This window comes from Pseudomonas sp. A25(2017) (assembly GCF_002001065.1).
GTDB lineage: Bacteria > Pseudomonadota > Gammaproteobacteria > Pseudomonadales > Pseudomonadaceae > Aquipseudomonas > Aquipseudomonas kilonensis.
Genome location: NZ_MUOA01000038.1, coordinates 1 through 46,239 on the forward strand (window position 1 = coordinate 1; position 46,239 = coordinate 46,239).

The 46,239-nt window shown below is 62.7% G+C and carries 41 protein-coding genes and 1 pseudogene; 12 read left to right on the plus strand and 30 right to left on the minus strand.

Annotated elements, in window-relative coordinates; all coding sequences use genetic code 11:
- Positions 1–524: TetR family transcriptional regulator (locus B0E42_RS03175; RefSeq protein ID WP_077505628.1), on the minus strand; the 524-nt coding region annotated here is incomplete at its 3' end.
- A 153-nt stretch (positions 525–677) separates the two neighbouring features.
- Complete coding sequence (locus B0E42_RS03180; RefSeq protein WP_077505630.1) at positions 678–1,247, minus strand: hypothetical protein; 570 nt, start codon at positions 1,245–1,247, stop codon at positions 678–680.
- 378 nt (positions 1,248–1,625) lie between these two features.
- On the opposite strand from B0E42_RS03180, the gene B0E42_RS03185 reads away from it, so the two are divergent.
- Complete coding sequence (locus tag B0E42_RS03185) at positions 1,626–3,725, plus strand: AsmA family protein (protein WP_077505632.1); 2,100 nt, start codon at positions 1,626–1,628, stop codon at positions 3,723–3,725.
- Positions 3,726–3,831: 106 nt separating this feature from the next.
- Here B0E42_RS03185 and B0E42_RS03190 read toward each other — a convergent pair whose 3' ends face one another.
- Both B0E42_RS03190 and B0E42_RS03195 read right to left on the minus strand, forming a co-directional pair.
- Entirely contained in the window at positions 3,832–4,362 is a 531-nt protein-coding gene (locus B0E42_RS03190) for a bacterioferritin (protein WP_053177909.1), read from the minus strand.
- Between the two features lie 228 nt (positions 4,363–4,590).
- Complete coding sequence (locus B0E42_RS03195) at positions 4,591–5,511, minus strand: LysR substrate-binding domain-containing protein (protein ID WP_077505634.1); 921 nt, start codon at positions 5,509–5,511, stop codon at positions 4,591–4,593.
- Positions 5,512–5,647: 136 nt separating this feature from the next.
- Between B0E42_RS03195 and B0E42_RS03200 the strand changes: the two genes are divergently transcribed.
- From B0E42_RS03200 to B0E42_RS03215, 4 genes are all read left to right on the plus strand, one after another.
- Positions 5,648–6,286 carry an FMN-dependent NADH-azoreductase gene (locus B0E42_RS03200; protein WP_053177911.1) on the plus strand — a complete coding sequence of 213 codons (639 nt, stop codon included), beginning with the start codon at positions 5,648–5,650 and terminating at the stop codon, positions 6,284–6,286.
- A gap of 118 nt (positions 6,287–6,404) precedes the next feature.
- On the plus strand, positions 6,405–7,295 hold the full coding sequence (locus B0E42_RS03205) for a triacylglycerol lipase (RefSeq protein WP_018611868.1): 891 nt from the start codon (positions 6,405–6,407) through the stop codon (positions 7,293–7,295).
- Positions 7,296–7,505: 210 nt separating this feature from the next.
- Positions 7,506–7,778: a PsiF family protein gene (locus tag B0E42_RS03210; protein WP_018611870.1), complete on the plus strand. Its 273-nt coding sequence runs from the start codon at positions 7,506–7,508 to the stop codon at positions 7,776–7,778.
- Positions 7,779–7,999: 221 nt separating this feature from the next.
- Complete coding sequence (locus B0E42_RS03215) at positions 8,000–9,013, plus strand: AI-2E family transporter (RefSeq protein ID WP_014336346.1); 1,014 nt, start codon at positions 8,000–8,002, stop codon at positions 9,011–9,013.
- Positions 9,014–9,144: 131 nt separating this feature from the next.
- Here the strand turns inward: B0E42_RS03215 and B0E42_RS03220 are convergent, their stop codons facing one another.
- Positions 9,145–10,419: an Hsp70 family protein gene (locus B0E42_RS03220; protein WP_077505636.1), complete on the minus strand. Its 1,275-nt coding sequence runs from the start codon at positions 10,417–10,419 to the stop codon at positions 9,145–9,147.
- 295 nt (positions 10,420–10,714) lie between these two features.
- Here B0E42_RS03220 and B0E42_RS03225 point away from each other — a divergent pair, with 295 nt between their 5' ends.
- The 3 genes from B0E42_RS03225 to B0E42_RS03235 all read left to right on the plus strand — a co-directional run bounded on the left by B0E42_RS03225 (position 10,715) and on the right by B0E42_RS03235 (position 17,266).
- Complete coding sequence (locus B0E42_RS03225) at positions 10,715–11,653, plus strand: DnaJ C-terminal domain-containing protein (RefSeq protein ID WP_018611874.1); 939 nt, start codon at positions 10,715–10,717, stop codon at positions 11,651–11,653.
- Positions 11,654–11,812: 159 nt separating this feature from the next.
- Positions 11,813–12,112 (plus strand): chaperone modulator CbpM, encoded by a 300-nt coding sequence (locus B0E42_RS03230; protein WP_018611876.1) that lies wholly within the window; start codon positions 11,813–11,815, stop codon positions 12,110–12,112.
- Between the two features lie 111 nt (positions 12,113–12,223).
- On the plus strand, positions 12,224–17,266 hold the full coding sequence (locus B0E42_RS03235) for an NEL-type E3 ubiquitin ligase domain-containing protein (protein WP_077505638.1): 5,043 nt from the start codon (positions 12,224–12,226) through the stop codon (positions 17,264–17,266).
- Positions 17,267–17,465: 199 nt separating this feature from the next.
- Here B0E42_RS03235 and ureC read toward each other — a convergent pair whose 3' ends face one another.
- The 25 genes and pseudogenes from ureC to cbiE form a co-directional block, all read right to left on the minus strand.
- A complete protein-coding gene (gene ureC / locus B0E42_RS03240) occupies positions 17,466–19,166 on the minus strand; it encodes an urease subunit alpha (RefSeq protein ID WP_018611880.1) in 1,701 nt (566 codons plus the stop codon).
- Positions 19,167–19,300: 134 nt separating this feature from the next.
- Entirely contained in the window at positions 19,301–19,609 is a 309-nt protein-coding gene (locus B0E42_RS03250) for an urease subunit beta (RefSeq protein WP_003186307.1), read from the minus strand.
- Positions 19,606–20,139, minus strand: a complete 534-nt coding sequence (locus B0E42_RS03255) for an N-acetyltransferase (protein WP_018611882.1) — start codon at positions 20,137–20,139, stop codon at positions 19,606–19,608. Before B0E42_RS03255 ends, B0E42_RS03250 begins: the two co-directional genes overlap by 4 nt.
- A gap of 5 nt (positions 20,140–20,144) precedes the next feature.
- On the minus strand, positions 20,145–20,678 hold the full coding sequence (locus tag B0E42_RS03260; protein ID WP_024617357.1) for a GNAT family N-acetyltransferase: 534 nt from the start codon (positions 20,676–20,678) through the stop codon (positions 20,145–20,147).
- 9 nt (positions 20,679–20,687) lie between these two features.
- Positions 20,688–20,990, minus strand: coding sequence for an urease subunit gamma (ureA, locus tag B0E42_RS03265; protein WP_003197350.1), 303 nt, complete (start codon positions 20,988–20,990; stop codon positions 20,688–20,690).
- A 335-nt stretch (positions 20,991–21,325) separates the two neighbouring features.
- On the minus strand, positions 21,326–22,168 hold the full coding sequence (locus B0E42_RS03270; protein WP_077505642.1) for an urease accessory protein UreD: 843 nt from the start codon (positions 22,166–22,168) through the stop codon (positions 21,326–21,328).
- A 30-nt stretch (positions 22,169–22,198) separates the two neighbouring features.
- A complete protein-coding gene (gene urtE / locus B0E42_RS03275; RefSeq protein ID WP_018611889.1) occupies positions 22,199–22,897 on the minus strand; it encodes an urea ABC transporter ATP-binding subunit UrtE in 699 nt (232 codons plus the stop codon).
- A 250-nt stretch (positions 22,898–23,147) separates the two neighbouring features.
- Positions 23,148–24,017 carry an urea ABC transporter ATP-binding protein UrtD gene (gene urtD, locus B0E42_RS03280; RefSeq protein ID WP_018611891.1) on the minus strand — a complete coding sequence of 290 codons (870 nt, stop codon included), beginning with the start codon at positions 24,015–24,017 and terminating at the stop codon, positions 23,148–23,150.
- On the minus strand, positions 24,014–25,093 hold the full coding sequence (urtC, locus tag B0E42_RS03285) for an urea ABC transporter permease subunit UrtC (RefSeq protein WP_024617353.1): 1,080 nt from the start codon (positions 25,091–25,093) through the stop codon (positions 24,014–24,016). The genes urtD and urtC overlap by 4 nt, the downstream gene beginning before the upstream one ends.
- Entirely contained in the window at positions 25,093–26,589 is a 1,497-nt protein-coding gene (gene urtB, locus B0E42_RS03290; RefSeq protein ID WP_077505644.1) for an urea ABC transporter permease subunit UrtB, read from the minus strand. The genes urtC and urtB overlap by 1 nt, the downstream gene beginning before the upstream one ends.
- Before the next feature lie 126 nt (positions 26,590–26,715).
- On the minus strand, positions 26,716–27,981 hold the full coding sequence (gene urtA / locus B0E42_RS03295; RefSeq protein ID WP_014336360.1) for an urea ABC transporter substrate-binding protein: 1,266 nt from the start codon (positions 27,979–27,981) through the stop codon (positions 26,716–26,718).
- Between the two features lie 336 nt (positions 27,982–28,317).
- Positions 28,318–29,328 (minus strand): iron ABC transporter permease, encoded by a 1,011-nt coding sequence (locus tag B0E42_RS03300; RefSeq protein WP_077505646.1) that lies wholly within the window; start codon positions 29,326–29,328, stop codon positions 28,318–28,320.
- The gene (locus tag B0E42_RS03305) at positions 29,325–30,272 is read right to left on the minus strand and encodes an ABC transporter substrate-binding protein (protein WP_053185394.1); all 948 of its coding nucleotides are present in this window, start codon (positions 30,270–30,272) and stop codon (positions 29,325–29,327) included. The genes B0E42_RS03300 and B0E42_RS03305 overlap by 4 nt, the downstream gene beginning before the upstream one ends.
- Positions 30,269–31,057: an ABC transporter ATP-binding protein gene (locus tag B0E42_RS03310; protein ID WP_077505648.1), complete on the minus strand. Its 789-nt coding sequence runs from the start codon at positions 31,055–31,057 to the stop codon at positions 30,269–30,271. The genes B0E42_RS03305 and B0E42_RS03310 overlap by 4 nt, the downstream gene beginning before the upstream one ends.
- A 231-nt stretch (positions 31,058–31,288) precedes the next feature.
- Positions 31,289–32,668 carry a PepSY domain-containing protein gene (locus B0E42_RS03320; protein WP_053177921.1) on the minus strand — a complete coding sequence of 460 codons (1,380 nt, stop codon included), beginning with the start codon at positions 32,666–32,668 and terminating at the stop codon, positions 31,289–31,291.
- A 163-nt stretch (positions 32,669–32,831) separates the two neighbouring features.
- On the minus strand, positions 32,832–34,958 hold the full coding sequence (locus B0E42_RS03325) for a TonB-dependent copper receptor (protein ID WP_077505652.1): 2,127 nt from the start codon (positions 34,956–34,958) through the stop codon (positions 32,832–32,834).
- An 82-nt stretch (positions 34,959–35,040) separates the two neighbouring features.
- Positions 35,041–35,430 (minus strand): DUF2946 domain-containing protein, encoded by a 390-nt coding sequence (locus B0E42_RS03330; protein WP_077505654.1) that lies wholly within the window; start codon positions 35,428–35,430, stop codon positions 35,041–35,043.
- Between the two features lie 57 nt (positions 35,431–35,487).
- Positions 35,488–35,967 carry a copper chaperone PCu(A)C gene (locus B0E42_RS03335; protein WP_018611909.1) on the minus strand — a complete coding sequence of 160 codons (480 nt, stop codon included), beginning with the start codon at positions 35,965–35,967 and terminating at the stop codon, positions 35,488–35,490.
- Positions 35,968–36,014: 47 nt separating this feature from the next.
- A complete protein-coding gene (locus tag B0E42_RS03340) occupies positions 36,015–36,413 on the minus strand; it encodes a DUF2946 domain-containing protein (protein WP_077505656.1) in 399 nt (132 codons plus the stop codon).
- 152 nt (positions 36,414–36,565) lie between these two features.
- Entirely contained in the window at positions 36,566–36,766 is a 201-nt protein-coding gene (locus tag B0E42_RS03345) for a DNA-binding protein (RefSeq protein WP_371915887.1), read from the minus strand.
- 195 nt (positions 36,767–36,961) lie between these two features.
- A pseudogene (locus B0E42_RS03350) lies at positions 36,962–37,114 on the minus strand (addiction module antidote protein); the annotation flags it as partial.
- Between the two features lie 220 nt (positions 37,115–37,334).
- Entirely contained in the window at positions 37,335–37,694 is a 360-nt protein-coding gene (locus tag B0E42_RS03355) for a DUF6124 family protein (protein WP_053185407.1), read from the minus strand.
- Between the two features lie 359 nt (positions 37,695–38,053).
- Positions 38,054–38,776, minus strand: a complete 723-nt coding sequence (locus B0E42_RS03360) for a cobalt-precorrin-6A reductase (RefSeq protein ID WP_077505658.1) — start codon at positions 38,774–38,776, stop codon at positions 38,054–38,056.
- A complete protein-coding gene (locus B0E42_RS03365; protein ID WP_077505660.1) occupies positions 38,773–39,870 on the minus strand; it encodes a cobalt-precorrin-5B (C(1))-methyltransferase in 1,098 nt (365 codons plus the stop codon). Before B0E42_RS03365 ends, B0E42_RS03360 begins: the two co-directional genes overlap by 4 nt.
- On the minus strand, positions 39,863–41,074 hold the full coding sequence (cbiE, locus tag B0E42_RS03370; protein ID WP_077505662.1) for a precorrin-6y C5,15-methyltransferase (decarboxylating) subunit CbiE: 1,212 nt from the start codon (positions 41,072–41,074) through the stop codon (positions 39,863–39,865). Before cbiE ends, B0E42_RS03365 begins: the two co-directional genes overlap by 8 nt.
- Before the next feature lie 368 nt (positions 41,075–41,442).
- On the opposite strand from cbiE, the gene cobG reads away from it, so the two are divergent.
- The 4 genes from cobG to cobJ are packed head-to-tail and all read left to right on the plus strand — an operon-like array spanning position 41,443 to position 45,812.
- On the plus strand, positions 41,443–42,762 hold the full coding sequence (gene cobG / locus B0E42_RS03375; protein ID WP_077505664.1) for a precorrin-3B synthase: 1,320 nt from the start codon (positions 41,443–41,445) through the stop codon (positions 42,760–42,762).
- Positions 42,755–43,381 carry a precorrin-8X methylmutase gene (locus B0E42_RS03380; RefSeq protein ID WP_018608196.1) on the plus strand — a complete coding sequence of 209 codons (627 nt, stop codon included), beginning with the start codon at positions 42,755–42,757 and terminating at the stop codon, positions 43,379–43,381. Before cobG ends, B0E42_RS03380 begins: the two co-directional genes overlap by 8 nt.
- On the plus strand, positions 43,381–44,112 hold the full coding sequence (locus B0E42_RS03385) for a precorrin-2 C(20)-methyltransferase (RefSeq protein ID WP_018608198.1): 732 nt from the start codon (positions 43,381–43,383) through the stop codon (positions 44,110–44,112). Before B0E42_RS03380 ends, B0E42_RS03385 begins: the two co-directional genes overlap by 1 nt.
- Entirely contained in the window at positions 44,112–45,812 is a 1,701-nt protein-coding gene (gene cobJ / locus B0E42_RS03390) for a precorrin-3B C(17)-methyltransferase (protein ID WP_053177930.1), read from the plus strand. The genes B0E42_RS03385 and cobJ overlap by 1 nt, the downstream gene beginning before the upstream one ends.
- The last annotated feature ends 427 nt before the right edge of the window (positions 45,813–46,239 follow it).

Genomic DNA, 46,239 nt, shown 5'->3' on the forward strand with positions numbered 1-46,239 from the left:
GGTGGGTCGATGATGTCCGGCAGGGTGGCGAATACGCTCTTGACGATGAGGTCGGCCATCACGCCCAGGGCGGCCAGGTCCAGGTGCTGCAACTTGGGCATCAAGGCCAGGTCGGCGGCCAGGTCCGAGCTGATGTCTTCGCGCAGTTGGGCGATGGCCTGGCGCACCGGCAGGGAGCCGCCGTATTGCTCGCGGGCCAGGAACAGGAACTGCGATCGGTTGGCCTGCACCACATCGAGAAAGATCCGCACCGAGGCATCGATAATGCCGCCCATGACGAATTCGTTGTGGCGTACCAGGCGGATGGTTTCGCGGAAGGTCTGGCCGACTTCGCTGACCAGTGCCAGGCCCAGTTGGTCCATGTCGTCAAAGTGCCGGTAGAACCCGGTGGGCACGATGCCGGCTGTCCGGGTGACTTCCCGCAGGCTCAGGCTACCGAATCCCCGGCCACACTCCATCAAATGACGGGCTGCATCCATCAGGGCAATTCGGGTCTGTTGTTTCTGTTCGGCGCGGGGCAGCATCGCAGGGCTGGCTTCTGATTCACGGGAGCGACGCACTCTAGCAAATCGGCTTTGCCGACGTCGAACGGTAGAGAGGGGGGCGGGAAAACGAAGGGCTTGAAAAGTCAAAAGCCCGATTGCAGGAATCGGGCTTTTTTTTGGGCCATCATGGGCTCAGCTCACTGTGCCATTGCGTTCGATCGTGCGATCACCACCGCCTTCGGCCACGGTTTCGCCCAGTTTGGTGCGGGAAGACCCGTCTTCAGCAAGGGTCTGGCCAGGTGTGCGGTCAGAACCGTCGGCGGCGAGGGTCTGGCCAGGTGTGCGGTCAGAACCGTCGGCGGCGAGGGTTTGGCCAGGTGTGCGGTCAGAACCGTCGGCGGCGAGGGTTTGGCCAGGTGTGCGGTCAGAACCGTCTGCGGCAAGGGTCTGGCCAGGTGTGCGGTCAGCACCGTCGGCGGCGAGGGTTTGGCCAGGTGTGCGGTCAGAACCGTCGGCGGCGAGGGTCTGGCCAGGTGTGCGGTCAGCACCGTCGGCGGCGAGGGTCTGGCCAGGTGTACGGTCAGAACCGTCTTCAACCAGGCCTTTTTCTTCCAGGCGATCACGTCCGCCTTCGGCAACAGTCTGGCTGTAGACAGAGTGGCTGTCCTTGACCTGTGGTGTGGCTTGTTCGGAGGCTGGCAGTGCGAAGGCAGTCGAGGCCAGCAGTGAAAGGGACAGGCTCATCAGTAATTGGCGTTTCATGATCGTTGCTCCTTGGGGGGGCGATAAAGTGGGTACGAGGGCAATGCTACTCTCGATAAGTCGATATAAAAGTTCATAAACGCAATGGTAATAATCAACGGAATTGATTGTTCAGCGCGAAGGCTCTAGAACGGGCGTTTCCGAGGTGCCGTTTTGCACCAGGGTGGGTATTTTGTACCCACTACTGCCTCGTGAATGTGCGGATGCGGTAACAGTTTGTTGGCTGATCGGTCAGGATCCTGGCATTTTTTTTGTGCCGTTCATCGGCACCTGTAAGCTGTTTCACCAGTCCAACCCTTTATGACGAACCGGCTGCAGGTTCGTGTTTCCAGCGGCGTCGCGGTTGCGGACGCTGACTTGTCATCAGGAGCCTTGTGCATGACGCGCACCTCGAAAATCCTCGCCTGGAGCTTTGCCAGCCTTGTTGTCCTGCTGGCCGTGCTGGTCCTGGTCATCGCGTTCTTCGACTGGAACCGCATCAAGCCCACGCTCAATGCCAAGGTTTCCGAGGAGTTGCATCGCCCCTTCGCCATCAACGGCAATCTGGCGGTAGCCTGGCAGCGTGAGCCAGAGGAAGGGGGCTGGCGTGCCTGGCTGCCCTGGCCCCATGTGGTGGCCGAGGATTTGAGCCTGGGCAACCCTGACTGGTCGAAAACCCCGCAAATGGTCACGCTCAAGCGTGTCGAGTTGCGCGTGTCCCCCTTGGCCTTGCTGGCGCGGCGGGTGGCGATCCCGCGCATCGACCTGACGGAGCCCAATGCCAACCTGCAGCGTCTGGCTGACGGACGCGCCAACTGGACCTTCCAATTCGATCCGAAAGACCCGGACGCCGAGCCGTCCAGCTGGGTGGTGGACATCGGCGCCATCGGCTTCGACAAAGGCCACGTCACCCTTGATGACCAGACGCTCAAGACCCGGCTCGACCTGTTGATCGACCCATTAGGCAAACCCATCCCGTTCAGCGATATCGTCGGTGACAAGGCTGCCAAAAAAACCCAGGACCAAGGCGCCACACCGCAGGACTACGCGTTCGCCTTCAAGGTCAACGGGCAGTATCACGGGCAAGCCCTGGCCGGCTCCGGCAAGGTCGGTGGTTTGCTGGCATTGCAGGATGCGTCACGACCCTTTCCGCTCCAGGCCCAGGCGACGATCGCCGCCACCCGCGTCGAGTTGGCCGGAACCCTCACCGATCCGATGAACCTCGGGGCCCTGGATTTGCGCCTGAAACTGGCCGGCAACAGCCTCGCCCATCTCTACCCACTGACCGGCGTGACCCTGCCGGATTCGCCGCCGTATGCCACCGATGGCCGCTTGATTGCCAAGCTGCATGAGCCGGGAGGGGCGCTGTTTCGCTATGAGGCGTTCAACGGCAAGATCGGCGACAGCGATATCCATGGCGACTTGGCCTATGTCGCCAGCCAGCCCCGGCCGAAACTCAGTGGCGCGCTGGTCTCCAATCAACTGCTGTTCAGTGACCTGGCGCCGCTGATCGGCGCTGACTCCAATGCCGAGCAAAAGGCCCGCGGCGGCGCCAGCAAGCAGCCGACTGGCAAGGTCTTGCCCGTGGAAGAGTTTCGCACCGAGCGTTGGAGTGTGATGGACGCCGATGTCGAGTTCACCGGCAAACGCATCGTCCATAGTGAGCAGTTGCCGTTCACCGACCTTTACACCCATCTGGTGCTCAACGATGGGCAGTTGAGCCTCGAGCCCCTGCGCTTCGGCGTGGCCGGTGGCCGCCTTGATGCACTGATCCGCCTCAACGGGCGCACCCGGCCCCTTGAAGGCCAGGCGAAGCTGACGGCGCGCGGTTTCAAGCTCAAGCAACTGTTCCCCGGTTTTGAACCGATGAAAACCAGCTTCGGCGAATTGAACGGCGATGCCGATATCACCGGGCGCGGCAATTCGGTGGCGGCGTTGCTGGGCACTTCCAATGGCACGCTGAAAATGCTCATCAACGATGGTGCCATCAGTCGTGAGCTGATGGAGCTGGCGGGGCTGAACGTCGGCAACTACGTGGTGGGGAAAATCTTTGGCGACAAGGAAGTGAAGATCAACTGCGCGGCGGCGGACTTCGACATCAAGACGGGCCTGGCCACCACGCGCCTGTTCGTGTTCGACACCGAGAACGCGATCATCTACATCGACGGCACGGCGAATATGGCGAACGAACAACTGGACCTGACCATCACCCCCGAGTCCAAGGGCTGGCGCCTGATTTCCCTGCGCTCGCCGTTGTACGTGCGGGGCTCGTTCGCCAAGCCCGCCGCTGGGGTCAAGGCGGTGCCGCTGATGCTGCGCGGTGCCGGGATGGTGGCATTGGGTGTGATCGCGGCACCGGCCGCCGGCCTGCTCGCGCTGGTAGCGCCCAGTGGCGGTGAGCCGAACCAGTGCGCGCCGCTGCTGGAGCAGATGAAGGCGGGCAAGGCGCCGGTGACGGTCAAGCCGACCCGGCAGCCGACGGATTGCTGTGATGCTTAGGGCCCTTTCGCGAGCAAGCCCGCTCCCACAGTTGACCGAGTTCTTTCAGAAAGAATGCGGTTCAAGTGTGGGAGCGGGCTTGCTCGCGAAGGGGCCCTAAGGTGTATCAGAGGTCGGCGAGGATATCGGCCATGTCATCGGCATGCTCTTCTTCCTGGGCCAGGATGTTTTCGAAGATGCGCCGGGTGGTCGGGTCTTTTTCGCCAATGTACTGGATGATTTCCCGATAGCTGTCGATGGCGATGCGTTCGGCCACCAGGTCCTCGTACACCATTTCCTTGAGGGTGTTGCCCGCCACGTACTGGGCGTGGGAGCTGCGAGTCAACAGGTCGGGGTTGAACTCCGGCTCGCCGCCCAACTGCACGATGCGCTCGGCAAGTTTGTCGGCGTGTTCGGCTTCCTGGTTCGCGTGTTCGAGGAATTCATTGGCCGCCACGCTGGCCTTGAGGCCGGTGGCCATGAAGTAGTGGCGCTTGTAGCGCAGCACGCAGACCAGTTCGGTGGCCAGTGCTTCGTTGAGCAGGCGGACAACTTCCTGCCGATCGGCGCCGTAGCCTTCGGTCACTGCCCCGTTCTGCACGTTCTGCCGTGCACGTTCGCGCAGGGTGGTTACATCGGATAAGTGCATGTCGCTCATCTCGTTCTCCTGGAGGCTGATCCGGTGGGAGCGTCACGCTCTGATGGCGCGATCACTTCTTAAGGTGGGAGTGATGAGCGAGGCAAAAAGTTTTATGAAATGACCCCGTGTAGGAGCTGCCGAGTGCAACGAGGCTGCGATCTTGCCCCAGACCATTGAGTCATGAGCGAACGCCGAAAGAGCAAAATCAAAAGATCGTTCGAACGCGGCCCGAGCCTTCGGCAGCTCCTACGCCTGCGACATAGCAAACACCGGGGGAAACCCCGACAGCCGCGCTTCCTCCCCCAGCCACTGGAAGAACGCCCGCACCGGCGGATGGCGTTCGCGGCCCGGGACGCACAGGGCGCTGTAGCCGGCGCCATTGACCTGGATGTCTGGGCGATAGCCCACCAGCAAACCACTGGCGATGCTTTCGGAAGCCAGGATATTGCTCGCCAGCACCAGGCCCTGCCCGGCAATCGCCGCTTGCAGGGCGTAATGCTCCTCGTCGTACTCGCGCATGCATGGCTGCCGGGTAAGCCAGGTTTCCCCGGCCTGGGCGCACCAGGCATCCCAACCGTGGGCGTACAGCTTGGAGTTGTGCCAATGCACGCTGATCAGCGTCGGCACCTGCCGTGCTGCCAGCGCCACCTGTTCAGGCGAGCCATAGACCCCGAAGCTTTCATCGAACAGGCACATACCGTAGAGGTTCGGATAGGCGTCCAGGCTGTAGCGCACCACCAGGTCGACGCTGGCGTCCTGGTGCAGGTCGATCACCTCGCAGTGGGTGTCCAGGCGCACGTTGATGTTCGGGTGACGCGCATAAAAACGCCCCAGGCGAGGCACCAGCCACAGGGCGGCAAACGCTGCGGTGGTGGACAGTGTCAGGTGGCTGGTGCTGCGTTGCGGGCGCAGGGTGTCGACGCTTTGTGCCACTTCCAGCAACGCCCCATGCAGGCTGTGGAACAAGCGTTGCCCGCCGTCGGTGAGGCGTACCTGGCGTGGCAGGCGTTCGAACAGCACCAGCCCCAGCCAGGTCTCCAGGGATCGAATCTGATGGGAGACCGCCGTAGGCGTCACCGACAGCTCCGCCGCAGCCGCCTTGAAGCTGAGCAACCGCGCGGCAGCCTCGAAGGCGCGCAGGGCGTTGAGCGGCAGGTTGGCGAACATCTGAACTCTCCTGAAAATACTATGGATGAAATTAATTCATCTTGATGAATTAGCGCTCATTTGTCTGTCAGCAGCGCTGGGCTTCAAGCTGAAGGGCACAAGCAGTGTCGATTGTAGCCGGATAAAGGATATTCAGATGAGCAAGATTCTTGTAGTACATGGCAGTCCCCGTGGCGAGCGCTCTCATTCCCGGCGCTTGGCCGAGGCCTTTGTTTCAGCGTGGCAGGCCGCCCATCCACAATCCCAATTGACCCGTCGCGAAGTTGGACGGACGGTGATTGCGCCGGTCAACGAAGCGTTCATCGCCGCGGCGTTCTACCCTGAGCCCCAGGCTCGACCGTTGATCATGCAAGCGGACCTGGCCCTGAGCGATGCCTTGGTCGAGGAGTTGCAAGCCCATGACCGACTGGTGATCTCCGCGCCCATGCACAACTTCAGCGTGCCCAGCGGCGTGAAGGCCTGGATCGACCAGATCGTGCGCATCGGGCTGACGTTCAACCACAGCCTGGATAACGGCGTGTCGCACTACGAGCCGCTGTTGCAGGGCAAGAAAGCCCTGATCGTGACCAGTCGCGGCGATTTCGGTTTCGGGCCTGGCGGCCCGTTGGAAAGCATGAATCACGCCGACACACTGTTGCGCACCGTCCTGGGGTTTATCGGCATCACCGATGTGACGGTGGTGGCGGCCGAAGGCGAAGAATCGGCCGAGCGCAGCTTTGCGTTGTCCTGCGCCGAGGCCGAGGAGCGTTTGCTGGCCTTGGCGCGGTCCTTCTGAGAGGGGCTGCTGCGTAGCCTAACGGCAGCAAGCGCCCTCGCCACGGATTCATCTGGGTGTCATAGACTGGTCATCATCGGTACCGATGCTGACCCCTCTTGATCACAAGGATGTCGCCATGTCGCAGCGCTGCGCCACTCGTTACCCGCTGGTACTGGTTCCGGGCATGCTCGGGTTCATACGCCTGGTGCTGTATCCGTACTGGTATGGGATCGTCTCGGCGTTGCGTCGCGGCGGGGCCGTGGTCGTGGCGGTGAAGGTTTCGCCGCTGCATTCTTCCGAGGTGCGCGGCGAGCAATTGCTGGCACGGATCGAGGAGATCCTGCGGCAAACCGGTGCGCAGAAGGTCAATTTGATCGGCCACAGCCAAGGCAGCCTCACCGCCCGCTATGCAGCCGCCAAGCGCCCGGACCTGGTGGCGTCGGTCACATCGGTGGCCGGCACCAACCACGGTTCCGAACTGGCCGATTACCTGCAACTCCACTACCCCGCCGACAGTGCCAAGGGGCGTGTGCTCAGTGCCGTGCTGCGGCTGATCAGCGCCCTGATGAGCCTGCTGGACACCGGCTATCGCGGGCCGAAGCTGCCGGTAGATGTCCACGCTTCCCACGCCTCCCTGACCACCGCCGGGGTGGGGGTGTTCAACCAACGTTATCCACAGGGCCTGCCGGTTACCTGGGGCGGGAATGGGCCGGAAGAGGTCAATGGCGTGCGCTATTACTCGTGGTCCGGCACCTTGCAGCCGGGCAAGACCGACAAGGGGCGCAACCTGTTCGACGGCACCAACCGCAGTTGCCGTTTATTTGCTCGCACCTTTGTAAGGGAGGCGGGGCAATGCGACGGCATGGTCGGACGCTACAGCTCGCACCTGGGCACGGTCATCGGCGATGACTATCCGTTGGACCACTTCGACATCGTCAACCAGTCGCTGGGGCTGGTGGGCAAGGGGGCTGATCCGATCCGGTTGTTTGTCGAGCATGCCGAGCGGTTGAAGGCGGCCGGGTTGTAGCCCGTAGGACCGCGTTATCGTTCATCGCGAGCAGGCTCGCTCCCACATTCGACCGAGTTTCTTCAGGAAGAATGCGGTCCCCTGTGGGAGCGAGCCTGCTCGCGAATGCGGTAGTTCAGGCACTGAGAATCTCTTGGGTGAAGGTGTAACAGGCTTTGTCTACACTGCACCTCATCGCCACCCTCTCGTGTGGCAGCCAGGAGAAACACCATGAAGATGCTGCGTGTGCCTTTGTTGATGATCGGTTTATTGCTGTGTTCCCAGAGCTTCGCCGAGACGGCGCAGCAGACCAAGATGACCACCTGCAACGCCGACGCCACCGCCAAGGCCCTCAAGGGCGACGAGCGCAAAGCCTTCATGAGCACTTGCCTCAAGGCTACCCCGCAGGATCGCATGAAAACCTGCAACGCCACCGCCACTACCCAGGCGTTGAAGGGCGATGCCCGCAAGGCGTTCATGAGTGAGTGCCTGAAGAAAAAATAAGCGTTGAACCCGTGGGCCCTATCGCGAGCAAGCTCGCTCCCACTAGTGGGTCTGTATTGCCCGGTCCAGGGTGGGAGCTAGCTTGCTCGCGATGGGGCCGGCACAGCCACCGCAAAAAAAAACCTGAACTGCGACGAAGGTCGGCCGATACAATCCCTAGTGCTGCCAGTGGAAGGCTGGCAGACTGCCGATCCTTTCACGCCGTTTTGTCCTGAGGCTGTATGCCAACGTTTTCTCAGCGTCATGTGTTGTTGGTGATCAGTTGGGTGATCATTTTTGGTGGGCTGTTGCTGGTGCTGCCGTTGCGTCTGTTGCCGAGTTTGCTGGCCGGGCTGCTGGTGTTCGAACTGGTCAACATGCTCACCCCGCAGTTGCAGCGATTGATCGAAGGCCGCCGCGCTCGCTGGCTGGCGGTGGCGTTGCTGGGCACGCTGGTGGTCAGTGTGCTGACGTTGATCTTCGCCGGTGCCTTCAGTTTCCTGCTGCATGAAGCGGAAAACCCAGGCGCGTCCCTGGACAAGTTCATGGCGGTGGTCGACCGTGCCCGTGGGCAATTGCCGCCGTTCATCGACGCTTACCTGCCGGCCAGCGCCGCCGAGTTCCGGGTGGCGATCGGTGACTGGGTGAGCAAGCACCTTAGTGATCTGCAACTGGTGGGCAAGGACGCGGCTCACATGTTCGTGACGTTGCTGATCGGCATGGTGCTGGGGGCCATCGTTGCCCTGCAGCGCATCCCCGACCTGACCAAGCGCAAACCCCTGGCCGCGGCGCTGTTCGATCGGCTGAACCTGCTGGTCAAGGCGTTTCGCAACATCGTCTTCGCCCAGATCAAGATTTCCCTGCTCAACACCTTCTTCACCGGGATTTTCCTCGCGGTGGTGCTGCCGTTGTTCGGCATCCAGCTACCGTTGACCAAGACCCTGATCGTGATGACGTTCCTGCTGGGGCTGCTGCCGGTCATTGGCAACCTGATGTCCAACACCCTGATCACCATCGTCGCCTTGTCGTTGTCGATCTGGGTGGCGGTCGCGGCGCTGGGTTACCTGATCGTGATCCACAAGCTCGAATACTTCCTCAACGCACGTATCGTCGGCGGGCAGATCAGCGCCAAGTCCTGGGAGTTGCTCATGGCGATGCTGGTATTCGAAGCCGCATTCGGCCTGCCGGGGGTGGTGGCGGGGCCGATTTATTATGCGTACCTCAAGAGTGAGTTGAAGCAGGTGGGGATGGTCTGATCCGGTAGGCGTCGCCTGTTCTGGCGCCATCGCGAGCAGGCTCGCTCCCACAGTTGACCGAGTTCCTTCAGAGGGAATGCGATTCAATGTGGGAGCGAGCCTGCTCGCGATGGACGCGCCGCAGAACTGGATCAGGCCTGAGTGCCGTACCGCTTCATCGCCTCGATCGCCAACCCGCTGCCGATACTGCCGAAGATATTGCCTTCCACATGCCGCGCCTGGGGCAGCATCGCCGAGACGCTGTTGCGCAGCGCCGGGGTGCCGCTGGAACCGCCGGTGAAGAACACCGTGTCGACCTGATCGACCCGCACGTTGGCATCGTTGAGCAACTGCGTGACGCTGCCGCGTACCCGCTCCAGCAAGCCGTCGATGGCCGACTCGAACAAGGCCCGGCTCAGGTCCACGCTCAGGCCTGGCTCGATCCGGTCCAGCGGCACGTGGCGCTGGTCGGCGTGGGTCAGCTCGATCTTGGTTTCTTCCACTTCCATCGCCAGCCAGTGCCCGGCGCGCTGTTCGATCAGCTTGAACAGCCGGTCGATGCCGCCGGTGTCTTCGATGTCGTAGCGCATGCTGCCCAGGGCCAGGGTGGATTTTTGCGAGTACACCGCGTTGATGGTGTGCCAGGTCGCCAGGTTCATGTGGTGACTGGTGGGCATGTAGGCGCCGCTTTTCATGCGGCTGCCGTAGCCGAACAGCGGCATCAGGCCGGCCAGCGAGAGTTGCTTGTCGAAATCGGTCCCGCCGATGTGCACGCCACCGGTGGCGAGGATGTCGGCGTGGCGGTTGTCATGGGTGCGGCGCTCGGGGGACAGGCGCACCAGGGAGAAGTCCGAAGTACCGCCGCCGATGTCGACGATCAGTACCAGCTCTTCTTTCTCGATGGTCGATTCATAGTCGAATGCCGCCGCGATGGGCTCGTACTGGAAGGAAACCTCCTTGAAACCGATGGCGCGGGCGACGTCCACCAAGGTGTTTTCCGCTTCCTGGTCGGCCATTTCATCGTCGTCGACGAAAAACACCGGGCGCCCCAGCACCACTTCTTCGAACTCCCGACCGGCGGCGTCTTCGGCGCGTTTCTTCAATTGGCCGATGAACAGCCCCAGCAGATCCTTGAACGGCATCGCGGTGCCCAACACGCTGGTGTCGTGCTTGATCAGCTTGGAGCCCAACAGGCTCTTGAGCGAGCGCATCAGCCGGCCTTCATAGCCTTCCAGGTATTCGTGCAGGGCCAGGCGGCCATACACCGGACGGCGCTCCTCGAGATTGAAAAAGACCACCGAGGGCAGGGTGATCTTGTCATCCTCCAGCGCGATCAACGTTTCCATGCCGGGGCGCAGCCAGCCGACAGTGGAGTTGGACGTGCCAAAGTCGATGCCGCAGGCACGGGCCGGGGATGCGTTTTTCATGTCTTTCGGGTTCCAGTTGAAAAAACGGCCGCGCAGTGTATGTCAGTGCGAGGCGGATTCGAAGGCCGGTTATCCGCTAATTCGCAATCGTCGGCCTTGAAAGCGGCCCTTATACCCCCAAACTTGCTGGCATGGGCCTGGTAGCACACGGCGGTACAAGAACCGCCACCGGCTGCCGATAAACTTCTGAAGCGCCGCCCGGTCACAAACCTTGAGATTGGTCAAACTCCGGGGCTTGTACCACGAGCATGCTGTGCATGGCGGTGCTATATCGATAACGGATGGTGATCCTTCAATGGACTTCAAAGACTATTACAAGATCCTGGGTGTCGAGCCGACGGCCGACGACGCCACGATCAAGGCCGCCTATCGCAAACTGGCGCGCAAGTACCACCCGGATGTGAGCAAGGAAAAGGACGCCGAAACCAAGTTCAAGGACGTCTCCGAAGCCTATGAAGCGCTGAAAAGCGCCGACAAACGCGCCGAATACGACGACCTGCGCCGCTACGGCCAGCACGGCCAGCCGTTCCAGGGCCCGCCGGGTTGGCAGAGCCGTGGTGGTTTTGGCGGCCAGGACACCGGCGACTTCTCGGACTTCTTCAGTTCGATTTTTGGTAATCGCGGGCCGGGTTTCGGTGGCGGACAGTCAGGTCGCAGCGCCGGCCGTCGAGGGCAAGACGTGGAAATGGAATTACCGATCTTCCTGGAAGAGACCCTGTCGAGCGAGTCGAAAAAGGTCAGCTTCCAGGTGCCGCAGTACAACGCGGCCGGCCAGCATGTGAGCAACACCAGCAAAAGCCTGAACGTGAAGATCCCACTGGGCGTGACCGACGGCGAACGCATCCGCCTCAAGGGCCAGGGTGCGCCAGGTATCGGTGGCGGCGCCAATGGCGATTTGTACCTGACCATTCGCTTCGCGCCGCACCCCAAGTTCGACGTCGAAGGCCAGGACCTGATCATCACCTTGCCCCTGGCACCGTGGGAATTGGCGCTGGGCACAGAAGTGGCGGTGCCGACCCTCACCGGCAAGATCAACCTCAAGGTCCCGGCCGGGAGCCAGAACGGCCAGCGCATGCGCGCCAAGGGCCACGGCCTGCGCAACAAGGCCGGCGAGCGCGGCTACCTGTTCGTGCAACTCAAGGCCGTGATGCCCAAGACCAGCGACGAGGCGGTCAAGGCGTTGTGGGCGGAACTGGCGAAGAAAGCCGCGTTCGATCCGCGGGAGAATTTCTGAACACATCAGATGTGGGAGCAAGGCTTGCCCGCGATGAATGCAACTCGATCTCCAGGAATTGAGGCACCTCTGTCGCGAGCAAGCTTTGCTCCCACAGATCCCGTTCACAAGGGTAGGCGGGGCTAGACTCGACAGTTACAGCATTGGGAGAAGCAGACCATGAGCAACCCGATCATTGAACTGAACCTGCTGGAATTCTGTGAAGCCGCCGCATTGGCCGATGTCCATGTGATCGAAATCGTCGAGCATGGCATCCTTGAACCCCACGGCGCGGCCCCGACGGATTGGCGTTTTACCGATTACGAACTGGCCCTGGCCAAGCGTGCCGCGAAGCTGCGACACGACCTGGACCTGGAATGGGAAGGCGTCGCCCTGGCGCTGGACCTGCTGGAAGAAGTCCAGCAACTGCGGGCCGAGAACCGTCGGCTGCGTCAGCAACTGGGGCGTTGGGTGGAATGAAAGCGGCGGGCCTGGACGACATTCGGGTCGAGAAAAGCGATAAATAGTTACCGCACTCACCGCTCAAAGGCTGGTTAGGCTCGGGTTTTCCACCCTCAAGGATGACCCGATATGCCAGAACCGATTCTTGGCCCTGTGCGCCCCGAAAGCCGCGGCCTGCACTTGGACCTGCTCAAGGCCCGTATTCCCGGCTGGTACAGCGGCGCTATCGTGCAGCGTCAGCAGGCGCTGAGCGACCATGAGCTGGAACTTCCAGACTGGTACGTGAAGACTTCCCACGAAACCAGAACCAGCCTCAAGCACAGTCACTCCCGCTACCGCGAAACCCTGAACCAGATCGACAATGTGCTGGGCAACATCCAGGACCTCCGCGCCTTTGCCGAGCCGCTGCTTACCCAGGCGATCCAGACTGAATTCAAGCAAACACTGAACGTCAACCAGGTGTATTTCGTCCGCAAGTACGGACTCAAAATGCGCGATGATTTTTTTGGCGCGCTCGTCCTCGATAACGAGGGCAGTCATTTCGATCGCTACGAATACCGCGGAACTTCGCTGTTGGAGGCCGCGCTGGCCAATTTCGATCCCGACGAAGAGAACAAACCCGGCTGCACCGACTGCAGCCTCATTACCACGGTGCGTCCGTTTTATGGTGGCGAGGTTATGCCTTCTATCAACGCCTTTCGCGCCGGGGAGTTGCCGATCGCGCCCGAGGCCTTTGCCCGGCTGTGCCGCAAACTGGACCTGGGACGCCGGTATCAAGAACACATCAACGCCATCGTACGGCCGATCAACCACGAGGTACGCAGCCAGTTGGATCGCCAACTGCGCGACCATCACAAAGAGGGATTGGCGTTGTGTGTCGAGGTGGCCAGGGCCAAGGGCGACATCAGCGTGGCCGTCTACCGAATGTTGCAGCAAGTGGTCAGCGACCAACGCGCGATCTTGCTTGATGGCCGGGCGGTGACGTTCACCTCATTGAGCATTTTCGGTATCGAGCTGGTTGGTCCGGTGCTGATCGGCCCCGACCGTGAAAGCAGTCGCCGGGTGGAGCGGGTCGTGGCCTATATGCCGGGCGATCCCGAACAGCCTCTCAAGGAATATGCGTCCAGCGCTGAATTCATGGTCGATCTTCGACGGCGCCTGCACGGTATCGCTTACCGGCGATTCTTCAGTCGTTTTGTGCCGTTGCGTCAGCAAGGCGCTTTTTTCGAGCAGTTCAACCACCTCTATCAATCTTCCGCAGAGGCAGATGATCAGGTCGATTTCCCTCTCAAATCGTCGTTGCGGAATCTGCCCATGGCAACGGCAGCCTTTCCCGAACCTTTATGGGAATCGCTGCGTCTCAGGCAGATCCAGAAGATCCAGGTCGATGCCCGGGCGGTGGCGGTGCCCACCGGTGATGAGGACAAGAAAGCGCGTCTGGCGCGGCTGGACAGTTACCTGGATGCCGTGATCGATGTCTTCAACCTGGCAGCGTTCGTGGTGCCAGGGCTTGGACCGCTGATGCTGACGGTAGGCGCCGTGCAGATGTTCAACGAAGCGTTCGAGGGCATCGAAGCGTTCGAACGTGGGGAGACCAGGGAAATGTGGGCGCACTTCTCAAGCGTGGCCCTCAACACGGCATTCGTCGCCACCGGCGCGGCGGTGTTGCCGCACATTCAATGGTCGAGCACGGTGGATCAGTTGGAGCCGGTGCAACTGGCCAACGGTGAATCACGCCTCTGGCGCCCCGACCTGACGCCTTATCAGAGTGTGCGGGAACCCCCCGCGACCTCGGTTCCGGACGCTCAAGGGCTGTACCGGGTCGATGGCCGGGACGTTGTGCCGCTGGACGGCCAGCATTACGAGGTGCAACAGGATCCGACGACCCAGCGCTATCGCATTCGTCACCCTTCCCGGGGGCCGGACGCTTATCAGCCCGGGCTGACGGACAACGGCAGCGGTGCCTGGAGCCATGAACTGGAACAGCCGCGAAGCTGGGAGGGGGCGAGGTTGATGCGCCGACTCGGCCATTGCGTCAAGGACTTCAGTGACGCTGATCTGGAGCAGATCCGTACGGCCAGTGGTACGAGCGAGGAGGTGCTGCGGCGGCTGCATGTCGAGGGCGAGCCGATGCCTGCTTTGCTGGCCGACACGATCAAGCGCTTCGACCTGTGCCGACAAGTCGACCGTTTCATTGAGCAACTGCAAAGCGAAGACCCGCTGCGGTATGAAGCAGCCGATCCGATGACCCAGCTGCATCTACTCGCTGGCTACGGTCCTTGGCCAAAGGGGCTGAGATTGATGGTGGTCGACGGTTCGGGCAAGACGCTTTGGGAATATGCGCGTCCATCGGAAGGGGGCGCCCCGGTTCGAGATGTCATCATCCCCGAGGGGAAAGTCCGCACGCCTTCGGTGCTGAAGAATCTGATCCAGGCGGTGGATGCTGCGGGGGGCGACCTGTTGGTCGGTACGACCCCGGCGATTGCGAAAACGAATATGGACGCTCGGGTCCGGCAGTTGCGCAAAAATCTCGCCGCCGTGGTGGCGCGTGAAAAGGTGCAACTGTTCAACGATCATTACGCCAAAGGTGACGTGTCGAGCGACCCGCGTGCAACGCTGATCAAATCCCGTTTCCCCTCGGTTCCGGCGGCGGCAATCGACCAGATAGTAGCGTTTGCCAGCCCGACCGAGCATCAGCAGATGGCCGCTTGGGACTTCACGGATGCCACCCAGACCAAACCCATCCCACTGCGCATCGCCGAGGAGCTGCGTGACTACCAGCGAGCGCTGCGTTTGAACCGGGCATACGAAGGTTTACACCGTGAAACGCTGGCCACGGCTGACACGCCTCGGTTGGCGTTGGCGACCTTGAAAACCTTGCCCGGTTGGAGTGATACGGTGCGCATCGAGCTGCGCGAAGATGACGTTTCAGGCGTTGTGATCGGGAGTATCGGGCCACAAGACCCGACGCAGACCAAGATCGTGGTCAAGGACGATGAGCGTTACAAGGCCTTTGACGACAAAGGCAATGACCTGAGCCACTGGGGGAGTCTCTACGATGCCTTGCAGCATGCCCTCCCGGATGCCGAGCGTCAGGCCATGGGCCGGCCTTCGATTCATCAGGGCAATCTCTTGCAAGCGGCTATTGGTGCAACGCCATTAGGCCGAGTCGCGCTGGCGCAGGTCTTGAAAATGCAACCGCTCAAACCCTCCTTCAAGTCGCCGATGCGCCTGGCTTCGGGCAAAGTTGGCTATCCCATGAGTGGGGTACGGGAGCGGCTGGGCCTGGGCCGATCGCGGGAACGTCGGGTGCTGGAGTTGTACCCGGACTATACGAGCGAGCAAGTCCAGAGCCTGCTGCGGTCCTTGGGTGATGAAGCCGTTCCGGAACTCAAGCGGCGTAAAATCGAGTTGGATACGCTGCGCCGGGAACTGGATCACTGGGCCAGCCTCCCCCTGATACTGGATGTGGGTAATGATCGTATCCGGCGGGTGCCGCCAGCGATCAGGCAAGGGGTGGCTGAGCGCATCAAACGGTGCTGGAGGCGCCAGACTCCGGTCGTTACGGCGGTGGATGGCAGCAGGGTCGGGTATGAGCTTGATTTGAGTGGGCAGGACGTAGGGACGTTGCCGGGCCTGTCGGCCGACTTTAGCCATGTGGCCTCGCTAAAGCTTCGAGACATGAGGTTGTCGGAACCCTCCTGCGACAGATTCCTCACGGGCTTCTCCTCGCTTCGCTGGTTGGACATGTCCAGCAACAGATTGACCGGTATTCCTGCATCGCTGGGGTTGATGAATAGTTTGACCAGGCTGCAGTTGCGGTCGAATCAAATCAGGCTGACACCCCGCGGCATTCAGATCCTGGAGGGGCGTGCCAGTCTGAAAATGCTCAACCTGGATCATAATTCGCTGGGCCGGTTACCGGACTTCAGCCCTCTGACCGACCTGCGCGGATTGAGTCTGAGGGACACTGGAATTGACACCTGGCCTACCGGTTTGCGCGATCAGCCGCTGGAACAGATTGATTTACGCAACAACCAACTGACCGATGTGCCGGCTGATCTGACTTCCCCGCCAGCCGAGCGTGCTCATGCCACGGCACGTGTCAATGGCGTGACCCTGATCCAAGGCAATCCGTTGAGCGAGGCGACCCAGCAGCGCTTGCGTGATTACTGGACGAACCTCCTGCCCTTGCATCCCGAATGGGTGGCCTTGCGTTTGCCCGGCGCGTTTGAGCCTGCCCCGGCGCAAAGGCTGTCGAATGTGGATTTATGGTTGCGAGACCTGCCCACGGAGCAATTGCAGGACAAAAAGGCGTTGTGGCAAAGCCTGAAGGCTGAAGCCCAGTCCAGGGAGTTTTTTCAGCTGTTGAGCCGATTGGCCGGCTCCTACCAGGAAGTGGAAAATTATCCGGACCTCCAGGCGCGTGTCTGGCAGATGCTTGAAGCGATCAGGGATTCCACCGAGTTGCGGCGTGAACTGTTCGACCTGGCTGGCGCGCCGGCGTGTGAGGATCGCGCCGCGTTGTCCTTCAGCTACCTGGAAATCAAATTGATGATCCACAACGCCAAGGCCCTGACGGTGGGAGAACAGGAGGCTGTGGCGCTGATCCGGCTGGCCAAGGGGCTGTTTCGCCTCGATGAGGTGGAGCGCATTGCCCTGCAGGATATCCAGCAGCGGCGTGACACGATCAATGCCCGCCGGGATCTCACCACCGCGCAAAAGAACCTGCTCATCAGGCAGATCGAAGAAGTAGAGGTGCGCCTGGCCTACCGTGTCGGCCTCAAGGATCGACTGGAACTGCCCGGACAGCCCAAGGGTGGGCGATTTATCCAGGTGGCCGGCGTTACGGCAAAGATGCTCAATGCGGCGGCAGCCGAGATCATCGCGCTGGATGATTCACCGAAGCAATTGCAGTCGCTGGTTGGCCGGGACTTCTGGATCGATTACCTGAAGCAAAAACGCGCGAGCCTTTTCCAGGCGATGAATGATGCCCTCATCGCCAATCAGCTTGCGCTGGATGAGGCGAAAGCGGCCGGAACCCTGGAGGAGCCCGACTATGTCAGCCAATCCGAGACACTGGGCTTGCAACACAAGGTCAAGGAAGCGGAGCTGATCCAGTTATTGACCAAAGAGGAGCTGGAGGCCCTGGTGGAAAGCACGGACCTGTAAGACGACCCCGTTCCCGCCTGGATCAATGAACCCCGTGGCGAGGGGATTTATCCCCGCTGGGCTGCGAAGCAGCCCCAAAGCCGGCCACCGCGATGTATCAGGTTGATGTGATCAGTTTTTTAGGGCTGCTGTGCAGCCCAGCGGGGATAAATCCCCTCGCCACATGTAACTGTTGGCCGGATACCCAGTGTGATTCAACTCAAAACAGGAAATAACGCTGCGCCATCGGCAGCACTTCGGCCGGTTCGCACCACAGCAATACGCCGTCGGCCTTGACCTGGTAGGTCTGTGGGTCAACGTCGATGCTCGGCAGGTAGTCGTTGTGGATCAGGTCGGTCTTCTGCACATCGCGGCAGCCTTTGACCACGGCGATTTTCTTCTTCAGCCCAAGCTGTTCCGGCAACCCGGCCTCGGCGGCGGCCTGGCTGATGAAGGTCAGGCTGGTGGCATGCCGCGAGCCGCCAAAGCTTGCGAACATCGGTCGGTAGTGCACCGGTTGCGGCGTCGGGATCGAGGCGTTGGCGTCACCCATCAGGCTGGCGGCAATCGCCCCGCCCTTGAGGATCAACGTCGGCTTGACGCCGAAGAACGCCGGGCGCCACAGCACCAGGTCGGCCCACTTGCCCACTTCGATGGAACCCACTTCATGGCTGATGCCATGGGTGATCGCCGGGTTGATGGTGTACTTGGCGATGTAGCGCTTGATGCGGAAGTTGTCGTTGCCTTCGCCGTCGCCGGGCAGGGCGCCGCGTTGCTTCTTCATCTTGTCGGCGGTCTGCCAGGTGCGCGTGATGACTTCGCCGACGCGGCCCATGGCCTGGCTGTCGGAGCTGATCATCGAGAAGGCACCGAGGTCATGGAGAATGTCTTCGGCGGCGATGGTTTCGCGACGAATGCGGCTTTCGGCGAAGGCCACGTCTTCGGCAATGCTCGGGTCCAGGTGATGGCAGACCATCAGCATGTCCAGGTGTTCGTCGATGGTGTTGCGGGTGAACGGCCGGGTCGGGTTGGTGGAGCTGGGCAGCACGTTGGCGAAGCCGCAGGCCTTGATGATGTCCGGCGCATGACCGCCACCGGCACCTTCGGTGTGGTAGGTGTGGATGGTGCGGCCCTTGAAGGCGGCGAGGGTGGTTTCGACGAAGCCCGATTCGTTGAGGGTGTCGGTGTGGATCGCCACCTGCACGTCGTACTGGTCGGCCACGCTCAAGCAGTTGTCGATGGCGGCCGGGGTGGTGCCCCAGTCTTCGTGCAGCTTCAGGCCGATGGCCCCGGCCTTGACCTGCTCGATCAGCGGTTCCGGTAGGCTGGCGTTGCCCTTGCCGGTGAACCCGATGTTCATCGCGAAGGCATCGGCGGCCTGGAGCATGCGCGCCAGGTGCCATGGGCCGGAGGTACAGGTGGTGGCGTTGGTTCCGGTGGCGGGACCGGTGCCGCCGCCGATCATGGTGGTGACGCCGCTCATCAGCGCTTCTTCGATCTGCTGGGGGCAGATGAAATGGATGTGGGTGTCGATGCCGCCGGCGGTGAGGATCATGCCTTCGCCGGCGATCACTTCGGTGCTGGCGCCGATGGCGATGGTCACGTCGGGCTGGATGTCCGGGTTGCCGGCCTTGCCGATGGCCGCGATGCGTCCGTCCTTGAGGCCGACATCGGCCTTGACGATGCCCCAGTGATCGATGATCAGCGCGTTGGTGATCAAGGTGTCGACGACCTCGGCGGCCAGCAGCTGGCTCTGGCCCATGCCGTCGCGAATCACCTTGCCGCCGCCGAATTTCACTTCTTCGCCGTAGGTGGTGAAGTCCTTTTCCACTTCGATCCACAACTCGGTGTCGGCCAGGCGGACCTTGTCACCGACGGTGGGGCCGAACATGTCGGCGTAGGCTTGTCTCGAAATCTTCATGTGCTCGCCTTGAGGTTTCCTGATCGTTCCCACGCTCTGCGTGGGAATGCCGCCATGGACGCTCTGCGTCCGCTTGTGTGACGCGGAGCGTCACGGGATGCATTCCCACGCAGAGCGTGGGAACGAGCTGACGCTTAGTCCAGGTCGCCCATGACCCGCCCGGCAAACCCGAACACCCGGCGATGCCCGGCCAGGTCCACCAGTTCCACCTCGCGGCTCTGGCCCGGTTCGAAGCGCACTGCGGTGCCGGCCGGGATGTTCAAGCGCATGCCACGGCTGGCGGCGCGGTCGAAGGTCAGGGCGTCGTTGGTTTCGAAAAAGTGATAGTGCGAACCGACCTGGATCGGCCGGTCGCCGCTGTTGGCGACGTTCAGCGTGAGCGTGCGGCGACCGACGTTGAGTTCAATGTCGCCAGGCTGGACCTGGTATTGCCCTGGAATCATTGCGGTTGCCCCAAAGTCTTGTAGTAAATGGTGGTCGCGGTATATGTCCCGTCCGGGCTCTGGCAGTAGTCGGGCAGCTCGCCGACGCGGGTGTAGCCCATGGCCCGGTAGAATGCCTCGGCCTCGGAGCCGGCCTGGGTGTCCAGGTACAGCAGGCCGCGCTTGTGCTGGCGGGCGCCGAGTTCCAGGGCACTCATCAATTGCTGGCCCAGGCCACGACGGCGGGCCTCGCCGCGCACCAGCAGCTTCTGCACTTCGGCGCGGTTGAGGCCGTTGGGCTTCTGGCACAGGGCAAGCTGGACGCTGGCCTGCACCTGTTCATCCTTGACCACCACCCACAGCAGCAGGTGGCCCTGGTTGAGGCTGGCCTGGACCTCGTCGAAATAGGCGCGTGCCTGGTCGGCATCGAGATCGGCCAGGAACCCCACGCTGGCGCCGTATCCGACGGCGTCGAGCAACAGATCGATCAGGCCCTGGCGATAATGCGCAAAGCTTTCAGCGTGGACACGACGTAACTGGGCGGGGTTCATAGGCATCACTCTTTGTCGAAGACGGGCGGTTGCGCCCCGGGATTGAGGACCAACTGCATGAAAGTCAGATCCAGCCAGCGGCCGAACTTGGTACCCACCTGGGGCATCTGCCCGGTGGTGACGAAACCGGCGCGCTCGTGCAGGCGAATCGAGGCGGCATTGCCGCTCTCGATGGCGGCGACCATCACGTGTTTGCCGCAGGCCCTGGCGCGCTCGATCAATGCACTCATCAACAACGGGCCGAGGCCATTGCCGCGCTGGTCGCGGCAGACGTAGACCGAATGCTCCACGGTGTGCCGGAAACCGTCGAAAGGCCGCCAGTCGCCGAATGAAGCGTAGCCGAGCACGTTCTCCTCGGCGTCGACCATCACCAGCACCGGATAGCCTTGGGATTGTCGGGCGCTGAACCACGCCTGGCGATTGCCCAGGTCCACGGCCTGTTCGTTCCAGATCGCGGTGGTGTTCAGTACCGCGTCGTTGTAGATATCGCGGATCGCTGGCAGGTCTGCCAGTTGGGCGTCACGCACGAGATAAGTCATGGCGTGGCCTCAGGCGATGGGCTGGTGGACGGTGACCAGTTTGGTGCCGTCGGGAAACGTCGCCTCGACCTGGATCTCGGGGATCATTTCCGGAATGCCTTCCATCACCTGCTCGCGGCTCAGCAGCGTGGTGCCGTAGTGCATCAGCTCGGCCACGGTCTGGCCGTCACGGGCGCCTTCGAGCAGGGCCGCGGAAATATAGGCCATGGCCTCCGGGTAGTTGAGCTTCAGGCCACGGGCCAACCGTCGTTCGGCGACGAGGCCAGCGGTGAAGATCAGCAGCTTGTCTTTTTCGCGTGGGGTCAGGTCCATGTGCAATCCATAAGGGCAGATAAAAAATTCGGGCCGTAAACACAGATACCTGTGGGGACAGGCCTGTGGGAGCAAAACCTGTAAAAGCAAACCCTGTAAAAGCAAACCTGTGGGAGCCAAACCTGTAAAAGCAAAACCTGTAAAAGCAAAACCTGTAAAAGCAAAACCTGTGGGAGCAAAGCTTGCTCGCGATAGCAGCGCCTCGGTCAATCAGAAGGACCGCGTTATCGTTCATCGCGAGCAAGCTTTGCTCCCACAGAAATTCATTGCTTCCACTCCATTGCTCCCACAGAAATTCATTGTTTGCATGCCATTGCTCCGACAGGAAAGCAGATTCATGTACTCCAGATTCTCGGAGGCACGGCCTCTCTTCCAAGCAATGCAGGCCTGAGCAAGCGCCACAACTCAATCAACCACCCCCGCGCCAGCAACGCCTCGCTCGCCAGGCAGCGGGCCACGACCAGGCCGGGCAATTGGGTCAGGTCGCCGCGCACGGCATGGTCCAGGGATCGGCACTGCTCCAACAGCTCGCTGTCGATCTCGCCGGTCACCAGCAACGTGGCAAACACCGGATCACCGCCCAGCGCGATGGGTGAGTCGAGCAACCCATCACCGCCCACAATGCGCTGGCGTTCATGCCACAGCAACTGGCCGTCGCGGCGAATGTCCAACCGTGACTGGAAATGCCCCAGGTCGAACCGCTCGCCGCTGGCCGGTCGGCCGAGGGCAACCATGTCCCAGTAGAACAGGCGCCCGTCGCCCTGCAGGTCGATGCTCGTGCTGAGTTCGGCCTGGGCCGCGCTGAAGACGATGGTTTCCTGGGGCAGCCATTCCAGGGTCGCGCCGGCGGCCACGCTCAGGGTCAACTGCTGGTACGCAGGGGCGGCGGCGCGATACCACTTGGCCGCGCCGGGGCTGGTCAACTGCGCCCAGGCGCCCGGGCCGACGTGGGCCGAGATGTCCAGGCGGTCACCGCCGGCAATCCCGCCAGGCGGGTGGACGATGATGTGCTGGCACACCTCGGGGCCCTCGGCGTACAAGTGCTTCTGCACCCGCAACGGACCTTTGTGGCGGCGCTGAACCGGACGTGTGCAATCGCCGAATCGGGCGTAACCCAGTTCCAGCTCGGCATGCCAGCTGGGGGTGAACAGGGCTGATGGCGAAACAGGTAGATTCATGATTTTCTAATGATCGTCGGGACGCTAAGACTAGATCGTAACCAGCCCGCGCACACCCTCGGCTTCCATATTTTCTCCGCGCCCCTGCTGCACGATCTCGCCCCGGGACATCACCAGGTACTGATCGGCCAGCTCGGCGGCGAAGTCGTAGAACTGCTCCACCAGCAAAATCGCCATGTCGCCCCGGGCCGCCAGTTTCTTGATCACCACGCCGATCTCCTTGATCACCGAGGGCTGGATGCCTTCGGTGGGCTCGTCGAGAATCAGCAGGCGTGGACGGCTGGCCAGGGCCCGGCCAATGGCGAGCTGCTGTTGCTGGCCGCCGGACAGGTCACCGCCACGGCGCTGTTTCATTTGCAGCAGCACCGGGAACAATTCGTAGATGAATGCCGGTACCTCCTTGGCTTCGGAGCCGGGGAACCGCGACAGGCCCATCAGCAGGTTTTCTTCCACCGTCAGCCGCCCGAAAATCTCCCGGCCCTGGGGCACGTAGGCGATGCCGGCATGCACCCGTTGGTGTGGCTTGAACGTAGTGATGGCCTTGCCTTCCCAGTTCACCGCGCCTTCCTTGGCCGGCAACAGGCCCATCAGGCATTTGAGCAGGGTGGTCTTGCCCACGCCGTTGCGCCCCAGCAGGCAGGTCACCTCGCCGACCTTGGCGTCGAACGACAGGCCGCGCAGGATGTGGCTACCGCCGTAGTACTGGTGCAGTTTGTCGACTTGCAGCATGTCTTGAATTCCCCTCAAGTCCCCTGTGGGAGCAATAGTTTTCTGTAGAAGCAACCTTTCTGTAGAAGCAATACCTTTCTGTAGAAGCAATACCTTTCTGTGGGAGCAAAGCTTGCTCGCGATGAACGATAACGCGGTCCTTCCGATAGACCGAGGCGCTGCTATCGCGAGCAAGCTTTGCTCCCACAGGCTCACTCCCACAGGCTCACTCCCACACGCCCGCTCCCACAGGGGGGATGTGTTTGCAGGTCTAGCGACCGAGATACACCTCGATCACCCGCTCATTTTCCTGCACCTGTTCCAGCGACCCTTCGGCCAGCACGCTGCCTTGGTGCAGCACGGTGACGTGGTCGGCAATCGCGCCGACGAAGCCCATGTCGTGCTCCACCACCATCAGCGAATGCTTGCCCGCCAAGGACTTGAACAGCTCGGCGGTGAACTCGGTCTCGGCGTCGGTCATGCCCGCCACCGGTTCGTCGAGCAACAGCAATTGCGGGTCTTGCACCAGCAGCATGCCGATCTCCAGGAACTGCTTCTGCCCGTGGGACAGCAGCCCGGCGGCGCGGTTGACCGAGGTGGTGAGGCGGATGGTCTCGAGCACTTCGTTGATACGGTCGTGCTGCTCGCCAGTGAGTTTCGCCCGCAGGCTGGCCCACACCGATTTGTCGGTCTTGAGCGCCAGCTCCAGGTTCTCGAACACGCTCAACGCTTCGAACACCGTAGGCTTCTGGAACTTGCGACCGATGCCGGCCTGGGCGATCGCCACTTCGCTCATGCTGGTCAGGTCCAGGGTTTCACCAAACCAGGCCTTGCCATGGCTGGGACGGGTCTTGCCGGTGATCACGTCCATCAGCGTGGTCTTGCCGGCGCCGTTGGGGCCGATGATGCAGCGCAACTCGCCGACGCCGATGTACAGGTTCAAATCGTTCAAGGCCTTGAAACCGTCGAAACTGACGCTGATGTCTTCCAGGGTCAGGATGGTGCCGTGGCGGGTGTTCAGGCCAACGCCGGCCGCTTGGCCGAGGCCGATGGCGTCGCGGCTGCTGCCGGCGTCCTGGTTGGGTTCCGGCGGGAAAAAGGCGGGTTCGAGCATGAATTCGGCACTCGCTGTGATTCTCATTGTTCACCTCTTTTCTTCAGCAGACCGATCACGCCCTTGGGTAGATACAGGGTCACGACGATGAACAGCGCACCGAGGAAAAATAGCCAGTACTCAGGAAACGCCACGGTGAACCAGCTCTTCATGCCGTTGACCACACCGGCACCCAGCAGCGGTCCGATCAGCGTGCCGCGCCCGCCAAGGGCGACCCACACGGCGGCTTCGATGGAGTTGGTCGGCGACATTTCGCTGGGGTTGATGATGCCCACCTGCGGCACGTACAACGCCCCGGCCAAGCCGCACAACACCGCGCTCAACACCCAGACGAACAGCTTGAAACCACGGGGATCGTAACCGCAGAACATCAGGCGGTTTTCCGCGTCGCGCAGGGCGGTCAGCACCCGGCCGAACTTGCTGCGGGCCAGGCGCCAGCCGATGAACAGGCTCGCCACCAGCAACAACACCGTGGCAAAAAACAGCACCGCGCGGGTGCCCGGCTCGGTGATGCCAAAGCCCAGGATCGAGCGGAAATTGGTGAAGCCGTTGTTGCCGCCAAACCCGGTTTCGTTGCGGAAAAACAACAGCATCCCGGCGAAGGTCAGGGCCTGGGTCATGATCGAGAAATACACGCCCTTGATCCGCGAACGGAAGGCGAAGAAACCGAACACCAGCGCCAGCAAACCCGGCGCCAGCACCACCAGGCACATGGCCCAGAGGAAGCTGTCGGTGCCGGCCCAGTACCAGGGCAGCTCGGTCCATGACAAGAAGGTCATGAACGCCGGCAAGCCATCGCCGGCGGCCTGGCGCATCAGGTACATGCCCATGGCGTAGCCGCCCAGGGCGAAGAACAGGCCGTGGCCCAGGGAGAGCAAACCGGCGTAGCCCCAGACCAGGTCCAGGGCCAGGGCGACGATGGCGTAGCAGAGAATCTTGCCCACCAGGGTCAGGGTATACGCCGAGACGTGCAGCGGATTGTCCGCCGCCAGCAGCGACAGTAGCGGCAAGCTCAACAGCACGGCCAGGATCAGCAGGCCGACGGCGAGGGTAACTTTGGGACCGGCCTTTTGCGTGGCCGTGAGCATCAGGGGCTGGTTCATCAGTCGATTACCCGTCCTTTGAGCGCGAAGAGGCCTTGCGGACGCTTCTGAATGAACAGAATGATCAGCGCGAGGATCAGGATCTTGCCGAGCACGGCGCCGATCTGCGGTTCGAGGATCTTGTTGGCGATGCCCAGGCCGAACGCGGCGAACACGCTACCGGCCAACTGGCCGACGCCGCCGAGCACCACCACCAGGAACGAGTCGATGATGTAGCTCTGACCCAGGTCCGGGCCGACGTTGCCGATCTGGCTCAGGGCCACGCCACCGAGCCCGGCGATGCCCGAGCCGAGGCCGAAGGCGAGCATGTCCACGCGGCCGGTGGGCACGCCGCAGCAGGCGGCCATGTTGCGGTTCTGGGTCACCGCGCGGACGTTCAGGCCCAGGCGCGTCTTGTTCAGCAACAGCCAGGTCAGCACCACCACGAACAGCGCGAAGGCAATGATCACGATGCGGTTGTATGGCAGCACCAGGTTCGGTAATACCTGAATGCCGCCCGACAGCCAGGCCGGGTTGGCGACTTCGACATTCTGCGCGCCGAACACCAGGCGCACCAGTTGGATCAGCATCAGGCTGATGCCCCAGGTGGCGAGCAGGGTTTCCAGCGGACGCCCATAGAGGTGGCGAATCACCGTGCGCTCCAGGGCCATGCCGATGGCGGCGGTGATGAAAAATGCCACCGGCAGGGCGATCAGCGGGTAGAACTCGATGGCGTTCGGGGCGAAGCGCTGGAACAGCATCTGCACCACATAAGTGGAGTAGGCACCCAGCATCAGCATCTCGCCGTGGGCCATGTTGATCACCCCCAGCAGGCCGAAGGTGATCGCCAGGCCGAGGGCGGCGAGCAGCAGGATCGAACCCAGGGACATGCCGCTGAAGGCTTGGCCCAGCAACTCGCCCACCAGGAGTTTGCGTTTGACCTGGCTGAGGCTGGTTTCGGCGGCGGTGCGCACAGCGGCATCGGTTTCGACGCCGGGTTCGAGCAAACCTTCCAGGCGTGTGCGGGCCAATGGATCGCCGGTTTCCCCCAGCAGGCGGACGGCGGCCAGGCGTACGCTCGGGTTGGCGTCTACCAGTTGCAGGTTCGCCAGGGCCAGGCTCAGGGCGGCGTGTACATCTTCATCCTGCTCGCCGGCCAGTTGCCGATCAAGAAACGCCAGTTGGGCGGGGCGGGCGCTTTTTTGCAGTTGCTGCGCGGCAGCCAGGCGTACGTGGGCATCGACGGCGAGCAGTTGATGGCTGGCGAGGGCGGTTTCGATCAGCCCGCGCAAGCGGTTGTTCAGACGCAGGGTCTTGGGTTGGCCATCGACGGTCAACTGGCCTTGTTGCAGGGCGTTGATCAGTTCGACGCGCTCAGGCTCCGGCTGCGCGGCCCAGCTTTCCAGGAGTTTGGCCTGCTGGGGCGGGTTGGCGGCGACGAAGTCTTCGGCGTCGCCGGCGTGGGCGGCCATTGGTAGCAGCAAACATGCTAGGAGGAACAAACGATAAAGGGACATAGCTACGTCCTGTAAGGCGACGACGGACCCTGTGGGAGCAAAGCTTGCTCGCGATGGCGGTGTGTCTGGATGACCGCGATCGCGAGCAAGCTTTGCTCCCACAGAGTTAGGGGCTTGTTCCCAGGCTCAGTTGCTCTTCACCGCATAGTCAGGCTTCTTGTCGTTGCCGGCGATGAACGGGCTCCAAGGCTGGGCGCGAATCGGCCCTTCGGTCTGCCAGACCACGTTGAACTGACCGTCGGCCTGGATCTCGCCGATCATCACTGGCTTGTGCAGGTGATGGTTGGTCTTGTCCATGGTCAGGGTGTAGCCCGACGGTGCAGCGAAGGTCTGGCCGGCCAGGGCTTCGCGGACTTTGTCGACGTCGGTGGACTTGGCTTTTTCCACGGCTTGGGCCCACATGTGGATGCCGACGTAGGTGGCTTCCATCGGGTCGTTGGTCACGGCTTTGTCGGCGCCTGGCAGGTTCTTGGCCTTGGCGTAGGCTTTCCAGGAATCGACGAATTTCTTGTTCGCCGGATTCTCCACGGATTCGAAGTAGTTCCACGCCGCCAGGTTACCCACCAACGGTTTGGTGTCGATGCCGCGCAGTTCCTCTTCGCCCACGGAGAACGCCACGACCGGTACGTCGGTGGCTTTCAGGCCCTGGTTCGCCAGTTCTTTGTAGAACGGCACGTTGGAGTCGCCGTTGACCGTGGAAATGACGGCGGTCTTGCCGCCGGCCGAGAACTTCTTGATGTTGGCCACGATGGTCTGGTAGTCGCTGTGGCCGAACGGGGTGTAGACCTCTTCGATGTCTTTGTCTGCCACGCCTTTGGAGTGCAGGAACGAGCGCAGGATCTTGTTGGTGGTGCGCGGGTAGACGTAGTCGGTGCCCAGCAGGAAATAACGCTTGGCGCTGCCGCCTTCTTCGCTCATCAGGTATTCCACCGCCGGAATCGCCTGCTGGTTCGGCGCGGCGCCGGTGTAGAACACGTTTGGCGACATCTCTTCACCTTCGTATTGCACCGGGTAGAACAGCAGCCCATTGAGCTCTTCGAACACCGGCAACACGGATTTACGCGACACCGAGGTCCAGCAGCCGAACACCACGGCGACCTTGTCCTGGGTCAGCAACTGCCGACCTTTTTCGGCGAACAGCGGCCAGTTCGACGCCGGGTCCACGACCACCGCTTCAAGCTTCTTGCCGTTCACACCACCCTTGGCGTTGATCTCATCAATGGTCATCAGCGCCATGTCCTTGAGGGACGTCTCGGAGATCGCCATGGTGCCGGACAGCGAATGCAGGATGCCAACCTTGATGGTCTCGGCGGCCTGGACGGTCCAGGCCATGCCCATCGCGGCAATGCTTGCCGAGAGTGTAAAAGCCTTGATCAAGCTACGACGCTTCATTGTGCGATCTCCGTGGACTTATGAATTTTTTTTGAGGGCAGATGCAAACGCTGAAAGCGCTTTTGCAAGGGGTGTGCCCGGTCGGGGGAAGGCGTTGAAATGCGGGGTTGGCGTGGGACGTGTTCGAGCGGTTGCACCATGAGTGAACGCATTGTGGGGGCTGGTGCGAAGAGGTGCGCCACATTGGGGCGAGAGAGTTGCGATGCCCCTGTGGGAGCGAGCTTGCTCGCGATAGCGGTGTGTCAGTCACCTCTGATTTGACTGATCCATCGCCATCGCCATCGCGAGCAAGCTCGCTCCCACAGGTGATTTTTGTGATTCAGGAAAAGACGCCGTTCAGCGGCGGCGCATCAGGCCAATGAAAAACAGTCCGCCGATAGCGGCTGTCGCGACACCAATCGGCAAGTCTTCCGGCGCGATCAACGTCCGCGCCGCCACGTCCACCCACACCAGGAACAGGCTGCCAAGCAGCACACAAGCCGGCAGCAACCGACGATGCTCGGCGCCCACCAGGCGCCGGGCAATGTGCGGCACCATCAGCCCGACAAAACCAATCGAACCGCTGATGGACACCAGCACGCCGGTCATCAGCGAGGCGATCAAGAAGATCCACAACCGCACCTTCGCCGCGTTCAGGCCCAGGGTCACGGCGGTCTGTTCGCCGGCCATCAGCGCGTTCAGCGGCCGGGCCATGCCCAGCAGCAACACCAGTCCCAGCACCACACTGGCCGCCGGCACCGCCAGCAGTTCCCAGCGGGCCAGGCCCAGGCCGCCGAGCATCCAGAACATCACCGCCGAACTGGCGCGATGGTCACCGAGGAACAACAACAGGTTGGCCGCCGCCATCATCACGAAGGACACCGCCACGCCGCACAACAACAGGCGATCACTTTCCAGGCGACCCTGGCGGGCAGCAATGGTCAGCACCAGCAGCATGCTCAGCAGCGCACCGATGAACGCCGCCAGCGGCAGGGTCAGCAGGCCGACAATCTCGCCGACATGCAGCACCACGATCACCGCTCCCAGAGTCGCGCCAGAGGTGACGCCCAGCAGGTGCGGATCGGCCAGCGGGTTGCGCGTGACGGCTTGCAGCACCGCACCGATCAACGCCAGCCCGGCGCCGACCAAGGCACCGAGCAGCAGCCGCGGGACGCGGATCAGCCAGACGATATGCTCCTGGCCGGGCGTCCAATGTACGTCACCCACTCCGAAGGCTTTGTTCAGCAGGATGTCCCAGACCACGGCCACCGGCACCCGCGCCGGCCCGAAACCCAGGGACACCACGCACGACACCAGCAGCAGTGCGCCGAGGAACATCAACAGGGCGCCGTAGCGACGACCGTTCATTGGCCGTGGAAACCCCGTGCCAGGGTTTGCACCGCCAGCACGTTATCGATGCCCGGCGTGGCCTGCACGTAGGGGATCACGATGAAGCGCCGTTGCTGGATCGCCTCCACCGATTGCAGGGCCGGGTTGTCCAGCAGGAATTGCTGTTTCTGCTCGGCGCTGACTTCGCCGTAGTCGACGATCACGATGACCTGCGGGTTGCGCTCGACCACGTTCTCCCAGTTCACCCGGGTCCAACTGGTTTCCACGTCATCGAGGATGTTGCGCCCACCGGCTGCATCGATCAGGGCCTGGGGCATGCCCAGGCGCCCGGAGGTCATGGCGCGGTCTTCGCCGCTGTCGTACAGGAACACACGCGGTTGCTGGGCGGGCAGGTGCTTGCGCACTTCGGCCACCTGGGCCTGCATCGTGGCGATCAGCGCGTTGGCGCGATCCTGCACGTCGAAGATCTTGCCGAGGTTGCGCAGGTCGTTGTAGGTGTCCTCCAGCGAGGCCGCTGGACGCTTCATCACGAACGCGCAGGACTCGGTCAATTCATAGACATTGATGCCCAGCGGTTGCAGGGTCTGTGGGGTCAGGTCGCCACCCACGCGCATGCCGTAGTCCCAGCCGGCGAAGAAGAAATCGACGTTGGCATTGAGCAGGGTTTCCACCGAAGGGTACTTGGCGGCCAGTTCCGGCAGGCCATCGAGGATCCTGGTCATCTCGGGCGTCACCGATTTCCAGCCGCTGATGCCGCTGTAGCCGACCATGCGCGGCTTGAGGCCCAGGGCGAGCATCATCTGGGTCATGTTGATGTCATGGCTGACCGCGTGCCGAGGTGCCTCGTTGAACACCACCTGGCGATTGCAGCTCTGGATCGTCAACGGGTAGTGGGTGGCTTCGGCCAGGGCGTGGGCGCTGCCTAGCAGCAAGGGCAGCAACAGCAGGGAACGCAAAGTCATGGTTGGGTTATCCAGGTGATTCGTGGGTAGCCGGACAGCGGGTGTTCATCCACCAGGGCTTCGATGCCGAACACCTCGCGCAACAGCTCGACGGTGAGGACATCCTTGGGCGTGCCGCTGGCGACGATGCGCCCGTGTTCGATCACGTACAGGCGGTCGCAGAAGGCGGCGGCCAGGTTCAGGTCGTGGAGGCTGGCGAGGGTGCCGATGCCCAGGCCCTTGATCAGTTGCAGCAATTGCAATTGATAGTGGGGGTCGAGGTGATTGGTCGGTTCGTCGAGGATCAACAACTGCGGTTGCTGGGCCAGGGCCCGGGCAAGGATCACCCGTTGCTTCTCACCGCCCGAGAGGGTGGCGAATGCATGCTCGCCAAAGCCTGCAAGCCCGGCCGATTCCAGTGCCTGGAGCACGAGTCGACGGTCGTCGTGATTGTCGCCGTCGAACAGGCCTTTGTGGGGCGTGCGGCCCATGGCGACCACTTCCTCGACCGTCAGGCCGAAGGCGTCGGGAAACTCTTGCAGGACCACGGCGATGCGTTGGGCGCACCAGCGCGAGGACTGCTTCCAGACGTTGTGATGATCGAGTTTCACCTCGCCATGTTCCGGCCGGCTGAAGCGATAGGCGCAGCGCAACAGGCTGGTCTTGCCGCTGCCGTTGGGCCCGATCAACCCGACAAACTCCCCGGCCGCCACCTGCAACGTCACGTCACGCAGCTGGAACTGGTGATGACAGTGGCCATGGCCCAGGGGCGCCCAGGCGAGGTGGGAGAGGGTTAGGGAGGTCATGCAGCTACTCGGCATTTGGTGTGAAACACAGTCTCATTGTGGGAGCGGGCTGTGTGGGAGCAAGGCTTGCCCGCGATGAAAACGCCGCGGTCTCTTGAGGACCGCAGCGCCTGGATCGCGAGCAAGCCTTGCTCCCACAAAGCCCGCTCCCACAGTTTGAACTGTGTTCGTGGTTTGAAAGGCGGGCGCGATTGTAGAGGTTTCGCGCCGCCTTCCGTTAACGCACTGTCTTCAGTTTGAAGATGAGGCAATCTCAGGCTGGCGATTGAGCCGGGTAACGAGGCGATCCAGCAACCACACCACCACCAGCGACGCCCCCACCAACGGAAACACCACCGCCAGGGCCAGCATGATGAACACCCCGGTCTTCCAGGTCGGCAGGTCGTGACGCAGCGGCGGTACGCCGAACTTGCCTTCTGGCCGGCGCTTCCACCAGATCACCAGGCCACTCACGGCGCTGAGCAGGATCATCAGGCAAATCAGCAGCACGATGATCTGGTTCAGCGGGCCGAACATCTTGCCTTCGTGCAGCATCACCCCGGTTTCGGTGGCGCGGGCCACGACGCCGTAGTGCTCCCAGCGCACATCGGCCAGGACCTTGCCGGAGTACTGGTCCACGTGCAGGGTGGCGTCGTTACGCGGGTCGTCGGCAAACACGGCGACGGTGAACACGCCGCTGGCCGTGGTCGGCAGGGTGATGCTGTAGCCGGGCGTGACCTGGCGTTCAGTGGCGATGTCCTGCACCGCTTGCAGGCTGACAGTCGGGGCGGCGGGGCCTTCGTGCATGCCGCCGTGGCCCATGTGCTCGGCATGGTCGCCGGACATCGGCATCGGCGTGTTTTCCACCGCCCACGGCACGGTCTGGCGATGGGCGTTGTTGAGGCTGCCGGCCTCGACGTCGGACTTGGGCACGTCATTCCACATCGCCGCCGGGAAGCGGTTCCAGAGGTTGGCGTATTGCTTGCCCCAGAAGCCGGTCCAGGTCATGCCGCTGAGCAGCATCACCAGCAGCAATGCTGCGCCCCAGAAACCGACGACCACGTGCAGGTCACGCCAGAACAGCCGACCGCGTGCGCTCCAGCGCGGCCACAGCACGCCGGCTGACGATTGCCCGCGCGGCCACCACAGGTACAACCCGGAGACCACCAGCACCACGCCCCAGCCGGCGGCCATTTCCACCAGCCGGTCACCGACCGTGCCGATCAGCAACTCGCCGTGGATCGCTCGGGCCATGGCTTGCAGGTTGTTCTTCGCATCCTGCTCGCCGAGGACATCGCCGTGATACGGGTCGATGAACACGTTCAGTTCCCGGCCCTGGTCGATCACCACGAATTGCGCGCTGCGCTCGGCATTGACCGGTGGCAGGTACTGTTTGACCTGGCCTTGGGGGTAGGCCTGGCGGACCTGCTTGAGCAGGTCGTCCGCCGCCAGGGTGTGATGCCCGGCCGGCACGTTCAACAGGCTGCCGTACATCAGTGGATCGAGTTGCGGCTTGAACAGGTAAATGATCCCGGTCAGGGCCAGCATCACCATGAACGGCGCCACGAACAGCCCGGCATAAAAATGCCAGCGCCAGGCCAGGTTGTAGAAATTGGGTTTCGGTTGGCTCATCAGAAAGCGCTCCGCAGGGCAAATTGGGTTGTTATATTTTTCGGTTGCTGCGCAACCGATCGCGGGCAAGCCTTGCTCCCACAGTCTTTGTCATTGCTGTGGGCCCCGTTGTGTTCCCTCAGCAATGGAGTACCTGTGGGAGCAAGGCTTGCCCGCGATGCTTTTAGAAACTCATATCCACCTTGGTCCAGAGCGTGCGCCCCGGTTCGTTGATGGCCTGCGGGTCGCTCGCCGGGTAGCCGAACCCGGCGTTGCCGGCCAGGTTCAAGTGCTCGGCGTAGGCTTTGCCGAACAGGTTGTCGACACCGCTGCTGACCTTCCAGTGCTGGTTGATGCGGTAGGCGCCGTTGAGTGAGAACACGCCGAAGCCCGAACTCTTGCCGTAGTCCTTGCCCACCACGTTGCCCTTGTTCTCGTCGACCCGGTGCTGCGCCGCCACCACCCGCCACAGGGCGCCGGCGCTCCAGCGGTCTTCGCTGTAGGTCAGGCCCAGGCGCGCGTCCAGCGGTGGCATTTGCGCCAGGGCGCTGCCGTCGCTGCTGTTCTTGCCCCAGGCATAGGCCAGGGTGGCGTCGGCTTTCCAGCGCTCGGTCAGCTTGTAGGCCGCACCCAATTCAGCGCCCATGATCCGCGCATCGATGTTCTCGGCCCGGGAGGTGGTGCCCATCATCCCAGGGGTGTAATCGAACAGGATGTAGTCGCGCACCTGGCCGACATAACCCGACGCCCAGGCTTCGAGGGTTTCGGTCTTGTACTGCAGGCCGAAGTCGAGCTGGGTGGTTTTCTCCGGCTTGATCGCGTCGAAGGCATTCAGCGAGCCGCTGGGGCCGACGTTCGCCGAGAACAGCTCCCAGTAGTCCGGGAAGCGTTGCGCGTGACCCACACCGGCATACAGGGTGGTGGGGCTGTCGTCCAAGTCGTGTTCGTAGCGGACGAAACCGCTGGGCAGCGTGTCGGCACGGGTGTCATCGGCGGTGGGATTGGGTCGGGCCGACATGCCGGAACCGAGGCTCTGGCGGTAGTCCTTGGCCGAGGCACGGTCGAGCCGGGCGCCGGTGATCACTCGGTCGCGGTCGGCGGCGTACCAGGTCAGCTCGCCGAACACGCCGTAATTGTGGAAGTCGGCGTCCTTGGTGTACGGCAGGTCCTTGTAGGTGTCCACGCCCATGCTGCTGCGTTGGCGATGCTCGTTGGTCTGCGCGTCGAGGCCGCTGATCAGTTGCACATCAGCCCAGCGCCAGGTGGCCTTGATGCGGGCGCCGAGGGTGCGGCGGTCGACGTTGGAGGCCATGGGCCCAGCCATCATCCCGGTGCCGGACGGCGTGCGCAGGGTGTAGTTGTCCATCACGTGGTCGGCGTAGTTGTAGTAGACCTGGGCCTCGACCTTGTCCAGCACCTCGCCGATGTTCGAGCGCTCGAAACGCAGCCCGAGGCTTTCGCGCTTGAACTGCGAGCCGTCCATGCCGCGCCCGGCGTAGCGCGCTTCACCGTCGCCCTTGCCGGCCGTCAATTCCAGCAGGGTATCGGCGTCCGGCGTCCAGCCGAGGGCGACGTCGCCATTCCACTTGTCATAGCGTGACGGCACGCTGTCGTTGTTGCCGTCGCGGTAATCGTCCGAATGCGCGGTGTTGCCGATCACCCGTACATACCCCAGCGGCCCACCGGCGGCGGCATCCACCACTTTGTCGAAACGGCCGTTGGAGCCGGCCAGTACACTGGCGTTGACCCGCGAGCCGAGCTCGCCGAACTGTTCCGGCTCGCGCTCGAACAGGACGGTCCCGGCCGATGCGCCGGGGCCCCAGAGCACGGTTTGCGGGCCTTTGATGACGGTGAGCTTGTCGTAGGTTTCCGGCGATATGTAGGACGTCGGCGCGTCCATCCGGCCTGGGCAAGCACCCAACAGCATGCTGCCGTTGGTGAGGATGTTCAGCCGTGAGCCGAACATGCCGCGCAACACCGGGTCGCCATTGGTGCCGCCGTTGCGCACCAGGGCGAAGCCGGGGATGGTCTTGAGGTAGTCGCCGCCGTCACTGGCCGGCACCGGTTGGCGCGGGTCCTTGGGGTTGGTGACGATGGTCAGGGGCGAGCTGGGGGCGATGGCGGTGATGACCGTCGGGCTCAGTTCTTCGACCTGCTTGTCGTGATGCTCGTGCTCATCGGCAAGTACGAGTGGGGTGAGCAGCAGGCCGCACAGGGCGGCGATGGTTTGGCGTAAACGAACTCGTGGCTCGTTCAGGGGGCAGCGAACCTGGGCAGCGCCCAAAGCGATGTCAGCAGAAAACCTGGACATGATGATTCCATCGAACAAACGTAGACGACGCGGTCGGGCAGCGTGGGACTGTCTTGTACGACCGAGTGAGGTAAGTGTCGGCTTACGCGTCGAGGGGCGGTGCGCGGGTGCGGGCACCTGGGAAGAACGCTGGCCGGGCATGGCCCAGGCGTGGGGAAGGGCTGGTGTAGGTGTTGGTGTGGGGTGTGTCGAAGACCGCGAAGGTGTGACCGCCAGGCAGTGCGGGGCAATTGAACAGCAGGCTGCAATAGCCGCACTTTTCCCACAACGCATGGTGCTCGCTCTGGGGCGGGCAGTGTTCGGCTGCCGGCGCTTCGTGCGCCGACATGTCCATGCCCATCTCCATGTTCATGTCCATGGACACAGGCATGGACATACGCTGACCCATCGGCATCGACTGGGAAATCAGCGGGCCGATAAAGATCATCAGCATGGCGAACAGGCTGATCCAGCTGCCGCGTGTCAGGCTCATGGGCTGACGGCGGGGCATGGACTGCCTGGCGCGAAGAGGTTGCACGGGCGGATACGACTACTGGGCGTGCATGTGCGTCTTGGTGCCGTCGGGTGCTTTTTTCTGCACCGCAACGTCGACCGTGACATCCCCGGCTTTTTCAAAATGCAGGGTCATGGCAAAGCGTTTGCCATCGCTGAGCAGGCTGCGGTCCTTCAGGTCCAGCAGCATCACGTGATACGCCATCGGCGCGAAGGTGACGGTCGCACCGGGGGCGATATCGACGACGGGCACCGGCTGCATTTTCATCAGGTCGTTTTGCATCACATGCTCGTGGAGCTCGGCCTTGCCGGCAATCGGCGAGTCGACGCTGAGCAGCTTGTCGGCGGTGGTGCCGCCGTTGTGAATCACGAAATACGCGGCCACGGTCGGTGCGTTGGGCGGCAACTCCTGGGACCACGGATGGGCGATCTCAAGCTCGCCCACCTTGTACTGGTGAGCTTGGGCGAAGCCGACGGGAAGCAATAGGGCAGCCAGCAGGATAAGTCTGTTCAACATGGCAATTCTCCGGAACGATTCAGGGGCGCAGTTTGATGCGGGAAGAATCAGGCCAGAGGCGAGGCACGGGGATTGAGGCTGGGCCATTGCTGGCGTGGCGTGGGGCTGTCGAGTTTTGAATGGACGGCACTGCGATGGGCCAGCTGTGCATCCAGATACAACTGCGGGACATGCCCGGCGAGCGCCACCAACGGCGCTGAACCGGAGCAGCACCAGCAATGTTGCATGGTCGAGTGATTGTCTTTCTGCGGTGTGTCTTGTTCGAGTTTGCCCAGGGAAATCGCCAGCATCTTTGTGCCGCTGGAGGAACAGAAACTGCCCCACAGCAGTTGCTCGGCTGGCGAATTGGCGGTTGCACCGCCACTGTTGGAAAGCGGCATGGCAAGCATGTTGAACAGCACTGCGAAGCAGGCGATCCAGGCAAATGCAAGCCGTTGTCGGGACATGGGGCAATCCGCTCGATGGGCGATCAGGTGGCGGTATTTAGCCTGATCGGGGTTGAGAAGTAAAAAGGCCACGTGCGGTGTAGGGTCGCAGGGCTGGTGTTAACAGTAGCAACAGATCTTCAAGTGAGTGCTTTTGTGGCGAGGGATTTTGATCAGTTGGTACTCGATTGTTCTATATCTTCATTGGGAGTGGCTTGCATCATCCCTTTTGCCTGTGCGACGTCGTTAAGGGCCGCGCGAATCAGTATCCCATCACCGGCATCCTCTTCGAAACAGGCAACCAGATAAGCGACCATTTCCTCATATGTATTGAGATAGGTTGCAGCGTCAAAACGCGTGAGTTTTTCGACCATGACTGACTCTCCATTGGTAATGTCATCCACCTTCTGACGGTGCATGAGATCCTTGTGGCGAGGGAGCTTGCTCCCGCTGGGGCGCGAAGCGGCCCTAAACCGGACATTGCGGTGTTTCAGGAAAATAGCGTTCACCTTCTTTGGGGCTGCTGCGCAGCCTAGCGGGAGCAAGCTCCCTCGCCACAGGGCTCAGATGGCATTGAAGAGATTGCGAAGGATCATTCTCGCCATCTCCTGCTCTCCGTTCAAAAGCAGAGTGACGGCTTCATCCAGCAGGATTTTGGCGAATTCAGGATCACACCTGACGCGTTCGATGATCGTGTGCTTATAGCTTCGAGTGAGAGGCATAGCCTTACCTTTGAAAATCTAATGGCGTGAGCATTCATTGTGGCGAGGGGATTTATCCCCGTTGGGCTGCGTAGCAGCCCCAAGAGCAGTGAATGTAGTCCGCCAGACAAAACTGTGAGCTTATGTTTTGGGACTGCTTCGCAGCCCAGCGGGGATAAATCCCCTCGCCACAGGGGTGGGTTTGACCAATCGATTTTGATCAAACCCAACGTCCTGTCGCTTATCTCGGGTCGACCACATCCAATGCCCGATTCGCCAACAACTGGCCCAGCTCAATCATCTGCTGGACCCCTTGCGCGATATGTCGTCGCGAGCCCTCCAGATCGAATGCGAGGTCGCTGACCATGGCATTGGCCGAGGCCAGGGTTTCGCTGAGGTTGGCGAGCAGGCATTCGGCGTCGATGTTAGGTGCGATGACGAAAAGTGTATCTAGCCTGTCGGATGGTTCTTTGTCGGCTGACGGCTTGAGGTAATAGTCCAAGGCGCGGGTGGCCGCATCGTCGAGTTTTTTGGCGTTGGCCGACTGGCAACGGGATGTGTGGTCGTCTGGGGTTGGGGGATTCGGTGTGTTCTTGAACATTGCTGGAAACTCCATGTTATGGAGCCGCAACCGTTTCGCGACTAAACGAAGGGCGGCGGCTGTGCGCAGGTTAGTCGACCGGGGAGTCCAGCATTACCGGCGCGCCCGAAGGCGCCCTGCGCACAACCACCATCAAGTGCAGGGATGAAATACCTGACTGACGAAGCTTGTGAACCCGCTGAAAACCTCGGGCGACTAAACCCGATCACTGAAGGGCAGTGACGGGAATCAAGTTACCGAGGGCCTCCAAGGCGCACAAGCCGGCGGATTCTGGCGTAGTTGTAGGCAGCGACGCAAGGTGATGTAGCCTGCTGACGTAGTTCTGACAGGACAGGCTTGTAGGACGGTGCAGGTTTCCGTCAGACCAGTTGCCGCAGCCCCTGCAACATCTCATCCACCGTCCCAAACTCCCGATCCACCCCCGCCAACACCGGCCGCTTCAACACCAACACCGGCAACCTCCGTTCCCGCGCCACCTCCAGCTTCGGCTCGGTGGCCGTGCTGCCGCTGTTCTTGCTCACCAGCACATCGATCTGCCGCCGTTCGAACAGCTCACGCTCGCCCTCGATGTGAAACGGTCCACGGGCCCCAATCACTTCGCAGCGCTCATTGCCGGGGTAAACGTCCAGGGCTCGCAGGGTCCAGAATTGCTCGGGCGGGATTTCATGCAGATGTTGCAGAGGCTCACGACCGAGGGTGAACAGGGGGCGGTGGAAGGGTTGCAGGGCCTGGATCAGTTCGGCCCAGTCGGCCACTTCGCGCCAGTCATCGCCGGCCCGGGGTTGCCAGGCCGGGCGGCGCAGCGCCCAGCAGGGGACGGCGCAGGCACGGGCGGCGTGGGCGGCGTTGTGGCTGATTTGGGCGGCGTAGGGGTGGGTGGCGTCCAGCAGCAGGTCGATGCCCTCGGCGCGGATGAACTGTGCCAACCCTTCGGCGCCGCCGTAGCCGCCGACGCGCACCTGGCAGGTCAAGTCCGTGGGGACGCGACCAATGCCGGCCAGGCTGTAGATGTGTTGTGGGCCGAGGGTGCGGGCGATGGCCAGGGCTTCGGTGACGCCTCCCAGCAGCAGGATACGTTTCATTTCAAAACTCCCGCGTGGCCGACGATCCCGCCCTGGCGGTCGATGGCGAAGACTTCGACCTGGACCTGGGCCGGCACCACGCTGCGAGCGAAGGCCAGCGCGTGCTCACACACAGCATCGCCAAGGGCGATGCCGGCGGCGCTGGCCATTGCCAGGGCTTGCTGGCTGGTGTTGGCCGCGCGGATGCCTTGCTGCAAAACCTCATCGGCACCGATGGCGGCGGCCCACTCGGCCAGTTGTGGCAGGTCGATGCTCGAGTGACGGCTGTGCAGGTCCATGTGGCCGGCGGCGAGTTTGCTGATTTTGCCAAAGCCGCCGCAGAGGCTGAGCTTATCCACCGGGACCTTGCGCACATGTTTGAGCACGGCGCCGACGAAATCACCCATTTCGATCAGGGCGATTTCCGGCAGGTTGTAGACCCGGCGCATGGTGTCTTCGCTGGCGTTGCCGGTGCAGGCGGCGATGTGCAGATAGCCGTTGGTTTTTGCCACGTCGATACCCTGGTGGATCGAGGCAATGTAGGCCGCGCAGGAGAACGGCCGGACGATGCCGCTGGTGCCGAGGATCGACAGGCCGCCAAGAATCCCCAGGCGCGGATTCATGGTTTTCAGCGCCAGGGCTTCGCCGCCCTCGACATTGACCGTGACTTCGAAACCGCCGACGTAACCGCTTTCCTCGGCCAGCCGACCCAGGTGGTCGTTGATCATTTTGCGCGGCACCGGGTTGATCGCCGGTTCACCGACGTTCAGCACCAACCCCGGTCGCGTCACCGTGCCGACGCCGCGACCCGCGACGAAACGCACACCGGGCTCGGCGATCAAGCGCACCTGGGAAAACAACAGGGCGCCGTGGGTCACGTCCGGGTCATCGCCCGCATCCTTGATCGTCCCGGCTTCGGCGCCTTGTTCGGTCAGCCGGCAGAACTCCAGGCGCATCTGCACCTGCTTGCCCTTGGGCAGTACGATTTCCACGGCATCGGCTTCGGTGCCGCGCAGCAGTAATCGAGCGGCCGCCAGGCTGGTGGCCGTGGCGCAACTGCCGGTGGTCAGGCCGCTGCGCAGCGGGGCGGGTTGTTCGGCGGTTTCGTCACGCATCGAGAGGTTTGACCAGGTCGAGCAAGGTGATCGGCAAGGCCTGGCGCCAGGTGTCGAACTCGCCCAAGGGCTGGGCCTGGGCGATGTGGATGCGGGTCAGTTCACCGCCGTGACGTTCGCGCCAGTGCATCAGGGCCGTTTCGCTTTGCAGGGTCACGGCATTGGCGACGAGCCGGCCGCCGGGCTTGAGTTGGGCCCAGCAGGCGTCGAGCACGCCTTCGCGGGTGACGCCGCCGCCGATGAACACCGCGTCCGGCCGCTCCAGGTTCTCCAGCGCCTGGGGGGCTTTGCCGCGAATCAGTTGCAGGCCAGGCACACCGAGGGTGTCGCGGTTGCGTTCGATCAAGCCTTGGCGGCCTTCGTCGGCTTCGATGGCCAGGGCCCGGCAACTGGGGTGGGTGCGCATCCATTCGATGCCGATGGAGCCGCTGCCGGCGCCGACATCCCAGAGCAACTCGCCGGGGGTCGGGGCGAGGCGGGCGAGGGTGATGGCGCGCACGTCGCGTTTGGTCAACTGGCCGTCATGCTCGAAGGCGGTGTCCGGCAAACCGGCCAGGCGTGACAGGCGCGGTGTCGACGGTTCGGCCCGGCATTCGATGGCGATCAGGTTCAGGTCGGCGACGGTGTCATCGGACCACTGCGCGGCGCAACCGTCGATCCGTCGTTCCGCCGCACCGCCCAAATGCTCCAGCACGGTCATGGTGCTCGGGCCGAAGCCGCGCTCGCGTAGTAGCGTTGCCACGGCGGCGGGGCTGTGGCGGTCGTTGCTCAGCAGCAACAGCCTGACACCTGTGGATAAGTGAACATTGAGCGCCGCCAGGGGCCGCGCCACCAACGACAGCGTGACCACCTCTTGCAACGGCCAGCCCAGGCGCGCCGCGGCCAGCGAGCAGGAGGAGGGCGCGGGGATGACCAGCATCTGATCACTCGGCACCTGTTTCGCCAGGCTGGCGCCCACGCCGTAGAACATCGGATCGCCGCTGGCCAGCACGCACACCGGTTCACCCTGCCGAGCGAGCAGCGGTTCCAGGGAAAACGGGCTGGGCCACAGCTCCCGATGGCCGCGGATGCACAGTGGCAACAGCGCCAGTTGCCGGTCGCTGCCGACAATGTGTGACGCCCGCAGCAAGGCATGGCGAGCCGTTCGGCCCAGGCCCTTGAAGCCGTCTTCACCGATGCCCACTACGGTCAGCCAGGGGGTCATCTCTGTTCCTCGAATAATTGGGTTGATCGACAGGCGTGTTGCCACCGCGAACCGGGCCGCCATCATACCGCGCCCCGGCGGATCAGGCGCCAGGCGCAACATCATTGTGGCTGCTGGACCGCTTTCGCGAGCAGGCTCGCTCCCACAGGGGATTGGGGGGCACACGGGATTGGTGAACACCTCGATCAAAACTGTGGGAGCGAGCCTGCTCGCGAAGGCGGCGGAACAGACGACATCATTGGGTCAGGCCGCCCGTGTTCTTGAGCAATCCCACGTCAATCCGACCAGCAAGCTTTTCCTGCCCCCTGGCAAAGCAGGCATAATGGCGACCTTTCGCCGATGCGGCGCTTCAACTTGCCGGTCTTCCCTTGAACGAACGTCCATCCTCCAACGTCGTACGCCCCTCCGGTTGCCCGGGGTTGCTGCGTGTCGTCCAGGCGCTGGACGGTGGGATCTGTCGGATCAAGCTCGATGGCGGTTCCATCCAGGCGGATCAGGCCGAAGCCGTAGCTTTTGTGGCCGAGCGGTTCGCCGCAGGCGTGATCGAGGCGACCAACCGGGCCAACCTGCAAATCCGCGGGATCGGTCCCGGGCACGACGCGCTGATCGAGCCATTGCTGGCCGCCGGGCTTGGCCCGCGCAAGCCGGCCGGCGATGACGTACGCAACCTGATGCTCAGCCCGTCGGCCGGGATCGACCGGCAGATGCTGTTCGACACCCGGCCATTGGCGGCGCAGATCCTCTTCACCCTGCAAACCCACGAACGCTTCCCTGAGTTGTCGGCCAAGTTCGCCGTGCAACTGGACGGTGGTGAAGCGTTGGCGATGCTCGAACATCACCATGACCTGTGGTTGTCGGCCCTGGTCCGTGATGGCGAGCCTTGGCTGGCCTTCGGCTTGGCCGGTTGCCCATTGGATAAACCGGCAGGCAGGGTGCCCCTGGCCCAGGGGCATGCCTTGGTGGTGGCGGTGCTGGAACTGTTCCTCGACCTGGCGCGCCCGGACCAGATCCGCATGCGTCACTTGTTGGCTGAAATCCCCAGCGATGAATTCATGACCCGATTGGCCCGCCGCGTGCCGCTGCAAACGTGCCTGGATTGGCAGCGGGACAGGGCCAGCGACGGACTGCACCTCGGCGTTCATCCCCAGCATGACGATCGCGTCTACGTCGGCGCGGCGGCGCCCCTTGGCCGACTCGACGCCGGCATGCTGCGGGGGGCGGCGCAATTGGCACGGGAGAAGGGCAACGCAAGCCTTCGTTTCACCCCTTGGCAAAGCCTGCTGCTGCCCAACGTGCGCCGCGAGGACGCCGACGAAGTGCTGGCGCGGCTTGAGGGGTTGGGCCTGTTGTGCTCGGTCGATCAGCCCCTGGCACAACTCATCGCCTGCACCGGTTCCAGTGGCTGCGGCAAAGCCCTGGCCGACACCAAGGCCGACGCTCGCCAACTGGCCGAGCTGTTGCAACGCCAGGGCCAGACCCTGAAGGTCCATCTGTCGGGCTGCCCGCGTTCCTGCGCGGCAGCCCATATCGCGCCCGCCACCTTGCTGGCGGTCGCCCCCGGTCGTTATGACCTGTATTTTCGCGATGCCACGCTGCCGGGTTTCGGCGCGTTGCAGGCACACAATCTGACTATTGAAGCGCTCGGCCACTGGCTCGACGCTCGCCCCCGGAGCCCCCTTGATGCTTGATTACATCCGCGACGGTCAGGAGATCTATCGCAACTCCTTCGCGATCATCCGCGCCGAAGCCAACCTGGCGCGCATTCCGGCCGACCTGGAAAAACTCGCGGTGCGGGTGATCCACGCCTGCGGCATGGTCGAGGCCATCGATGGCCTGCAGTTTTCCGAGGGCGCGGGCACGGCCGGGCGCCAGGCGCTGGCTGCCGGTGCGCCGATCCTGTGTGATGCGCGGATGGTCTCCGAAGGCGTGACCCGGGCTCGTCTGCCGGCCAACAATCCGGTGATCTGCACCTTGCGCGACGAGGCCGTGCCGGCATTGGCCCTGGAGCTGGGCAACACCCGTTCGGCGGCGGCGCTGGAGCTGTGGCGCCCGCACCTGGAAGGCAGCGTCGTGGTCATCGGCAACGCGCCGACCGCGCTGTTCTACCTGTTGGAAATGCTCGATGCCGGCGCGCCGAAACCGGCACTGATCCTCGGTTTTCCGGTGGGCTTCGTCGGCGCCGCCGAGTCCAAGGCGATGCTGGCGGCCAACAGCCGCGGCGTGCCGTTCGTGATCATGCAAGGCCGCCTGGGCGGTAGCGCCATGGCCGCCGCCGCCGTCAACGCCCTCGCTACGGAGATTGAATGATGCAGCAGCCTGGACGTCTGATCGGCCTCGGCGTGGGCCCCGGTGACCCGGAACTGATTACGGTCAAGGCCCTGCGCCTGTTGCGCGAATCGCCGGTGGTGGCGTACTTCGTCGCCAAGGGCAAGAAGGGCAACGCCTTCGGCATCATCGAGGCCCATTTGCAGGACGCGCAGACGTTGTTGCCGCTGGTCTACCCGGTCACCACCGAAGCGCTGCCGGCGCCGCTGTCCTATGAACAGGTGATCGCCGACTTCTACGACACCGCCGCCGAGCAGTTGGCCGTGCACCTGGATGCCGGTCGCGACGTGGCCGTGATCTGTGAGGGCGATCCGTTTTTCTACGGCTCCTACATGTACTTGCACGATCGCCTGGCCGAGCGCTATGAGGCCCAAGTCATTCCCGGCGTGTGCTCGATGCTGGGCGGGGCCTCGGTGCTCGGTGCGCCGCTGGTCTATCGCAACCAGAGCCTGTCGGTGCTCTCCGGCGTCCTGCCCCACGACGATCTCAAGCGTCGCCTGGCCGACGCCGATGCGGCGGTGATCATGAAGCTGGGGCGCAATTTCCCCAAGGTTCGCCAAGTGCTTCAGGAATTGGGTATGGACGGACGGGCGCTGTACGTCGAGCGGGCAACCATGGCCAACCAGAAAATCGTGCCGTTGGATGAAGTCGAGCCGATGTCTTCGCCGTACTTCTCGCTGATCATTGTCCCGGGCGAACGGTGGCAGGGTTGATGACTTCTACCGCGCCGGCCATCGTCATCCTCGGCCCGGGCAGCCTCGCAACGGCCCGGCGGATCCAGCAACGTTATCCCGAAGCCTTGATCCACGGCCTGGCCGGGCGAGTCGAGGGCGCGGATCGCCAATACCTCGAGTTCGGCGCGACGTTGCGCGAGCTCTACCAACAGAACACACCAATCATCGCCCTGTGCGCGGCGGGCATCGTCATCCGCACCCTGGCGCCGCTGTTGCTGGAAAAAGGCGTCGAGCCGCCGGTACTGGCGGTGGCCGAGGATGGCAGCGCCGTGGTACCGCTGCTGGGCGGCCTGGGCGGGGTCAACGTCATGGCCCGGGAGATCGCGGCAACGCTGCAAGTGGCGCCGGCGATTACCACCAGCGGCGAATTGCGTTTTGGCACCTGCCTGCTCAATCCACCCAGCGGCTACAGCCTTGGCGACCTGGAGCAGGGTAAGCGCTTTGTCTCCGACCTGTTGGCCGGTGAGCCGGTGCGCATCGAAGGTGCAGCGCCGTGGTTGGATCAGGCGCAGTTGCCGCAAGACCCGCAAGCCCGACGCACGATCCACGTCGGCCATGCCGAGCGTGAGGCGAGCGCCCATGAACTGCTGATTTATCCGCGCAGTGTCGCGGTGGTGGTGAGCGCCGAGGTGGCTGACCTGCCGGGCGCCATTCGTGCCGCTTTGCAGCAAGCCAACGTGGCGATTCCGAGCCTGGCGTGCCTGGTGGCGGCGCAGACGCTGATGGCCAGCACGGCCTTGCGTGAAGCGGCGCTGGAACTCGGGGTGGCGCTGCGCTTTGTGGCGATGACCGGCGATGCCGCCACCTTGGCGCGCAGTTCGGTGCCGGCGGCGAACATCCTTTCGGCGACGGACAACCTGGCCATCGCCGTTGCTGCGCGACCCTTGGAGGTGACCCAAATCGGTCGTCCGCGCGGACGCCTGGCGGTGATCGGCCTGGGGCCGGGCGCGGCCGAACTGATGGTGCCGGCGGTGAAGGCTGAACTGGCGCGGGCCACCGATGTGCTTGGCTACGAAACCTATGTGCGCATGGCCGGCCCGTTTCGCGACGATCAAGTGCTGCACTGCACCGACAATCGCGAAGAAATGCAGCGTGCGCGACACGCCTTTGAATTGGCCGCCCAAGGCCGTTCGGTGATCGTGGTGTCGTCCGGCGACCCGGGTGTATTCGCCATGGCGGCGGCGGTGCTCGAAGCGTTGCACGAGTCCAGCGACCCGACCTGGCACCAGGTTGACCTGGAGATCCTGCCCGGTGTGTCCGCCTCCCTCGCCACCGCCGCCCAGGCCGGTGCGCCGTTGGGGCATGACTTCTGCGTAATGTCGCTGTCGGACAATCTCAAGCCATGGTCGATCATCGAAAAACGCCTGGACCTGGCGGCCGAAGCCGATCTGGCGTTGGCTTTCTACAACCCGATTTCCCGTGCGCGGCCGTGGCAATTGGGGCGAGCGCTGGAGATCGTCGCCCAGCACCGCACGCCGGAGACGCCGGTGGTGTTGGGGCGTGACATCGGTCGTCCGGGCCAGACCCTGCGTGTCACCACGTTGGGGCAGCTCACGGCCGAGCAGGTGGATATGCGCACCATGGTCCTGATCGGCTCCTCCACCACCTGCGTGTTCCCGCGCGCATCCGGTGGAAACTGGGTGTATACGCCGCGCTGGTATGGGGCCAAACCTGCCTGAACCGCGACACTGCTCTGTGGTGGGGGGCGTTACTGTGGCGAGGGAGCTTGCTCCCGCTGGGCTCTGTAGGAGCTGGCGAAGCCTGCGATCTTTTGATTTTGATCTTTTGCTCTCGATTCAATTGTCAGTGGAAAGATCGCAGCCTCGTTGCACTCGACAGCTCCTACGGCGCAGCCCAGCGGGAGCAAGCTCCTATCAAACAAAACGCAAGCACTTGATTTTCTATAACAAATTCCAGGTCAAGGCTGCACGGTAGCGAGAATGTTCAATTTCCACTGAAAATGTGGTTGCCCAGAATCTATGGCCAACTATCAGACCGCCTTCGCGAGCAGGCTCGCTCCCACAATTGGACCGAAGTACGACCGGAAGAGCCAGGTCGGCTACTAGGCCGCCTCGGCGTGGACGTTGATCTCGGCGCCCCGTTAAC

What these genes read in the sequence shown, in the direction of transcription:
- urtE (WP_018611889.1), bottom strand. Translation starts at nt 22,897, where the DNA reads ATGCTGCAAGTCGACAAACTGCACCAGTACTACGGCGGTAGCCACATC.
- B0E42_RS03365 (WP_077505660.1), bottom strand. Translation starts at nt 39,870, where the DNA reads ATGCGTGACGAAACCGCCGAACAACCCGCCCCGCTGCGCAGCGGCCTG.
- urtC (WP_024617353.1), bottom strand. Translation starts at nt 25,093, where the DNA reads ATGAACCAGCCCCTGATGCTCACGGCCACGCAAAAGGCCGGTCCCAAA.
- urtB (WP_077505644.1), bottom strand. Translation starts at nt 26,589, where the DNA reads ATGTCCCTTTATCGTTTGTTCCTCCTAGCATGTTTGCTGCTACCAATG.
- B0E42_RS03255 (WP_018611882.1), bottom strand. Translation starts at nt 20,139, where the DNA reads ATGAACCCCGCCCAGTTACGTCGTGTCCACGCTGAAAGCTTTGCGCAT.
- B0E42_RS03355 (WP_053185407.1), bottom strand. Translation starts at nt 37,694, where the DNA reads ATGTTCAAGAACACACCGAATCCCCCAACCCCAGACGACCACACATCC.
- cobJ (WP_053177930.1), top strand. Translation starts at nt 44,112, where the DNA reads ATGACTTCTACCGCGCCGGCCATCGTCATCCTCGGCCCGGGCAGCCTC.
- B0E42_RS03230 (WP_018611876.1), top strand. Translation starts at nt 11,813, where the DNA reads ATGAGCAACCCGATCATTGAACTGAACCTGCTGGAATTCTGTGAAGCC.
- B0E42_RS03320 (WP_053177921.1), bottom strand. Translation starts at nt 32,668, where the DNA reads ATGAGCCAACCGAAACCCAATTTCTACAACCTGGCCTGGCGCTGGCAT.
- B0E42_RS03225 (WP_018611874.1), top strand. Translation starts at nt 10,715, where the DNA reads ATGGACTTCAAAGACTATTACAAGATCCTGGGTGTCGAGCCGACGGCC.
- urtD (WP_018611891.1), bottom strand. Translation starts at nt 24,017, where the DNA reads ATGAGAATCACAGCGAGTGCCGAATTCATGCTCGAACCCGCCTTTTTC.
- B0E42_RS03185 (WP_077505632.1), top strand. Translation starts at nt 1,626, where the DNA reads ATGACGCGCACCTCGAAAATCCTCGCCTGGAGCTTTGCCAGCCTTGTT.
- B0E42_RS03195 (WP_077505634.1), bottom strand. Translation starts at nt 5,511, where the DNA reads ATGTTCGCCAACCTGCCGCTCAACGCCCTGCGCGCCTTCGAGGCTGCC.
- B0E42_RS03325 (WP_077505652.1), bottom strand. Translation starts at nt 34,958, where the DNA reads ATGTCCAGGTTTTCTGCTGACATCGCTTTGGGCGCTGCCCAGGTTCGC.
- B0E42_RS03235 (WP_077505638.1), top strand. Translation starts at nt 12,224, where the DNA reads ATGCCAGAACCGATTCTTGGCCCTGTGCGCCCCGAAAGCCGCGGCCTG.
- urtA (WP_014336360.1), bottom strand. Translation starts at nt 27,981, where the DNA reads ATGAAGCGTCGTAGCTTGATCAAGGCTTTTACACTCTCGGCAAGCATT.
- B0E42_RS03305 (WP_053185394.1), bottom strand. Translation starts at nt 30,272, where the DNA reads ATGACTTTGCGTTCCCTGCTGTTGCTGCCCTTGCTGCTAGGCAGCGCC.
- B0E42_RS03335 (WP_018611909.1), bottom strand. Translation starts at nt 35,967, where the DNA reads ATGTTGAACAGACTTATCCTGCTGGCTGCCCTATTGCTTCCCGTCGGC.
- B0E42_RS03205 (WP_018611868.1), top strand. Translation starts at nt 6,405, where the DNA reads ATGTCGCAGCGCTGCGCCACTCGTTACCCGCTGGTACTGGTTCCGGGC.
- B0E42_RS03260 (WP_024617357.1), bottom strand. Translation starts at nt 20,678, where the DNA reads ATGACTTATCTCGTGCGTGACGCCCAACTGGCAGACCTGCCAGCGATC.
- B0E42_RS03330 (WP_077505654.1), bottom strand. Translation starts at nt 35,430, where the DNA reads ATGAGCCTGACACGCGGCAGCTGGATCAGCCTGTTCGCCATGCTGATG.
- B0E42_RS03310 (WP_077505648.1), bottom strand. Translation starts at nt 31,057, where the DNA reads ATGACCTCCCTAACCCTCTCCCACCTCGCCTGGGCGCCCCTGGGCCAT.
- B0E42_RS03180 (WP_077505630.1), bottom strand. Translation starts at nt 1,247, where the DNA reads ATGAAACGCCAATTACTGATGAGCCTGTCCCTTTCACTGCTGGCCTCG.
- B0E42_RS03340 (WP_077505656.1), bottom strand. Translation starts at nt 36,413, where the DNA reads ATGTCCCGACAACGGCTTGCATTTGCCTGGATCGCCTGCTTCGCAGTG.
- B0E42_RS03345 (WP_371915887.1), bottom strand. Translation starts at nt 36,766, where the DNA reads ATGGTCGAAAAACTCACGCGTTTTGACGCTGCAACCTATCTCAATACA.
- B0E42_RS03200 (WP_053177911.1), top strand. Translation starts at nt 5,648, where the DNA reads ATGAGCAAGATTCTTGTAGTACATGGCAGTCCCCGTGGCGAGCGCTCT.
- B0E42_RS03215 (WP_014336346.1), top strand. Translation starts at nt 8,000, where the DNA reads ATGCCAACGTTTTCTCAGCGTCATGTGTTGTTGGTGATCAGTTGGGTG.
- B0E42_RS03190 (WP_053177909.1), bottom strand. Translation starts at nt 4,362, where the DNA reads ATGAGCGACATGCACTTATCCGATGTAACCACCCTGCGCGAACGTGCA.
- B0E42_RS03385 (WP_018608198.1), top strand. Translation starts at nt 43,381, where the DNA reads ATGCAGCAGCCTGGACGTCTGATCGGCCTCGGCGTGGGCCCCGGTGAC.
- B0E42_RS03380 (WP_018608196.1), top strand. Translation starts at nt 42,755, where the DNA reads ATGCTTGATTACATCCGCGACGGTCAGGAGATCTATCGCAACTCCTTC.
- B0E42_RS03300 (WP_077505646.1), bottom strand. Translation starts at nt 29,328, where the DNA reads ATGAACGGTCGTCGCTACGGCGCCCTGTTGATGTTCCTCGGCGCACTG.
- cbiE (WP_077505662.1), bottom strand. Translation starts at nt 41,074, where the DNA reads ATGACCCCCTGGCTGACCGTAGTGGGCATCGGTGAAGACGGCTTCAAG.
- B0E42_RS03210 (WP_018611870.1), top strand. Translation starts at nt 7,506, where the DNA reads ATGAAGATGCTGCGTGTGCCTTTGTTGATGATCGGTTTATTGCTGTGT.
- B0E42_RS03250 (WP_003186307.1), bottom strand. Translation starts at nt 19,609, where the DNA reads ATGATTCCAGGGCAATACCAGGTCCAGCCTGGCGACATTGAACTCAAC.
- B0E42_RS03220 (WP_077505636.1), bottom strand. Translation starts at nt 10,419, where the DNA reads ATGAAAAACGCATCCCCGGCCCGTGCCTGCGGCATCGACTTTGGCACG.
- ureC (WP_018611880.1), bottom strand. Translation starts at nt 19,166, where the DNA reads ATGAAGATTTCGAGACAAGCCTACGCCGACATGTTCGGCCCCACCGTC.
- ureA (WP_003197350.1), bottom strand. Translation starts at nt 20,990, where the DNA reads ATGGACCTGACCCCACGCGAAAAAGACAAGCTGCTGATCTTCACCGCT.
- B0E42_RS03360 (WP_077505658.1), bottom strand. Translation starts at nt 38,776, where the DNA reads ATGAAACGTATCCTGCTGCTGGGAGGCGTCACCGAAGCCCTGGCCATC.
- B0E42_RS03270 (WP_077505642.1), bottom strand. Translation starts at nt 22,168, where the DNA reads ATGAATCTACCTGTTTCGCCATCAGCCCTGTTCACCCCCAGCTGGCAT.